We start from the raw sequence: 57,671 nt of genomic DNA, 5'->3' as shown, positions 1-57,671 counted from the left end.
ACGCCCTTTCCCATAACGTCATCATGGCAAACCGGAAAAAGCTCAAAAACCCCAACGGCCTGTTCCTCGGCGTGCCGGGCTCCGGCAAATCCTTTGCCGCAAAGCGGGAGCTTGTGAACGTGTTCCTTGCCACAAAAGACCGCATTATCGTGGTGGACCCGATGGGCGAATACTCGCCCCTTATCAGGCGGCTGGGCGGACAGGTCATCGAGATCGCTCCGGACAGCCCCCACCACATCAATCCGATGGACATTGATTTGAGCTTCGACGAGGAAAACCCGATGGCGCTGAAAGCCGACTTTATCCTGTCGCTGATGGAGCTGATCGTCGGCGGCAAGGACGGCTTGCAGCCGGTGGAGCGTACCGTCATTGACCGCTGTGTGCGCCAGATGTACCGGGAACACTTGCAGGACCCGGAAACAAGCAAAATGCCGACCCTCCAAACCCTGTATGACCTGCTCTGTTCCCAGCCGGAGGGCGAGGCGGTGCGGCTGGCGACGGCTCTTGAAATCTATGTGTCGGGTTCCCTTAACGTGTTCAACCATGAAACCAACGTGGACTTAAACCGCCGTCTGGTATGCCTTGACTTAAAAAAGCTGGGGGCCGGGCTTCGGACGATTGCCATGCTCATTATGCAGGACTTGGTAAACTCGCAGGTGTCCATGAATTTCCTCCGCGGTATCGCTACATGGTGCTACTTCGACGAATTTCATGTGCTGCTCCGTGACCGTCTGACGGCAAGCTATTGTGTGGCGATCTGGAAAATGCTGCGAAAAAAAGGGTGCGTTCCGAGTGCTTTAACGCAGAACGTAAAGGATTTTCTGGCAAGCCCGGAGATCGAGAACATCTTTGAAAACTCGGACTTCCTTGTGCTGCTCTCGCAGGCACAGGGGGACCGGCAGATTTTAGCCAAACAGCTTGGGATCATCCCCCACCAGCTTTCCTATGTGACCCATACCAATTCCGGCGAAGGGCTGCTGTTCTTCGGGAATACCACCATCCCGTTTGTTGACCACTTCCCGCAGAATACCGAGCTGTACGCCATTATGACCACCCGCCCGGAGGACAAAAAACAGGAAATGAACCGGGCATAACGCACTTCGGGCCATGTTGGCCCGAGGTTTGGAAAGGAGGGATACATCATCGGAAAGAAACCGGACAAACGGAATTTTCAGAGGCCGGGGCCGACGGAGGATACCGGGGGCAATCGCCCCGGACCGGCGGAACGGGAAGGGCCTTCCCCCGCACCATCCCGACGCCTGCGGTTTGAGGACGAGGATACCGGGCAGGACAGCCCTTCGGGCCACGATGGCCCGAAGTCCAAAAGCGGCAAGTTTCAAGAGGACAGCCGGAAAAGCCGTCCCTCTGACCGCATGAGGCAGGAGGATGAAGCGGGCGGGCCGCAGGATACCGGCAAGGCACAGGAGCCGGAGGGCTCCGCCGAGAAGGCCGGGAGTAAAAAGGACAAGTACCAGAAGGCGCAGGCCAAAGCGGAGCGCGCCGGGGAAAAGTTGGGAAAGGCTCGGGAGAAGCTGGATAAGGTCGAGGCGAAACGGGCGGCGCAGAAGCCGCCGGGGCTTGCGAAGAAAGCTGTCCGGGGAGCCCGTACAGAAGCATGGTTCTATGTCCACAACAAAATCCACGAAGTTGAGCATGAAAATGTGGGTGTGGAAGGAGCCCATAAGTCGGAACTTATGGCCGAGGCCGGAGCCCGGAAACTGAACCGGTATGCCAAACGCCGCTGGCGGGAACATCCGGCCCGGAAGGTGGCAAAGTGGGAACGGAAGGACATAAAAGCCCGGGCCAATATGGATTTTCAGAAGATGGCCTCCGAGCACCCGGAGCTTGCCAGCAATCCGCTTTCCCGTGTGCAGCAGAAATGGAAACTGAAACGCCGGTATTCCAAAGAGGCAAAGGCGGCGGCAAAACAGGGCGCAAAGGCCGCAAAGAAAACCGCTGCCGCTTCGGGAACTGCGACCCGTCGGGCGGCGCAGTTTGTGACCCGTCATCCTGTGGCGGTGCTGGTCCTGCTCCTGCTGTTGCTGCTCTGTTTTCTTGTGTCGGCGGTAAGCTCCATCTTTCCCACGCTTGGCAGCGGCCTTGCCAATGCGTTATCCGGCACCTCCTACGCCTCGGAGGATACGGACCTGCTGGGGGTGGACGAGGACTACACGGCGCTGGAAAACGAGCTGGCGCAGACGGTAGCGAACATTGAAAGCACCCATCCCGGCTATGACGAGTACCGCTATTCCGTGGACGAGATCGGCCATAACCCCTATGAGCTGGCGTCCTATCTCTCTGCAAAGTACCATGTGTATTTCCGGGAACAGGTGCAGGACGAGCTGCGAGAAATCTTCGAGGCACAGTATGAGCTGACCTTGACGGAGGAAGTCGAGATACGCTACCGCACCGAAACCAGCACCGACCCGGAGACAGGGGAAACCACCACCGAGGAAGTCCCCTATGAGTATTACATCTTAAATGTGACCCTCACAAACAAGACACTGCCTGCCGTGATCCTGCCGAGGCTTAACGAACAGCAGCGGGAAATCTACACCGTTATGCAGCAGCTCAAAGGCAACAAGCCCTATCTGTGGGAAGGGATTTACAACGGCAGCGAAGATACCGGCCCCAGCTACGAGATACCCGGCGAGGCGCTGGATGACCCGGCTTTTGCGGCGCTCATGGAAGAAGCCACAAAGTACATTGGCTGGCCCTATGTGTGGGGCGGCTCCAGCCCGTCCACCTCCTTTGACTGTTCGGGTTTTGTCTGTTGGGTGTACACGGCCAGCGGCGTCCACAACCTGCCCCGTACCACGGCGCAGGGCATTTACAACCAGTGTGCTATCATTTCTCCATCCGAGGCAAAGCCCGGCGACATTATCTTTTTCACGGGAACCTATGACAGCCCCGGCCCTGTGTCCCATGTGGGGATTTATGTGGGCGACGGGATGATGCTTCATTGTGGTTCGCCCATCCAATACGCAAACATCAATTCAAGCTACTGGCAGACACATTTCTATGCCTTCGGGCGTTTGTGAGCCAGAGGAAAGGAGTCCTTGCATGAACAAGATCGACAAGCTCGATAAGGAGCTGGAAAAAGCCCGGGAGAAGGCTGCCGAGTGGCAGGCCAAAATCCGGGAGCTGGAAAAGCAGAAACAGGAGGAAGAAAACAGCCAGATCGTGCAGGCGGTGCGCTCTCTCAAACTGACACCCGCACAGCTTATGGCTTTTCTGAATGACCCCAAAAACAGCCTTACCGCTTCGGGCCATACTGACCCGAAGCCGGAGGCACCCGAAAAGGAGGACACAGCTTATGAAGAAAACTAAATTTCGCAGGCTGGCGGCGATGGCTGCCAGCCTTTTGTGTTGCCTGATCTTTACGGTCCCGGCCTACGCCCAGAGCAGCGAGCCGCAGCCGGAGACAACGCCCGCCCCGGCGGAAACCGAAGCGGAGCCGGAAACCCAGAACCCCTTTACCCCGGACGGGACGGGAACCGTGGTGGACAACGCCACCGACGAGGACGGCAAAGAGTTCTACACCATTACCACCGCAGACGAGAGTATTTTCTATCTGGTGATCGACAAGCAGAAAACCAGCGAAAATGTCTATTTCCTCAACGCTGTAACCGTGGATGACCTTCTGCCTCTTGCCGAACAGGGCGAAGAACCAGCCGAGGAAGTGACCCCCGAACCGGAGCCGGAGCCCACCGAACCCGTGGAGGAAGTGACCGAGCCGGAACCCGAGGCAGAAAAAACAGACAGCCCGCTTCTTTCGCTGCTCCTGATCGGGGCGGTGGTGCTGATTGGCGGCGGTGCCGGTTATTACTTCAAGATTTACAAGCCGAAGCACGAAGCGCCGGACCTGGAGGACGACTACTGCGAATATGAGGACGAAGGGCCGGAGGAAATCGCAGAGGAACCCGAGGACGAGGATACCCCTCCGTGGGACGAGGACACGGAAGAACAGGAGGTCCGCCAGTGAATTTTACCAACAGCCCCTTTGAGCGAATGATGAAGGAAGTGCCGTGGCCGGGCCGGGGCAGCGATGACCCTTGTACCGGATGCCGCTACTACAAGGAGTGCAAAGGCAGGAAAAAACAGTGTCGGAAGAAATTCCGGGCGCTGATCGTGGAGCCCCGCCCTTCGGGCCATCGTGGCCCGAAGTCCTGAATGGACGCCCGGGAGCTGACCCGTGACGAGAAGAAAAAAATCCGTTCCCTTGTCACGGGGATGTGCGCCAACTATGACCGGGAAACGGGCCTGTGCCTGCCGCTGGACTGCGCCTGCTATATGCTGCACAAATGCTGGACGGGCGCTTACTGCCGGTATTTCCGGGAGGCCGTCTTGCCCCTTGACCCAGAGCTTCTTGCGGTGCTGACCGTGGAAGGCAGTTCCCCGGAACTTCGGGCCTGTGCGGTCTGCGGGCGGGCATTTTTACCCGAAGGCCGTCAAGCCTACTGTTCCGACGCCTGCAAGGCCGAAGGAAACCGCCGGAAAAGCCGGGAACGCATGAGGAAAATGCGGGAGAAAAGGCCGGGCGGCGGTTACGATTTGCCGCCCCGAAAGGCTTGATATTCCGGGCTTTTTTGAGGGCGTTTCCGGGGCGGGAATACTGCAACCCATCCCGCCCCGGTTTACTCCCTTATTTCGTAACATACCACACTTCGGGCCATGTTGGCCCGAGGTACAGAAAGGAGGTATCTCTTGGAGATCGTACAAGGCTATGCCATTTTGAAAACAACCACTTTTGACAGCGGACACGGCTTTGCGCTGGGGCATAATCCGGGAGCGCCGGACCCATTTGTGACCTGGCAGTTTACCGAAGGCGAAAAGGGCCAGCGGGATTACTACTGGGGCCGCTATGGAAACAGTCCGGAATGGGCGCAGCGGGACTTCGACCGCCGGGTGGACGATTATCAGCACCTTTACCATGCAGCAGTCAAAAATACAGAGCTGGGCCCGGATGGCGTTTACCGCTACTATTCCACCCAGCGCCCTGTGGACATAGGCACCTACCCGAAGCCCCCGGATAACCTTCCGCTTTCCATCGTCAACTACGATGACGACAGGCGGCGTCCTGTGGCAAATGGCAGGCTGATGGCATGGGGAGAACTGACCTATGCGAAGCCGCTGACCGAAAAACAGATGGAGGACTACGAGCTGAAACCCGCACCGGCCAATCCTGACCGGGTGCGCCCCTCCATCACCGCCCGGCTCAAGGATGGAGCCAGAGGGCAGGAACCCCCGAAGGAACCCAGCCAGAAGCGGAACCATAAAAACCATGAGGAACGATAAAGGAGGATTGCCATGCACGAAAAAGACAACTATTTGAAAACCGCCGAGCTCTCCACGGAGCAGAACTGCAACATGATCGACGGCGTACCCAATAACACGCCCATCCAGCCTGCGCCCCCGGAGCTGGACGCAAAACCGCTGGATAAAGTGAAGGAGCCCAAAGAGCGCAGAAAGGGCCGGGAGCTGGAACGCTGATGGAGAACCGCAAGCGGAATGTCCATCTGCACGTCATGGTAACGCCGGACGAGCTGGCGGCCATCCATGAGCGGATGGCCGAAGCGGGCATTTCCAATGCCGGGGCTTATGTGCGGAAGATGGCTCTGAACGGGTATATCCTGCACGTTGACCTTGCGCCCATAAAAGAATTGATCTCTCTGCAAAGGCGCTGTTCCAACAATCTCAATCAGGTCGCCGTACACGCGCATACCTACGGCGTGTACCCGGAGGAAATCGACGGATTGAAGCGGGACTATGAAAAACTGTGGGGCGAGGTGTCAAAGGTGCTGCGGGAGCTCTCCGAGCTGGTGGCAAAGTAAGACGAGGGCGGCAGGCTTCCGTTGTGTGGGGCTTGCCGCCCTGTTCTTTTTTTACCACTTCGGGCCATGTTGACCCGAAGCTCCGGGACAGGATTCACTAATCTTTCGCAACATTTATGTCCCCGGGCAGGCATGATAAAATAGAGATAGAAAGAATAAAGGAGGTTTTGATGATGAAGATACTGCTGAAAATATTAGTCGCGCCCTTCGCTCTGGCGCTATCCCTTCTGGCGGCTCTACTGGTGTTTCTATTTGATATTTGCGCCTTCCTGCTGACGATTGCCTCCGTGATCCTGGCGGTGCTGGGTATCGCCCTCTTTTTCACGCCGACCCCCATCGGCGGGATTGTATTTCTGTTCCTCGCCTTCCTCCTTTCGCCGTATGGGCTGCAAGCGGCGGCTGGTTCTCTGCTTTGGGCGCTGGACGGAGGCAAATCCGCTCTGTATCGGTTTCTGGCAAGTTAAACAGCCTCGGGCCATGTTGGCCCGAAGTCGGGGCGGTCTGGACGGGCTGCCCTTTTTTCATAGAAGGGAGGGATGATTTCTGGCTACCACAACTTTGTTGCAGCGCCATGCGGGCGAAGGCGAAACGATTGCCGAGGCCATCCGGGATTGTCTGGACTATGGTAAAAACCCGGAAAAAACAGAAAGCGGAAAGTATATCTCCGCTTATGAGTGCGACCCTGCCACCGTGGCGGACGAGTTTCTTTTGGCGAAAGCCAGCTATGCCGCCATGACAGGCCGGGAACAGAAAAAGGCCAATGATGTGCTGTGCTATCAAATACGACAGTCCTTTTATCCGGGAGAGATCACCCCGAAGGAGGCGAACCGTATCGGCTATGAGCTGGCTATGCGCTGGACGAAGGGGCGGCACGCTTTTATCGTTACCACGCACACAGACCGCCAGCACATCCATTGTCACATCTATTACAACTCCACCACCCTTGACTGCACCCGGAAATTCCGAAACTTCTGGGGCTCCAGCTTCGCCCTCCGGCGGCTCTCCGACAGGCTGTGCCTTGAAAACGGGCTGTCCATCGTGGAGAACCCGAAGCCCCGGAGCAAGGGCAAGTATCGGAACTATGGGGAGTGGCAGAAAGAACGGAAAGGCCCGCTTTCGTATCAGGACCGGCTGCGCCTTGCCATTGATACCGCACTGGCGGAGCGCCCCGCCGATCTGGACGAATTTCTCGGTCTGATGAAGCGAGCTGGATATGAAGTCAAGAAGGTTCGGGGCGGTGGTATCAGCTTCCGGCTGACCGGACAGGGACAGGAACGCTTTACCCGTCTGCGGGCCTCTACGCTGGGGGACGGCTACGATCTGAAAGATGTTCTTGCTGCCATTGAGGGCAAAGAAAAACGCCCCGGACGCCCGGAGCGAAAAATCAGTCTGGCGGTGGATATTCAAGCAAAGCTGGCTGCCGGTAAGGGGCCGGGCTACGAGCGGTGGGCGAAGGTGTTCAACATCAAGCAGATGGCCGCCGCCCTTGCCTATATACAGGACAACGGCCTGACTGATTATGAGCAGTTGGCGCAGAAAGCCACCGAGGCAACCGACCATTTTCATGCGCTTTCCGAGCAGATCAAGCAGACGGAGCAGGCCATGAAAACTAATGCCGGGCTAAAGGCCGCAACGGTCCAGTATGCCAAAACACGCCCAGTCTTTGAGCAGTACAAAGCGGCAAAGTACAGCCGGAAATTCCTTGCGGAGCATGAGGCGGATATTGAACTGTACCGGGCGGCACAGGCGGAAATGCGCCGTCTGCTGGGTGGGGCGAAGCTCCCGAAAATGGATGTGCTGAAGGAGGAAGGCCGCAAGCTGACGGCAAAGAAAAAACGCCTCTATGGTGAGTACCAAAAGGCGCGCCGGGATATGCAGGAGATCGTCACCATCAAGGCAAATATTGATACTCTGCTGGGCTACACCGAGCCGGGCAGAAAGCAGGAAAAGGAGCGTTGAGGTTATGAAAACAAGAAGCAAAGCGACGCAAATACTTCGGGCCATGTTGGCCCGAAGATACGGGTTTGGGGCGAGCCCCAACAAGCAGCGTCCGGGCCTTTGTGGCCACGGAGGCATTGCTTGCCACTTAGCGGCACCCCTCAAAATAGCATGAAAAAACGGAGGCTCTTACTCCTGAACCTCCGTTTCTCTGGCTTTCTTGAGCCCTTCGGCTGTGGCCTCCATAACAACAAGCTCTTTCTCATTCATCGAGCTTAAAAGCACATCAATGTGCTTTCTGCAACTGTTCTCTCCACGCTGACCTTCTGTATAGAAAAACTGATCTACGGAAATGTCGAACAGAGTGACGAGTTTGAAAAACAGATTGAAACTGGGGTACTGGCCTTTGTTCTCAATGTTCATAATGGTGCGGTCAGTCTTGCCGACCAGCTCCGCCACATAGGCTTGCGTCCAGCCCTTTTCCTCTCTGGCCTGTTTCAGCGCCAGTCCGAGCCCATGAAAGTCAAACCTTCTTTCGTCTTGGTTCATTCTCATATCACCCTATATCATTGTACATTTCGGGTTAGATTATGAGAATGTAGTACAATTTGATGTATAGTAATATTCTATTTCAGTTGCTTGTAAGTTGATTTTTTATCGTTATAATTAAACAAGGGCTCAATTGTGTGGTATATGGAACTTATGATAATCTTAATATAGGTGGAGGATGACATGAAAATTAACCATATTATTAGAGAAAAACGGAAACAAATAGGTTTGACGCAAGAAAATATTGCAGAGTATTTAGGTGTTTCTATTCCTGCGGTCAGTAAGTGGGAGAATGGGACGACTTATCCTGACATTACGCTGCTTCCTGGATTGGCCAGATTATTGAAAATAGATGTGAATGAACTTCTCTCTTTTCACGAAGAACTGTCCGATATTGAGATTGAGAGATTATCCAAACAAATCATTCATGAAATAGTACACTCGGGCTATGTTTCAGCGTATCGAAAAGCCGAAATGATTATGAGGGAATATCCAAATTGTAATAAGCTAATATATTCTTTAACGCAAATTCTACAACTGCATCTTTCCATGCAAACGGACGAGATTCAGGAAAAATATACAAAACAAATTTATTCTCGTTTTACAGTGCTAGCCGGTTGTGCTGATTCAGAGATAGCAGAGCTATCTTTAATAATGTTATGTCAGAAAGCTATTGAGGACAAAGACTATGAGGAAGCTGAACAATTGATTGAAAACTATCCGCACACGAGTATTGACATACGCTACATACAGGCAAATCTATACCTATCACAGAATGATTATGACAGAACATATGAAATATATCAGACTTTATTATTTGAAAATGCCAACAACCTTGTAAATGCCTTGACGCAACTTTGCCAAATGAAACTTACTGAACAAAATTATAGCGATGCTCATGTTTTGGCTAACTTAGCGTGTCTTACTGCAAAATCATTTGAACTTAATGACTATATTGCAAATACAAGTAAGTTGTTGGTTGCTATTGAGATGCAAGATAAAAAGAAAACCTTAGAAATTTTGGCTCAAATGTGCAGCGGACTGAAGCATACCCCATCGCATCAATCCATGCTGTATTCCCATTTGAAATTTGCACAATATGACCAATATAAAGAATATACACAGATAACCAAGGCGGTCTTGCAGCAGGATAAAATGCTTGACTTTGTCCGTAATAATCCTGAATTTCAGAAAATATTATGTGAATTTGAGTTTGAGGAAAAAATAGAATGAAAAAAACAGAATTTTATAAAGTAAAAGCAGCAGATAAATATTTACTTGAGGTAAAGTTGGATTACCCAGAAAATCCCAAAAGTGTTGTTATCCTGTGTCCGGGAAGCGGTCCAAATACTTATGATAACCATAGAAAAGCTGGTGACATTGAGTTTAATTACTTTGATCTGTTTTCAGACGAATTGTACAAAAGAAATATAGCTTTTTGTCGTTGGAATACTCGGGGATGTATCTTGTCTGATAATCCTCCAGATTATGTTTCTATTGACCCGGAAGGATATGCTACATATTATCCTTCAAACTCCATTGAGGATATTTTGACTATAAAATCTTGGGTGCAAGGCTTATCACAATTTAGAAAATCTCAAATAATATTGATGGGTATTAGTGAAGGCGCAACACTTGTTCCATTTGCCGCTGCAAAGTGTGCAGATTTAGCCGCAATTCTGCTTGTAGGTTTTTCTTATGAAAATATGAAGGATACACTGGAATGGCAGTTGACTGGCGGAAGTTCTATGGTAAATATATGCAAGTTTTTTGGGTGTACAGAAAAAGGATATGTTGACAAGGCTGATTTTGTTCGGGATAAGTATAACATTCGACCATATCTATTTGAAGGCGTAACTTTTGAAGAATTAGATCTGGATAAAGATGATAAACTCACGAGAAACGATTTTGCCTTGCAAATGGCTGAATATAGGCACAACGTATATCAAGCAATTGAAAAAGAGGATGACGAGTGGTTAATAAAAAACTATGTTGTTCCAATAACTGCAAAATGGTGTAAAGAACATTTTGCGCTGCCACCCGTGTCAAATGTCCTATGTTCACTAACAATTCCAATATGGATATTTCAAGGATGTGATGATGCTAATATTCCCGCATCTGATATAATCAAAATCCAGAGTGATTATTGCAGAACAGGTCAAGATAAATTACATATTCTTACTTTTCCAAGACATGACCACGATCTAAATTATATGGAATATCCACTTTACGGGAAAATATCAAAAGGACTCCGTGCTCTATTTAACACAGCACAAAACATTTAAGTGACATGCCGCCCAACGGGATAATAAAAAAACCGTTGTTTCGGCGGCTGGATATTCATGCGCCAAAACAAAATACAGTAGCCTTACGGCGGTTTTGAAATAACAATTTCAAGCCGTCGTTTTCTTTTTGAAAATGAGAATACGGAGGGTGTATTAAAGTCGCCCTTTTTTAAGAATACGGCGGTGTCTGGGAGGTATCGCTGTGTCCTTTTTCATTTTCCACCCACCTAACCTGTCAAAAAAAGTTTGCCAACGCAACAGGATCAGTTCGACGGTAGACATGAATTTTGGCAGCACATAAATGAATATATTATTTCATGCGTCCGAGCGGCCTTGTGCCGCCCGGGCGTTTTTGCGTTCTTATGGGACTGCCTCGGGTCATGTTGGCCCGAAGTCATTCCCCGGTGCCGCTCCCCGCCGCCTCTGTTTCGGTCACTTGTCAACCACCAACCGAAACGGAGGTCAATATGGCTATTATCAATCTGCGGGACTACTACCCGTTTTATACATCGGATTGCTTCATGGAAGTATCGGACGAAGTTGCTGAAATGTTCAAAGAATTTGACCGCAAGGAGGCTGCCTACCGGCTGCGTACATACCGCCATAAAGCCTACTATTCCCTTGATCGGGATGATGGGCTGGAGCATGAGGCTATCTTTGTCGCACTTTCGCCCCATGAGCTGTACGAGCGGAAAGTTACCATGCAGGAGCTTCACGCTGCTATTGCCAGCTTGCCGGACAAACAGGCAAAACGGATTTACGCTCACTTCATTCTTGGCATGACGAAGCAGGATATTGCCCGGGCAGAGGGTGTCAATGAGAAAGTAGTCCGTGTGGCAATCGAGCGCGGTCTGCGGCACTTGGAAAAAATTTTGAAAAAATCTTTGTGAGGTGTACCGATTTAGGCCCAAAAATGAAATGGCTTATGAGAGGCAAAACACTTCGGGTCAAGGTGGCCCGAGGTTCGGACAAGCCCTCATGCAAATCGAAAACTGAATAAAAAGGCACCCGGATACGAAGGGAAATGCGCTGTGTGACAGGCCCGCCACGACCTCTGCTTTTAGAGAATACAGTCTCTATAAAACAGGGCGAGCGATCAGGCTCATGCCATAGGTGGGGCAAGGCTGGCTCCACCGGAACAGGCACATAACCCGGATACTTGCGTTTAGTCACAGTCCGAGCGTTGAAGCGGCCTTGCAAGCCGTGAGCCGTCGCAGGCAATGAGAACGCCTTGCCATCAGAATGGGGAGAGTTGAAATACTATGGGGCAGAAAGCCTATGTCCGTCCGGTGTGTCTGTAATGTAGTAAAAACCTGTGGGGAGCCCTCTGGCAATGCTGTCTGATGATAGGCCAACCAATCCGGCGGGGCTCCCCATCTTTTTTCTCAAAGGAGTTTCTTATGGAAAATGCGTTTGGGATGTTTCCCGGTTTTGAGCCGGATGAATGGAGCAACGACGCCTGCCGCGGCTATGTCATCATGGCAATGGAGGACTGCGGCTTTTCAAAGAAGGATATTCGTCGTGTTGTGGGACAGCTTTATGAAGTCTTTGATCTCAACAGTGTGGAGGACGCCAAACAGAAGTTCCACTCCAGTCCGTACTGACCTCGGGCCACATCGGCCCGAAGTGGAGAAAGCTCAAAGGGCGGCACCTGCGGGTGCCGTCTTTTGACATTTCCCCACAGGACAAGAGGGAAACGCTGGCAAGTACACCCATTCTGAAAAGGAGGTTTTCAATGACACAGGCCGTCACATATCAACGAGAAACAAAGTCTGTACCCTTTCAAGGGAAAACCATTGTGCTGGAAAGCCTCACGCCGGTACTTTCCCCGAAGGAGAAGGAGCAGCGCAAAAAAGAAATTGAACGCCGTCTTTACGAGGTGTTCAGTAAGTACGGGGACAGGTTTCACTAACCATTCGCAACATTGTTGTCCGGGGCTACTGATAGTATAATATAGTTGTAAGGTTGGTAGCTCCATTCCAACAAGGAAAGGAGCCCAATATGGAATTTATCAGAGAAGATTGCATTTATGCGAGACAGTCAGTAGACCGTAAGGACAGTATCAGCATTGAAAGTCAGATTGACTTCTGCAAGTACGAATTGAAAGGTGGGAGCTGCCGGGTATTTAAGGACAAAGGCTATTCCGGCAAGAATACTGACAGACCGGAGTTTCAAAAGTTGCTGGGCGAGATCCGCAAGGGAAAGGTTCGGCGGGTCATCGTGTACAAGCTGGACCGGATAAGCCGCTCTATTCTGGACTTTGCAAATATGATGGAGCTGTTTCAAGAGTACGATGTAGAGTTTGTATCATCCACGGAAAAGTTTGATACCTCGACCCCGATGGGACGGGCCATGCTGAACATCTGCATTGTATTCGCCCAGCTTGAACGTGAGACAATCCAGAAGCGCGTCACGGACGCCTACTATTCCCGGTGCCTGAAAGGCTTCCACATGAGCGGGCAGGCTCCATACGGCTATCAGTTGGAGCCCACCGTGGTAGAGGGTATCCGTACAAAAAAGATGGTTGCCGACCCCGTAGCCGCCGACCATGTACGGCTGATGTTTGAGATGTACGCCGAGCCGGAAACCTCTTTCGGAGACATTACCCGCTACTTTGAGGAACAGGGTATCAAGATTTACGAAAAGTCAATGGTTCGGAGTTTCCTTTCCCAGCTTTTACGGAATCCTGTTTACGCGCAGGCCGACTTGGAACTGTATGAGTTTTTCAAAAGCCAGGGCGCGGCGATTGTCAATGACGCTTCCGATTTTGCCGGAACAAACGGCTGCTATCTCTATCAAGGGCGGGATGTGAAGGAGGACAAGGACAGGTGCCTAAAAGACCAGATACTTGTTATCGCTCCCCATGAAGCATTGATCCCCTCTGACACATGGCTGAAATGCCGGAAAAAGCTCATGGCTAACACCACCTTCCAACAGGGGCGGAAACCGAAAAACACTTGGCTGGCCGGAAAAATCAAATGCGGGCATTGTGGGTATGCGCTGAAAGCTACCCATGTACCAAACAGCACAGGCTATTTCCGCTGCACCAAACGGACGGAAAACAAAGGCTGTCCGGGCTGCGGGAAAATCCGCAAAGAAGAATTTGAGCAATTTATTTTCTCGGCCATGCAAGAGAAATTCAAAGATTTTCAGATACTTCACGGCAAAGAGGAAAAGGTCAATCCGAAGCTGACAGCCTATCAAGTAGAGTTGGCACAGGTGGAGGCAGAAATTGAAAAGCTGCTGGACACGCTGACCGGAGCCAATGCGACCTTGCTTGCCTACGCCAACAAGAAAATCGAAGAACTGGACACCCGCCGTCAGACTATTTCAAAAGCAATAGCCGATTTGAGCGTCGAAACCATATCACCCCAGCAGATAAAGAAGCTGTCCTATTATCTCGACAACTGGGAGAGCATAGATTTTGACGACAAAAGAAAAGCCGCCGATGGCTTGATTTCTACAATCAAGGCCACCAGCGACCGTGTTCAGATAGAGTGGAAAATCTGACATTTCCGCTCTATCGCCCCTCATTTCTATTTTATCTCGTTTGTACCCCTTGTACACCGATGCTTGAGCTTCTTGAGGCAATTCAGACTGCAACGCTGCTTCATTCAATCTTTTCTGAAGTTCCCTTTGAGACTTGTTTAAATCCTTGTCATCTACTGGATTGAAAATAGTTTGATTCTCATTAATACTCTTATAAGTATCAAGCATCAAATGCGTTTCTACCTCTTGCTTTGGAGCCTTAACTGTTACTACCTTAGTTAATGTATTGGCAGTAGCCTTAGTCTGGTCCAAATCATAAGTAACAGTAGATTTCGCACAACAATCATACTCAACAGAATTGTCATACCACAATGGAACAGGTCCAACCATAGCTTGTGATGTAGCAACATCTGTATCATGAGCTTCTGTTTCAGCAACAATCAACTTACCCTTTTTCTCAATCTCAACATTAATAGTATTAACCTCTTCCTTTGGTGGATTCGCAAGTTTATATATTCCAATGCTCAAAAAAGAAATAACCAACACAGCTATCGTAATAAAAACTCCCTTAATCTCTGGATGCTTTTTAATAAAAGAAACATCCTCATAATCTCTGTCATCTAAATAATTCATTTTGTTTTCCTCCTATTTAATATGAAACATGCTGTGTAGTAGGCATGTTGAATAAGCTGTGAATTGCTGTTCTAAAACGAGTAAATAAACCATCTTCAACTGGTTGATCATAACCTTTGATTTTCAGGTATGCATCCACAAAAGCTTCTTTAAACTCTTGTACATCCATTTCAAAAGGATAGTACTCATTCAAATCTTTGCCTTGGATATAATCAGCCATCTGCTGTAAATGCTTAGTGAATTGAATCACTCCAGTACCATAAAAATCATCAATCAAATGAGGTAATCTAGATAAGAAACAAACTCTAAATCCACGATAATCCTTCTTGATTTGAATTCGATTGTTTGTGAATACAACAACCTTTTCAATTCTCATATTCTCATATCCAGCATCCTTAAGAAATTGTTTAATGATTTTAGCTCTAAAATCCATCTTAGCACCTAAGTGACTATCAAAATTTTCATATCTACCAACCTTGTACATGTCACCAGCCTCATCAATATAAACATCTCTCTTGGAATTCTTAACCTCAACAATCGTTGCCACACCCTGTTTCAATACAAGAAAATCAATCTCTGTCTTGTGAACACCATCTGACAACTGAAGATTTCTTAGAACAACATGATTGGATTTCATATAACCCAAATATTGTTCAACCCTATCTTCACCAGTAATCCCAGACTGTTGAGCACGAACATGATTTGAAAATATAGAAGCCAATCTAGACAACTTTTTCAATTCTTGATTCGCTACATTTCCAGCCCTATTATTCATGATGTGCAAACGCTTCATAATATATGACATATGAACATATTCAGCCGGAATATCCAAACCATCTTCAAACACAATCTGAGCCATCTCTTCTCCTAAAAGATCCATCTCTGGAAGAAGTTCTTCTCTAGAATAAACATTCTTACTTAAACCTTTCAAACTACTTAATAAACCTTCTCTATTCATCATTTTCTTTTCCTCCTACTTATTAGCATTACTCTCCTTTTTAAACTCCGACACATCCTTTACATGCATCTCATTCGCCAACTTTCGATTCCTTTCAATCTTCTCTATTAAACGAATCATGCGTAAACGATTATCAACAGTTTTCATAACTAACACCAATCTTTCTTCTTAATATCTTCAAGCATCTATATCATAGTTTCATTGGAGCATTTTCTACAGACAAAAGAATGCGTAAAAAAACACACTTTTTCGCACTTTTTGCGAAATACGAAATGAAGGCATAATAATGAGTGAACAAAACAAAAAGGAGTTTCAAACTCCCTACGAAGAATATCGAGTTAAAGCTGGATATACCAGAGAAAGTGCTAGTGAAGAACTAAATGGCATTTCACCAGACAAAATCTACCGAATTGAAAAAGGTAAACAAACGGCTGCACCAGATATTGTTCTACAACTAGCAGATTTGTATCACGCACCTGAACTATGTAACTATCACTGCACACACAAATGTGAAATTGGACAAAAATACATTCCACAAGTAGACGTACAAGATTTACCAAGCATTATATTAAGTACAGTCGCAACACTAAATGATATCCAACCATTAGTAAATCGATTGATTCAAATCACAATGGACGGAAAAATATCGGATGATGAAATCCCAGATTTTGCTCTAATCAGCACAAAACTAGACGATATCTCAACCGCATCTGACGTATTAAGACTATGGATAGAAAAAACAATCCAAGTAAACAAACTCAATGGAACATTATTCTATGAAGAAGTAGATAAACTAAAAAAATAAGCAAATTCGATTTTGAATTTGCTTTTTAATATACTATTTAAAATATGAAATTTTAAAACCTTCTTCCAAATACTCAACATTAAGATCAGGAAGTTTATCATTAAAATAATTCACCATGTTTTTTAAACCACCAATCTCACAACCCGCATGATTCACTACAATCATTGGTAAATCATTATCTATCGCAAATTGAGCATCCTTATAATTTGTAATTCCATCATCCGCCACAATAACTACATCAGGATTGAATTCTAACATTTCAAAAATATTCGTTGCTGCACCAGTCCCCATAGCCAAATGTGATACTTCTTTATTTACATCTCCAAATACATAAACTCCCTCTTCACCATCTTCTTTTAATACATTAGCCACATGCGTTGCTAATTCTGAAACAGTTTGTTTAGGAATATTTGCAGATTGATAATATGAGTTAATCACTCTATCCCTAAAATCAAAGCCAAGCTTTTTAGCCCATACATCACTCACACCATATTCAGGAATAGAATCCCAAACATCATGACAACGATATACACAAATATTTCCTTTTTTCAGCAATTCTTTTTTATGATCAACAGACTCAAGTGATTTTGTTTCTAGATAAGTTCCAGTCGTATAGAATAAATTCTCATGAGAAATAATAAAATTAATTCCCTTTTCCAATGCCTGTTCAATCACCTTATTTGTTGCCACCCAACAAACACCAATCTTCTTTACTTCCTGATCCTCATTTCCAAACAAAACACGATCACGAGTACAACGATTCCAACGTACCCAAGTACCTTCTTGTTTTAAAATTTCAATTACATCTCTAATCTTCATCATTTTACCTACTTCCAAATCAAATATACTCATCAATAGGACTAACGCATCTCATTGATTTTTTTATGAATACAGCTAATCATATACTCACTCTGCCCTTTCTTAAAAGGACTGCTCAATGCTTCATACACATTATTATCATATCCATTTTCATCACTAAAATACCCAAAATAACCATTTGAATATGACGCAAAGTATATATTCTCCTGGTTTTTAATCGTATTTGATAGTTCCGAAAATAATTCTCCTGGCACACAAACAATAAACATATCAAAAATTTTCCATATTTGTATATTTACAGATATTGCACAAATTTCTTCAGGAAAATACTTAGAAAAATAATAACTTGCCGTTGCACCTTCATACCTTGACTCATATAAACGTAAATATTCTAGATTCGAATTGTTTTGTTTATATTGCTCTAATTCTCTCAACGCCATTATCAATTCTTTTTCTGCAACTTTAGGATTTTTCTTCACCTTTGTGCTTAAATCAACAGTAAAATTATTGACTTGAACATCAAACACATTTACCGCATATAACGAACAAGATTCAATCTGTGTAAAAATCAAATCTCCAATACGATTTAATTCTTCAGTGCCATTCTTTTTACGGGTGAAACGCGTAGAAATATCTCCTGCACTTCCATTGATAAACATTGCAAAATAATAACCTTTTGAACTAAATTTTTGATTAACTACTCCAGGAAAATCAGCACTAATCTCAACATTTATTTGATTTAAAATAGTCGGATGACACGCAAAATTATAAATCAATATTTTCTTTCCTTGTTTCTGTTTAACTTCTAAAACAAATAAACTCGGATCTCCTTTAAATGAAGGATTATTTCTATTTGAACAAACCTCTGTAATTGTTCCAAAAGCTCTCTTAACTTCCACATCTTTTATATCATCAAACGCCTCTTCTACAGCCAATACAGTATCATTTAGTATGGATTTCATTATTTGAATATTTGTTCTACAAAACAAATATTCATATCCATTAAAGATACCTTCATTGGTTTTTAGACAACCACCAACGCTAGAATGCGTATGAGTTGCTGAAACAAAAATTCTTTCCTTGGGAATATTAATTTTCTTATACAATTCATTTAATAAAAGATCATCCACCGCAATTAAATCATAATTGATCCATAAATACTGTTCTTGATTAATGTCCCAAACAATAACACGAATTTCAATCGGATCTTTAATTCTTGATGCAACGCGATTTCCTGCAAATCCCGAAAGATTTACAGGAAAATCAATAGTTATATGACTTTTACTAAATCCAGCTTTACATAAGGTCATCCATATCCTCTTCTTCAGATTCATCTAATAACGGAGCAATGACAGAATCCTTACCTACATTCACTATATAATCTACGCAGTCTGAAAGACTTAGATTTTCTCTTTGCATCAAAAGTTCTAAAATCATACCTAGATTCATTCCTGCAACCACTCGAACATTTGAATATTTTTCAGACAATAACATACCTTGATTAAAAGGCGTTCCACCTAGAATATCAGTAATTATAATATTGTCTAGATTTGAATCTAATAACGATTCAATTCTTTCACCGAAGACTTCCGCAATATCTTCTGCTCTTAAACAAACGCTATGAAAACATTCTGGCTTTCCATATAGCATAGACACGGAATCAGCCATACCCTCAGCTAAAGAACCATGACTTGCCAAGATAATATTAATCATTTTATAAAACCCCAATTACTGATCCTAAAATAGCAATTCCAATAACAGCGAATAATACAACAGTTGAAGACATACCCTTTTTAATTGCCTTATAAACACCTAAAGTCAATAATAGTGGTACTAATCCAGGCATAATTCCATCGAAAATCTGTTGCAAAGACATAGCTTGCTCACCTGTTCCGACTACAAATCCTAAAGGAACAGAAACCATTGTTGCTGTCATAACACCTAAAACCATAAGTCCAACTAGTGTAGTACCTTCAGTAATTCTTTGCATGATGTTTCCACCTTCTAATTTACTAATGAAATCACCACCAAATTTATATCCATATTGCAAACCAAAATAACGTGTACCAATGTTAAAAATATTAAATAACAACAAGAACACTAATGGTCCTAAAATGTTTCCACCTGTCGACAAAGAAACACCAATACCTGCACAAATTGGGAACAATGTAAACCAGAAGAAACTATCTCCAATACCTGCTAAAGGTCCCATCAGCGCTACTTTTACAGAACTGATTGCATTTCCATCTACTTCTTCACCATCAGAAGCAGCTTCTTCCATGGCCAAAGAAATACCCATAATCGGCATTGCCATATAAGGATGAGTATTGAAGAATTCCAAATTTCTTGTTACAGCTGATTTTAATCCCTGCGAATCATCTTTATAAATTTTTTTCAACACTGGTAAAATTGTCCAGCAATATCCCAAAGCCTGCATACGTTCATAATTCCATGAGAACTGCATGAAAATTCCACGCCAGAAAACTTTATTTAAATCCTGTTTTGTAATTACTTTACTCATAATATTATCTCCTAATCTTCCATTAAGCTATCTAATGCATCCATATTTGTACTTGCCGTTTCCACTGTTGTTTGATTCTTTTTATAGTAATCAATGATCAATGCAACACAAACTGCAACCATTGTTACACCAACTGTAGAGAAGCCACCAAAAATAGCTAATGCAAAACCAATAAAGAAGAATGGGAATAAATGAGGAATATTTAACATTGTCAATAACATTCCAAATCCGACTGCTGGTAGCATTCCACCTGATACTTCTAATCCATGTAATACAGATTGAGGAATAACACTAATAAACGCTTGAACAGCATCTACACCAAAATAAATAGCTGGGAAAACAATAACAGATACTCGAACAAAATGAACTAATAGACCTAAATAGTGCGCTATTGACAGTTTTCCATACTGCTCTTTTTCAGCATAACCATCTGCCACGTGAATAAAAATTGTACAGAAAGTTCTACCTAAAATATCCAATGACTGAGCTGCAACAGCTACTGGAATAGCTAATGTAAGAGCAATCTCAGCTCCTTGTCCACTTAAAATTGCTAATGCTGTCGCAATTAATGAACCAATTGTTTGATCAGGAGGTACAGCGGCACCAACACTACCAATGCCCATAAAAATCAACTGTAAACTAGCTCCAACAATAATACCTTGTTGAATATCACCTAAAATCAATCCAGTTAACATACCTGTTACTAATGGTCTACTCAAGCCAAAGTGACCATTCATATATTCTATTGATAATAAACTCGCTAAAATACTTAGCGAAATTGCTTGTACTAACATTTTATTTCTCTCCTATTTTTACAATAATGTTAAAACATCTACTTTTTGATCCGATACCAATTGTCTGTGTTCTACTTCAACACCTAAATCATTTAATTCTCTTATATCTCTTTCTTCATCTTCAGACACAGATAAAGCCTTAGAAATTTGACGTCTACCTTCTTTAAAACGCACTCCTCCAAGATTTAATGACTTTAAATCGATTCCTTTTTTCACCAATTCCAAAGGCGTATGTACATTTTCAAAAACCAACATTACACGATAAGAATCTAAAATCCCTTGATTATATTTTTCAACAAACTTATCTACACTCTGAACATATAGTTTTACTCCAGCAGGTGCTGAAACCTTTAAAATCGAAATTTGCGTTTTGTTTGCTGCAATCTTATCGTCAACCAACACAACGACTTGAATATTTTGTCCACGAATCCAACTTGTAGCAACTTGACCATGAATCAACCGATCATCTACTCGACCTACTATTATTGACATATTCTTTCTCCTCTTTAAATTAATCCTTATTTTAATTACTGACAAACTTTATATTTTAACATTTTGGCATTAGTGTAATCTTTATTGTTATTTCAAAAATAATGTACATATATTCCAATTTTATTCCATATAGCAGCAAGAATTTTCAAATTTATTATTATGCAATTATTAGAATGTCTTTTAAGATTATTTGATTAAATCTGCAGTATAAAATCTATATTCTTAAACAAAATAATGAAACATTTTATTGAAATAACCAATTATCCAACTCCCTTCATCCTTGTAATTTAACTATATCACATGTATATACATGTTGTCTATATGTATTAAAAAATTGTAAAGATAACTTGTATATATATGTAAAAATCATTTATAATACTATAGAAAATAATACAAAGGAGAATCCAATGAAAAGTAAAAACGAACTTGTTAAGCAATACATAATGGATCAACTTCATAAACGTATTTATTTACCAGGACAACTAATTGAATCTGAAGGACAACTATGCGAAAAGTTAAATACATCAAGAATGACTGTGCGAGGCGCACTAGCTGATCTTGAAGCTGAAGGTATTGTCTATAAAGAAAAAGGCCGAGGAACATTTATTGCTCCAAGACCTAAATACTCTGAATTTAAATGTGGAATAAGTTTTTCTAAAGAAGTATCAAAAAGAGGAATGGTACCATCTACTAAAGATGCCACATTAGAATGTATATTTGCCACAGAAGAAATCGCAAAATCACTTCATATAGAAACAGGAGAAAAAGTTTGGAAAGTTACACGTGTACGTTGTGCTGATGGAATTCCAGTAATTTTTGCAGAAGAATATTATATTTACAGCCTATGTCCAAATTTAACACCTGATATTGTTAATCAATCAACATATGGATATTTGGACTCTTTAGGAGTGAGTTTTGCTTTTGCGGATCAAAAAATGGAAGCTATACTTTGTCCTAAAAGCATTGCAGAAAAATTAAATATTCGTGAAGGCCACCCATTAATTATGATGACATTAACTGTTTATATGAAAAATGGAGTCATCTTTAATTGTGGTATCGAATACTATAGAACTGATAAATTCACATTAATTCAATCTGTATATCAATAAGAAGTTTAAAAACTTCTTTTTTATTATCTATAAACATAAAATATGCTTATGCCATCCATATCATATTTACTTTATGCCCGCTTCTTTTTCAAACCCCTCAATGATTTTGCAATCTCAGCCAACCCATGATTTACATCATCAAAATCATCCACTAACACTCTTACTTCTTCACAATCCAGTACTACATCACTACTATTTTAGCTTATTCAATACACATTCCTACAATTCATAATCCTCATCTGTCATCTACCTTAAGCATCATAAAAGCCGTCACATTATGCAACGGCAAGTCTTCTATGAAACTTATATATATGAATAGCTAATAAGATTATTAATACAATCGACACTGTTCTATGAAGAATTAATATCATTGGATATTCAACCATAATCAATCATAGTATCCCTAAAACAAAGGATACTATGGTTAATACAATACTTCAAATCCAATCTCTTTCTATATAGAAAAACATGAATCAAAGCCAATACTAAGAATAATGTAGAAGCCAATTTATGAACTATGACTCCAGTATTTGGAACCATAATAGTCAAAACAAAGCTAATTGCGAGTAAATAATTCAAAACCCTTCTCATATAGTCTTTACTCCAAATGTAAAATAAACCATATGAAAAATCCAAACAATCAATAAAACAATATTGCCAACCACAATACCCTTCAATCCCATCATGATAAATCCAATGCTCATTAATAAAGTTACTGAACACATAATACGAAGCTTTGCTCGTTTCGTCATACCACTCTTAATATTATTCTCTTCATACAACTTCGTATTCTTAAACCAACCATCCAATCTTTTACTTGATTTTGCAAAACAAAAAGCTGCAAGCAACACAAAAGGAACCATTGGAAGAATCGGTAATATGACACCAATAATTCCTAACCCTAATGATATGCATCCAATCATGATATATAGAATCTTTTTCATTATGTCTACAAGTTAGAAAATACTAACTCTTATTCCATAAAAGAAGCCATCTCTTTGTTAGAGGTGACTAACCGATGATTATACTACTGAATTTAAGCCTTGTTGTCAACACAATCAGTTTACACATGCGCTCCTTTATCTGGTTTAATACGCTGCGAGTTGGATGAACGAATGTCTTTTATTTTTTCTATAATAGTGTATAGCATCACACTATCAACCAACAGATTTGCATAAACATTCCTTTATCGGTATAATACAGATGCAGAAAGACTACTGGATACAGTGGTTGCTCTGAAATCATTCTAATGCTAAGGCACTAGTCAATTCCTTTGCGATTGGGCGGACTAGTGTCTTTTGCATTTTTCTATAATCATTAACGTAAGTCGTAGTATTTCTACTAGTGCCATTAAACACATGGCAACGTCAATATAAAGATAAATATACATATGACAACCTCCTACAATAAACGGAATCGAGCCGAGAACGCAAGCTAAATTACTTTTAATTTCAGAGGTACCACCCTACTGTACACAGTAGCCAATTCCAATTATAAAACTTCAATGTGAAAACATTATTAAATCGCATGAATTTCTAAAAAATTTTTATAAACATTAAACAAGTCACCCGGTTATCAGGTGACTTGTTATATTAAATATTACTTTTCTGCAATTTTCTTTATTTTATCTGCGATATGCTTAGCGTCCAACTCATAGTATCCAATAAATCCTTAGGATTACCACTTCTGCCAAACACATTTTGCATACCTAACATATATTGTCTGCATACGACTCCTTCAGGTGCAAGTACTTCACTCACTGCACTTCCAACCCCTCCACCTCTTGTCAGAGATGTCTAACTGATGATAGTTTTCCGAATTTAAGACTTGTTGTCAATCTTGAACAACCCTCTTTTTAAATCACAACACCATATCAAAAGATACTAATTTACATGAAATAATGTCTTTTAAAATTCACATTTCAAAAAATTCATGACAAGTTTGACCATCGTTTCCTTTTCTTCTGGTCTAGACTCGCAATCATTAATGTAATTGCGACTAAAGCACTGTCTGAAATAATCTGTTTTCCATCGATAATCAGATGTTTATTCTTATTTAGAAATTCCAAGAATATGGATGCACCAATACGTTTGCAACCATCCACAAAAGGATGATCTTTGATTAAAAAGTAAAGTAGGTTTGCAGCTTTTTCTCCAATACTTGGATACAATTCAGTTCCAAAAACATATTGATAGATAGCCGCTAAGATTCCATTAAGCTTTCCATACTCTTTTTCAACACCAAACACATTTGAATAGTTTCCATATTTCATAGAATCAATCTATTCACGACTTCTTCGTAGGTTAACTGATAAACAGAAGCAATGTCATCCGGTTTAGGAATCGTTCCATGATCATAATCATCTAGAAGAGTTAATGCATTCGAATAGGCATCAACAACATTCAACACTTCTTTTTCTTCAATGTTTAAAGCAGAAGCAAGCAATCTAGACTGTATTTGGATAGTTTTATCTAAAGCCTCAAGTCTCTTTTCATTAACTGTAAATCCCTTTATCATATAGTCCTTCAATATAGATGTTGCCCATTTACGAAAGATAATTCTGTTTTGTGATTTTACTCTATACCCAACGGAAATAATTACATCTAAAGAATAAAATGGAACAGATTGCTTAACTCCAACAACACGCATTTTTTGCGTGTTGTTCTCTTTTTCAACTTCTCGATCTTTAAATATGTTATTAATATGCTTACGAATTGTTTTTTCATCACGATCAAACAACAATGCCATTTGATTCGCAGATAACCACACAGTATCTTTATCTGGAGTTACCGTAACGTCTAATTCTTAATTTCCATTATTAAACTTAATTATTTCATTGTTCATGTCTACCCCTTCTCCTTATATTTATATGACCTTTATAATAATTAACAAACTCTAATCAAAAGAACTACCTCATTTGCATAATCCTCTATTTATAGCTATAATACAAATACAGAAAGACTACTGGATGCAGTGGTCCATCTGAATTATTTTATGTCAAAAGACACTAGTAATTCGTGGCTCAATACGTGAACTAGTGTCTTTTACATTTTTCTATAATTAATAATGCAATTCTTAGTATTTCTACTATGACCATTAAACACATGGCTACATCAATGTATAGATAAATATACATACAACACGTCCTCCTGCAAAATCGGAATCATCGAGAACTCAAGATATCATCCTTTTCATTCAGAGGGTTCACCGTTACTACATCCAGTAGCACTTTTAATTATAAAGAGTTCATGTGAAAACAACATTAAATCCAGTAAATTTATTGTTTTTTTTCTCGATTTAAGAAAGATAAAAGAAAAGGTAGAACTAAATTGCTTAATTCTACCCTTTCATAATACGTGCTATATGAACAACTAAGAATGTTACTTCTTCATTCGTTAATGGAGTACCATACTTTTGTTCTAAGAAAGCTTTAATTTTTAATGCGACGGCCATCTCTTTTTGATACGCACTCTTCATTTGGTTATACAACAAATCATTTTGATTATTCAACATACTATTTGTGAAATATCTTTCGACAAAGAACTTAATGTGTGTGACAAAACGCATATAGTGAGCGCTCTGCCGATCCACATTTCGATTCAGCGAAAAAATCACAATATTGATAATTTCACCAATGACTTTGGCATATTTCATCGTATCATGACTCTCTTGTTTACCCATTGTCGCATTCGCAAAATGGAAGGCAATATTGGCCGCCTCTTCTTCAGGAAGTGTAATGCCAAGCTTTTCCTCAAACATATAGATAGCCATTAAACCAGCCTTGAATTCTTTTGGATAATAATTTTTAATTTCCCAAAACACGCGATTGGTAATGACAATCCCATCGCGAACTCTTTGCACCGCAAAATTCAAGTGATCTGCCAAAATCAAGTATAGACTTTTATTGAACTCACACTCCAAAAGCTTTTGTGCCTCCACAATGATTTCTTGTGTAATCGTCAAAATATCGATTGGAATATCATCCATCAATTCTTCAAACTGTTTAGACTTTGTGTTTTCCACAGGAACAAATATCTGATTTGAAGCACTTTGATCTATGCTTTCACCAACCTTTTTGCCATAACCAATTCCTTTACCAAGCAGGATGAACTCATTGTTCTCATGATCACTCACAAGAACGACGCTTGAATTTAAAACTTTCTTAATTACGTAATTCATTTCCCTGCTCCATTCTACTATTATTCAAAATCTACACTATTATTTTCGATAACCTTCTTATACCAATAGAAACTATCTTTTCTATATCTATTATAAGTTCCATTTCCATAATCATCAATATCCACATAGATATATCCATAGCGTTTTGAAATTTGTTTTGTTGATTCACTAATCAAATCAATACATGCCCATGAAGTATAGCCCATAAGTTCAACACCATCTTCTACAATCGCATCTAACATACATTCAAAATGCTTTTTCAAATATTCAATACGATACTGATCATGCACCTTTTTATCTTCGGTTAATACATCTCTTGCACCCAAACCGTTCTCAACAATAAATAATGGTTTACGATAACGATCATACAATTCAACCAATGAAATTCTCAATCCCAATGGATCAATTTGCCAACCCCATTGGCTTGTTTCCAAATATGGATTCTTAACAGCCAAAATCGTATTTCCAGGAGTTACATCCAAACCCGTCTTATCTGCAGCTTCACAACTAGACATATAATAAGAGAATGAAATGAAATCTACAGGATATTCCTTCATAATACGATCATCATCGGCTTCTTTGACAATATTAATATTGTTGTTTTTAAAATAAGACAATAAATAAGCTGGATATTCACCAAATACTTGCGTATCACTATAGGCATACGTAGAACGCATCTTTTGTTGCGCAGCCAATACATCTTCTGGCTTACAAGTATATGGATAATATGTAAGTTTAGTCAACATACAACCCACCTTTGAATCTGGAACAATTTCATGACAAATCTTTGTTGCCAAAGCACTCGCCACAAATTGATGGTGCATAGCTTGGAAAATCACTTCTTCGAAGTTTTTACCTTCAAAACGATCTTCAACAAGTCCACCCGTCGTATAAGGATGGCGAATCATACTATCCACTTCATTAAAAGTTAGCCAATACTTCACTTTATTTTTATATCGAGTACAAATTGTTTCCACAAAACGAGTAAAGAAACCAATCACTTCTCTAGAATACCAACCATCATAGTTTAATACTAAATTTAATGGTGGTTCATAATGAGACATTGTCACCAATGGCTCAATACCATACTTTAATAATTCATCAAATACATCATCATAGAATTTCAAACCCTCTTCATTCGGCTCCAAATCATCTCCATTTGGAAAAATTCTTGACCACGCAATGCTCATACGATATGTCTTGAACCCCATTTCTGCCATTAAGGCAATATCCTCTTTATAATGATGATAAAAATCACTACCATGACGCTTCGGATAATTCACTTCATCCTCAGGATGAGCTAAGCCCTCCTCAATATCCTTTGTCGTTATTGAAACATGCTTATTATAATCCTTTACGTCCGCATCAAAATGAGCTCTTGCAACATCCGAAACGGACCATCCCTTTCCACCAAGGTTCCAACCACCCTCAAATTGATTGGCAGCCGTAGCACCACCCCATAAAAATCCTTCAGGAAACTTTTTCATATACATTACCCTCTTTTTACATCAAACAATACATCACCAGTCTTAACATCTCCATATGACTGATTTAATACTTTATAACTTGTACTATTACTATTCACAACCATTACAGTAGGATCTAAATTCTTTTCTTTGATTGCATCCAAACCAAATTCAATTAATAAATCCCCCTCTTTTACTTTATCATTCTGCTTTACAAAAGCCGTAAATCCAACACCTTCCATAGAAACAGTATTTACACCAATATGAATCAAGATCTCAGCGCCATTACTTGTTCTTAAACCAATCGCATGCTTAGTCTCAAATAACATAACTACTTCAGCATCACAAGGAGCATATAACTTACCATCTTTAGGAACAATGGCAATTCCATCACCCAAAGTCTTCGATGCGAACATTTCATCACTCACTGTACTTAAATCAACAGCCTCACCATTTAATGGTGATACTAAAATATTCACTTCTTTTTCTTCTTCTGTTAACGATTCAACAACAGTAACATCTTCTTCAACTTCACTATCACTATCTTTCCATAACACAAATGTGATAATGAAAGATCCTAATAACGCAACCGCAAAACCAATACATGCATACATGAAGTTACTTCCATTTGCAGGATCCACAAACATGGACATACTTGCCAAACCAGGCCCTACAACAATAAATGCTTTTACGACAAACAATCCCATCAACATACCAGAAATGGCTCCAGACAATACAACACCAATCATAGCCTTTTTATTTTGTAAAGTAACACCATACAATGCAGGCTCTGTAATACCCATTAAGGCAGAGATTCCAGCCGATAATGCCGTCTGTTTTAAATTTTCATCTTTAGATTTCAATGCCACCGCAAAACAAGCACCACTCTCACTAATATTGTGAGCTAAACTTGCAGGCATATATAAAGCTTCATATCCCAATTGACCATATGTTGTGATGGCATATGGAAGTAAAGCTTTATGCATTCCAGTCGCAATCATAAATGGTAAAATAGCTGCAAGTAATCCTAATGCCACAAATCCAAGTTTTCCATAAAGAGCTAAGATTACAGCCGTAAATAATGTACCAATATTATATCCCAATGGGCCTAAAATCAATAAAGTCACAGGAATTGTGATAGCCAAAGACATCATTGGAACAAAGAAAATACGAATAGCCTTTGGAGAAATTTTATTGAATCCTCTTTCCATCAAGCTTAAGAAAATAACACATAAGATTGCAGGGAATACCTGTGAACTATACGTAACATTCTTTACCGCAAAACCAAACAATGTCATTCCATCTGTAAGAGCTTGTGTAGTTGCAGGCAACAATAAATATCCAACTGCCGCAACCGCAACCAAACGATTTGACTTTAAAGCATTCGCAGTCGTTACCGCAACCATAATAGGTAAGAAATAGAATGTTGCATCTGAAATAGCAGCCAATGCTGTATATACAGATGAATCACTTGCCAACAATCTAAACATCGAAAGCAATAATAAAACGGACTTTAATACACCAGCACCCGCAATAGCAGGAACTAGTGGTTGAAATACACTAATGATAAATTCTAATAATTTCGCACCCCATTTACGATCATCCTTTTTAGCTTCAATACCTTGATTTCCACTTAAAGGACAAATCTTCAATAATGTATCATACACTTCAACAACGTTGTTTCCAATCACAATCTGAAATTGACTTCCATCCACAACGCCCATAACACCCTTGATTTTCTTGATTTTTTCTACATCAACAACACTCTTGTCAACCAAACTAAATCTCAATCTTGTTGAACAATGTTCCAAAGTCGCAACATTCTTCGAACCACCAATTAAATCTAAAATCTCATTTGCAATTTTTTTGTAATCCATAAATTGTTTTCTCCTATCATCTATTTAAGAATGGCCATTCAAAGTGCAAAAAAGGCAGAATCCCATAAACACCTTGAAAAATTCAAAGCAATTTATTAGATCCTGCCTGCATTACCAGTTACATGTCTTTTTATTTGCAGGCATATGTTAACATTCATCTGTAAGCGTTGTCAATACTTTTTGATAAATTATTACCAGCAATCATTTAATACACATACAAGAAAAGCACTAGATACAGTGATCACTCTGAATTATTCTAATGTAAAGACACTAGTAATTCGTTGTGCTTACGTGAACTAGTGTCTTTTACATTTTTCTATAATCAATAATGTGATTCTAAGTATTTCTACTATGGCCATTAAATACATGGCAACATCAATATGTAGATATATATACATAAGCTTTCCTCCTGTAAAAAAATAGAAGGATCTACTTACCTGGAATTCAAGATTCAAGGCTTCAAAACTCCTTAACAAGAGGCAACCATCAACCACACCCAGTAGCCAGTTTCAATTATAAAACTTCAATGTGAAAGCATTATTAATTCCAATAAATTTGTTGCGATTGTTCCTATTTCATCTAAAACGTCTTATTTTCATTGAATTAGATACTCTAAAATTCATATAGAAAGAGAACGTCGAGTAGGCGTTCTCTTGAAGAAATTCTAAAATAATAATTGCAATCCCATCACAATGACCCACATATAAGCACAAGTCTTAGGAATCTTAAATAAAACTACTATTCTAATTTGTTTTAACACAAACACGCTTTCCAGAAAACGCAATCCCAAATCTCAATATCTTTTTGATTCCTTCACTCTTCATCTCAGAATCATATTCCATACTATGAATCTGACAAAGAGCTTCATTTGCCAAAAGCGTTAATTCATGATCATCAAGATTCTTTTTCCACTTGAGTTCCATAATCATTCCAGGATACTTATCATCTCTAGGAATTAAGCCAATATCAAATCTTCCTTTACCAGACTCTCTATTCGACTTTATTTTGTACTGATTATCCATCATCGAAATCAATCCTAAAATCAATCCATGATAGAAAGATTCACTAGCCGTATCATAAAAGCTAACTGCTTTATTCATATATTCAGAAATAGCTTTTTCTAGTTTTACATAATCATTTAAGAACAAACTTTCCGCAATCTTATCTGCAGTCGTTCTTGAAACTGCACCAATCTGCATCAAATGTGCCAAAACCTCACTTTTATAAACGGAAGCTATCTCTTTATTGGGAATCGATACCTGACACAAATAAGATCCATCCGCCTGCAATTCTTTAATCGTTGTTTTCAAATACCCAGCTACCAATAATAAACTATAGATATTAGCTGGATCATCTGTAAGTGAACGATAAACAACATTTTGATCAATTCTTGCCAAAACTTTATCCCCACGAATCAAAGAATAAAGCTTTTCTGTTATATCCTCATCCGCCACTTTTAAAACATCTTCGAGAATCTCATTCTTTCCAGTATTCACCCAATATGCCTGTGGAACACACCCCTTCGAAATATAATTAATAACAGACCACGGATTATAGATTTCTTCATTCCCAAACAAATATCCATCATACCATTCTTGAAGTTCACTCTCTTTTTCAGCAACTCCATAATACTCTAACATTTTACTTACTTCTTCATTTGTAAATCCGAAATAACGATCATATGCTTCATCCATCACTGAGTTCACAGTTAAATTATTTAATCCACTAAAAATACTTTCTTGAGCAATTCTCAAAATTCCGGTTAAAAAGCCGTAAGAAAGATTTTTATTATCCTTAAAAGCACCAGAAAAGAAATTTCTCATAAAGCCAATGATTTCATCATAAAAATCCTTAGAATACCCTTCCTGAATTGGAGTATCATATTCATCAATAATAATAATTGGAGCTTGATCATAATGCGTCGCAAGCATCTTAGATAACTTTTCAAGTGAAAAAGACAATTCCACTTCATTTTCTGTTGCACTTAATATTTTATTAAAATACGCCTTCTCATAATCCGATATTTTTCCACTACTCAACAATTCTTGATGCCTTCCATATTCTTCTTGAAGTAACGATTTAATTTTCTCTACAGTGGCCTGCCAAGAATCAAACTTTACATCTTTAAAAGTAAGAAAAATCACAGGATATTTACCTTGATGCATTCGATAGTTTTCCCCACACTTCCAAATATTCTTATCTTTAAAATATTTAGACGTATCCTCATCCACCTTTTCAAAATACACTCTAAGCATATCCATATTCAATGTTTTTCCAAATCTTCTTGGTCTTGTGAATAATGAAACCAATGGCTTTTGATCTAAAAACTCCTTAATTAACATTGTTTTATCCACATAATAATAATCCGATTGAGCACGCACATAGTCTGAAATACCAATAGGCAATGACTTTCTATCTGTACTCATCCCTTTTTTACAGTATTCACCAGACGAAATTCTTCCATCTACCGGTTTTGTTGCTTCATCTGGAATTTCCCAATTTTTTCCATTCTTAACAGCACCCGGAATTCTTCCCGATTTACACAAATTCGAAACTGCACGAACACTAATATTCCAAATTAAAGCCATTTCTTTACAAGTTTTCATGTGAACACCACCAATCCTACTACCAATAGTATACCCATTATTCGGAAATATGTCGAATTCATTCGGTATTTTATTCGGTAGATTATCAACTTATAGTGGTATTCTTCTTTTTGAAAAAATTAAAAAGGTGCAATGAAGCACCAAGTTTTGTGAATTAGAATAATAATTGTAATCCCATCACAATGACCCACATATAAGCACAAGTCTTAGGAATCATCAATAACCCAATCTTTGGTTTTGTCTTAGACCACAATGTAACTGGGATGTAACACCCAAAAGAAATAAGGATGGCTGCAACCATACGGTTCATATGTAAATCGTACATATTTCCTGAAATGGCATAAAGAATTATCACACCAACTCCAGTTACCGCAAACACGGCATTACGAATCACAGAAAGCTTCCTATTTCCTTCTTCGGAAGTCCAATTGTTTTGTGGTAAGAAACATACAACGATACGAATAATAGCTGAAATCCAAATCATAGCCTCAACCCAAAGTGGAGCTTGTAATGTTGGGAATGTTAATTTCCAGATAAACAATAAAATAATATAGAATACGGTCATTGTGATTGAAGATACTTGCAATCCAATTCCAAGCTGTCTTTTAATTTTATCATTTGTACCATACAAAGCCCTTTTAATACGAGGAACCAAGTGGAATGCGTCTCCACCACACAACGTTAATGTTAATACACCATATAATATGAACAATGGATTTCCTTTCGAATATACAAAGAATAAGATTCCAGCAATTAAGTCAAAAATCAAGTAACAAGCATCAAAAATCACTTCCATTAAATCAGGAATTTTTTTCATTTGAAATCATCCTTTCTGCATTGTCATACACCTTTTGAAATACACTCATAAACACTTTGATTTCTTCTTCACTAAGACCTTCAAACATATCTTGTGCAAACTCCTTTTGCGCCCATATTCCATCTTCAATTACTTCATTGGCCAATTGTAGTAAATGAATAGTTACATGCTTTTTATTGTCTTTGTCGACTCTTCGCTCAATAAAACCACAATCTTCTAATACTTTAAGTGAAATCGAAACATGAGACTTTGTAGACTTACGAATACGAACAATGTCCGCAGCCGTATTGTACGCAGGATTGTTGTAAATAAACATTAATATGTCATACTCCAACTGTCTTAACTGATATTTTTCGCAAACTCCAGAAACCTTCATCTCATAATATCTCGTTATCGTTTTATGTTCATCCCAAAAGTGCATATGCGCTCTCCTCATCGTTCTATTTAGAACATTAATATTCTATAGCTCATGAATAGGTTTGTCAATAAAAATCATTGACACCATTCTTACGTCAACTTCTCGTAATTTTTATACATCTATATAAAAAAAGCCTTCCAAACAAGTCGAAAGGCTAATTACACTAATCTTCATATGTGATTGTTTTTGAATTAACGATCTTTTTAAATTCCTCAAACAACGGATGTTTAGGAATAGATCTTAATTCTTTACTAATTCTATATGCGAATAATTGGAATACTTGAAGATACGTTAAGGATACAGTATCTGCACAAGGATTTAGTAACGTTAATACATGATCATCATCATATGCTTTATTTGTGATGTAATATACACGGTCTGACACAGCACGAGATGCTCTATAGATTTGGTATGAACGATCTGAAGTTTCATCTTGCGCATCAATGATAAATACATTGTGCTTTGGAGAAAGTTGCAAATTCGGTCCATGAATATATTCTTCTAATTCATATGCACAAGAAACAACTAATTCATATGCACAAGAAACAACCTTCACAGTTTCACCAATCTTTAGTGCTGCCTCTTTAGCTACACCTTCACAAGGACCACAACCAGCTGCATACATATTTTCCATAGATAAGAAATTCTTTTTAAACTTTTCTAAGAAAGCTTCTTCATGCACAAAATTTTCCTTTTGCATAGAAGCATAACTTTCACAATATGCATCAAGCCAAGCTGTATCAACCATTTTTCCTTGTTTTTCTAAAATTGCAAACGTAAGTTTTATTAAGAATAAGGCAAGTGTTGTTACACCCTTAGTAACATACCCCTCCTTTTCTTCGTCTACATAATCAATCACAACTTCAGCATAATCTTTAATATCGCTCTTTAAATCCCCTGTTAAAGCGATTGTTTTACGATTTAAATTTTTTAATATATCCAATGCATCTAATGCATTTTTACTATATCCACTCTGTGAAACGACAAACACAAAGTCATCTTCACACAACACTGGATAGTATGCGAATGTATATGGATTTATCACAGTGACATCTACACCTAAATATTTTTCCATAACATATTTAGCACACCAAGACCCATTTCCACTCGAACCAGAAGCTATAATCTTAATATTTCTATAGTTTCCATCCATATAAACCTGAGCCAATTTATTCGTCTGTTCTTTATTTTTATATACTGAATTTAAAATATCTTGCGTCTGCAAAATATAATATTCCATTGTTTCTAATTGTTCCATATTGTTTCTAATTGTTCCATATTGTTTCCTTCGTGAAATTATATTCTAAAACGATACGTGGATTTGTCACTTCGAATATAACTATGTGTATATTCCACGACATTTTTTTCTTTATCAAAGCCAATATATTGAAATCGAAATACAGGTTCTACAAGATTTCCCAAAAGTTTTGAGATTCGATCATCTGGAAATTGTACGATTAATGAACGATGGAAGTCACAAGGATCATGATCTTTCTTTGCCATAAAATCATATAATGACACTTTTGAAAAATCATAGTCTTCAATGCCCTCTACATACTTGTATGGCATATAGGCAATTTCCACAGAAAAAGGTTCATCATTGTAATAACGAACACGCATTAAACAATAAACGTCTTCTCCTTCTTCTAATTTCAAGTGTGCACGAATCGAAGTTGTCGGCTCAATCTTTTCTGCAACAATGACCTTACTGTCAATTGAAAAACCTTGTGCCTTTAAAAAACTACTAAAACCACGATGTTCATTTATCGCATCATAGTTTCCCCATGAAGGTTTTACAATTTGTTTTGCGACAAACGTTCCTTTATAAGGAACCTTGAACAATACACCATCTTCAATCAAGACATTAAGTGCTGATCGCACTGTCTGTCTGTTCACACCACATTTTTCAGCCAAGTCTCTTTCAGACTCCAAACGCTCACCTGGCAACAATTCTCCATTATCAATACGATTTAACAACGTATTTTTTAAACGCAAAAAAAAACACCGATTATAAGAAGTGTTGTTGCACTTTTTTCATCAACAAAAAAAACACCTATCCTAAACAGATGCCTAAATTATCATTTGTTAATAAATTTGTATACTCGTAAGTATACTACTCATGAGTATACAAATATTCAATAATCTTTCACTGTATATTTCTTTATTCTCCCAGTTCATCCAACATATCATCTACACCATCACGATAATTTTCATCGTTATCGTAACGATTCTCATCATAATCACCAAAATATGCATCATCACTTCCTTCATCATAAGATGAGGACGAAGAAGATGATGATGAGTTTGAACGTTGCCCCTCTTTCTTTTTACGTTTCTCTTCCCTTGCCTTAAACTCACTCAATTCCGTACGACGCCTATTCTCAAGACGATACTGTTCCATTTGCGCTTCCCATTCTGCCTCTTCCTTTTTCAAAGAAATATATCCATATCCAAATAATAGTCCAAGAATAATCAAGAAAATAATTCCACCCCTACCCTTAGATTCATTATTTGGTTGAATGACCTTTTTTTCCTGATAATTTTCACTAGGATCAGCTTCAGGCAAAACTCTTTCCTGATTTGAATAATCACTTTGTTTCTTTGTTGTTTGAACTTTTGGTGGGATATTCACCGAAAACCTTAAATGTATATCATATAATCTTCTAAGGATAAAACCGGCTAACCAATCAATAAAAGCATCCTCAAATTCAATACTAAAACAAGTTAATAAGCTAAGAAACTCAAACATCGATTCATCCATTAAGGATGAATCAAAACAAGGATCATTCTTTAACATTGTCTTAATTTCATCCTCTGACTTACCATCATATTTTCGAATCAGTTCATCATCACTCATATCCAAGATTTTCTTAACTCCATCACCAACGATTTTCTTACGTGTTTCTATATCTAACTTCTTAGACATCTTTCTCTCTGCTTTTGTAGGTATATTAGGCAGTTTCGTTTCTTTTTTAGTAACAGGTACATCCACACCATACAGATGCATTACCTGTATTAACTCTTTTGTAAGTAAACCCTTTTTATTAGCATGAATATAAATCTCTTCATAGATTGGACAAAGACTACAAGCTTCACTAAACTTATCTTCTTCAATTAAAGAATCAATAGATCGAACAAACTCATACGAACTATATCCCTTAATACACTCTTCACAAATAGACGCATAAAAATGTCTTAAGTAAACAGGAATAAATACAGAAATGTAGAAATCATTTTCTTTACATTGTTTAGAAACATCCTCCATATGTTTCTTTATTTTACTTGAATCCAAAATCATACGATAAAGCATACTCGCCAACGGATTGCACAATATACCAAAATTTACATTTAAACAAGACTCTAACATCTTCTCCTTTACAAGCTCTATTTCTACATTAATCTGACTTGTACTTCCCTGCATCATTAATATATGAATCTTTTCAAGACTATCTATATCACGATTCAAATTATTCGTATTCATATTTGAAAAAGAAAGTTCAATATCTTTATATTCACCACAAATTAGTTTATTCTCTACATCATTTACTAAACTTGAATACTTATCTTTACAATCATTGTAATAGTCATACCAATCTAGAAACTCTTTTGAAATTATTATATTTTCCATTCCCTATACCTCTGGTCTTATACTGTTATTATAGCCTTTTCGATCTATGATTTCATTTTAATGCTGGTATAATGTTAGGTATGAACTATCAAAATATACAGAGCGGCCTATCTACCGCATTTTTAGACAAAAATATATCTTCCAACGTATTATATCGACCTCAATTTATTTCAAACGACTATAAGAATGGAAGAAAAGTACTAAGCACCATTGAAGATGAATTATTACACTGCGACTCCTTTTTAATCAGTGTAGCCTTCATTACGATGGGAGGAATTACCCCCTTACTTCAAACGCTTCGTACTTTAGAAGATAAAGGCATCAAAGGTAAAATTCTTACAACGGACTATTTGGCATTTAGTGATCCTAAAGCCTTAGATAAACTCGCTACATTTTCGAATATTGAACTTAAAATGTATCTAGTACCCGACTCAAAGAATGGTTTTCATACCAAGGGATATATCTTTCAATCCGATGAAATCTACAAGATCCTTGTGGGTTCTAGTAATATGACAAATACAGCACTTACTACAAATCGAGAATGGAATACAAAAATTGTGTCCACAAAATCCGGTGAGTTTGTATCAGAAATGTTAGATGAATTTGAAGAATTATGGAATCATCCAAATACATATTCCTACAATGCATTTATTGGTGCATATAGAGTGCATTATGAAGAATACAAAAAGGTGAAACAAAAAGAAGACATTAAATTACCCTCTAAACAGTTGATTCCAAATTCTATGCAGCAAGCCTTTATTTCCAATCTTAGAAAGCTTCGCAATGAGAATGAATCAAAGAGTTTGTTGATTTCAGCCACAGGAACAGGAAAGACGTATGCCTCAGCCTTTGCCTTACAAGATCAGAATCCCAAGAAAGCCCTATTTTTAGTGCATAGAGAGCAGATTGCCAAACAAGCTCTTCAAAGCTACAAAAATGTATTTGGAGAATCCAAAACATTTGGTTTATTATCTGGAAAGAGTAAAGATACTGATGTAGACTACTTGTTCGCAACCATGCAAACGATGTCTAAAAAAGAAGTGTATTCAAGTTTTGCCCCTGATACATTCGATACCATCATCATTGATGAGGCACATCGCATTGGAGCTAAAAGCTATCAAGAAATCATGGACTACTTTAAACCAAAGTTTTGGCTAGGAATGAGCGCAAGCCCAGAAAGAACCGATGACTTTGATGTATATGCAGCCTTCGACCATAATATTGCCTATGAAATTCGTCTTCAACAAGCTCTAGAAGAAAACTTATTATGTCCATTCCACTATTTTGGCATTACTGACTTTTTAACCAACGGAAACGAAACAGATTTTACCGATTTCAACTATTTAACATCCAACCAAAGAGTGGACTACATTATCGAACAAACCAATTACTATGGATATAGTGGAGAAAGAGTCAAAGGACTCATGTTTTGCAGTTCCAAGAAAGAAGCGGCTGCCCTTAGTGAAAGATTAAATCTACGAGGATATCGAACTATAGCTTTAAGTGGAGAGGATTCTCAAGAAAAAAGAGAAGATGCGATCGATCGCTTAGTATCCGATACAAGAAGTGACTATCTACAATACATTTTAACTGTAGATATTTTTAATGAAGGTGTCGACATACCTGAAATCAATCAAGTTGTCCTATTAAGACCTACACAATCGCCCATTGTCTTTGTCCAACAACTAGGTCGAGGCCTAAGAAAATCAAAAGACAAAGAATATGTTGTCATTCTAGACTTCATTGGAAACTACAAAAACAACTTCATGATTCCAATCGCCCTATCTGGAGATCGTTCTTACAACAAAGACAACATAAGACGCTATGTACTTGAAGGTGAAAGAATTATTCCAGGATCGAGTACGATTCACTTTGATGAAATCAGTAAGAAACAAATTTTTGCGTCGATTGACACCGCCAATTTTGCGGATATCAAGCTCATTAAGGATAGCTATAAAAATCTAAAGAATAAACTTGGAAGAATCCCTACTCTTATGGATTTTGAAACCTATGGAGAAATTGACGTACAAAGAATTTTCGACAACAAATCACTAGGATCTTATTATGCCTTTTTAAAGAAATATGAAAAGGATTATAAAGTAAGATTAAATGAACTTGAAGAAAACTTTATTAAGTTTATTTGTACAAAACTTGCCAATGGAAAAAGAAAGATAGAGCTTGAAACACTAAAAGATTTAATCAACGATCAAGAATATACAAATGATCTATCCCAAACAAATGTATTAAACATCTTCACCAATGAATTTCCAACTGGATCTGGAAAGAATACTTTTAAAGATTGTATTTTTATTGAAGATACGAAAACTTCAAAACCATTTAAGACATGTTTAGAAAACAACGAATTTAAATCCATGGTAAAAGAAATCATTGAATATGCATTGGATCAATATAATAAACATTATAAGAATACATATAAAGATACAAACTTTGTTCTTTATCAAAAATATACATACGAAGATGCCTGTCGCTTATTAAATTGGCAACACAATGAAGTTCCATTAAATATTGGCGGATACAAATATGATCAAACAACCAAAACATTCCCTGTCTTTATCAATTATGACAAGGCAAACGACATTCAAGATACCATCAAATATGAAGATCATTTTATCAATGAAAGTCAATTGATTGCGATATCCAAATCCGGAAGAACCACAAGCAGTGATGACGTACAAAACTTCTTGTACGCCAAAGAAAGAGGGATTGAAGTTCATTTGTTTGTGCGAAAGAACAAAGATGATAAAACAAGCAAAGAATTCTATTATCTAGGCCATATGCAAGCAGAGACAGATAAGACCAAACAGTTTGTGATGCCAAACACACAAAAAACAGCCGTCGAAATCTTATGGCAATTGGATACACCCGTAAGAGAAGACATTTATCGATACATTGTAGAGGAGTGATTTTTTGAAAACAATACACGTAGTAGCCGCCATTATTAAAGATGGAAATAAAATATTCGCCACCCAAAGAGGCTATGGCGAATTCAAAGACGGATGGGAATTTCCTGGAGGAAAAGTTGAACCGGATGAAACAAGTAGACAAGCCATTGTTCGTGAAATCAAAGAAGAATTAGATACAACCATTCAAGTCGAAGAATACTTTGATACAGTCGAATATGACTATCCAGACTTCCACCTATCCATGGAATGTTTCATTTGTACGATCCTTGAAGGAAATTTAACTCTATTAGAACACGAATCCGCAAAATGGCTTACTAAAGACACATTATACTTAGTAGATTGGCTACCTGCAGATTTAGGACTAATTGCTAAATTAAAAGAAATATTATAATCCCATGCAACATTTTAAAACACCTAAAAACGAGCATTTCACCTTTATATAAAGAACAAATACTCGTTTTTTCTTTTGCCAAACTGTCAAATAATCAACAAATTTTCAGGAATTAATAATGTTTTCACATTGGATCTTTATAATAAAAATTGGCTACTGGATGTGGTTGGTGGTTGCCTCTTGTTAAGGAGTTTTGAAGCCTTGAATCTTGAATTCCAGGTAAGTAGATCCTTCTATTTTTTTGCAGGAGGAAAGCTTATGTATATATATCTACATATTGATGTTGCTATGTGCTTATTTGCCGTAGTAGAAATACTAAAAGTAACATTGATGATTATAGAAAAATGCAAAAAGCACTAATCACCACTCGCAATGGAAAAAGATTAGTGCTTCAGCATTAACTTTATTTCAGAGTAACCACTACTTTTCCAGTAATCGTTCTCTATATGTATTATACAAAGAAACCGAATGTATTTCCACAAGAAAAATTCTAAATCTAAAACAATGATTTATATAATTTTCTCCTGATTTTCTAATGAATGACGTATCGACAGAACATTTATGGTTTTATTATTTTCATCTACATAATAATATAGTAAATAATTTTTGATTACCATCTTTCGGACCTCATGGAATCCTAAAAATCTATTTTTAATCATTGGATTTGATTCAGGAAAATCACACACCAAAGCAAGCCTCTCAATCAATAAAATATAGAAGCTTTTTGCAGCGTGTAAATTGCATAAATGATTAGTCAAATAATCTAATATATTATCTAAATCTATTTGCGCTTCATCCGTAAAGAAATACTTATAAGCCATACTTATCTTTCATTTCTTCCATTACTTTTATACCATCTTTTAATTTACCAGAATACATCTGTTGCAATCCTTCATACACAGCTTTTGCTTCCTCTAATTCCTCAAAAATACTTCTATAATAGTCAATATCCATTACCACAAGACGTCCATATCCATTTTTTGTAACAAACACCTTTCCACTATCTTTACACAATTCCTCAATACGTACTGTATTTTTTAAATCTCTCATTGGTACGATTTCCATAAAAGTTCCTCCTTGTGGCTATATTATATACCTTTTATGGTCACGCATCAATAATTTGAAACTTTTTCAACAATATTACGACTCTGAAATGCAAAAAGCACTAATCACCAGTGACAATGGAAAAAGATTAGTGCTTCAGCATTAACTTTATTTCAGAGTAACCACTACTTTTCCAGTAGTCGTTCTCTATATGTATTATACAAAGAAACCGAATGTATTTCCACAAGAAAAGCTAAAAATCCCATACAACATTTTATTTATGTTAAAAGCATCTATTTACACTTTACTTAAAGTAAATATTGAGCTTTTCATATCATTCAACTGTCGAAAAAAAAGAATAATTCAAACGAACTATCCTTTCTTTTGTTGAATCCAATATACACTTTCTGCAACACGAACTTTCAAACCATCCATTATCATTTCTTTTTGTTGAAAGTTTGCCAAAACATTCAAGCGATTCCAGAAAGTTCTTTCGCAAGTGGATTTCCCATCAATAAAACATTCCATTTTGCGTCTCCCTCGACGTTTATCATAGAATATTCTGAATACGCTTACAAGTCTTGACTTTTTTTATTTTTATGATTCTTTATTTTACAGAAATGACTGTATATCCTGCATTTGTCACGGCATCACTCAACATCTGATCTGTGATATTCTCTGTGCAATTTAATGTAGCTGTTTTTTCATCTAAACTAACCACTACATCACTTACACCTTCCACTTTACTTAATGCATCCTTTACGTGTGCCACACAATGCATGCACATCATACCATCTACTGTTACTACTTTTTTCATTTTCTTTTCCTCCTTATATTCAACGGGAATATAACCCGCATCTTCAACCGCTTGTTTTAAAGCCACCTTATTTACTTGTTGCACATAGTCAATATCGGCCTTACCTAAATTATAATCCACACGAACTTCTTTTACATTTGGAACCTTCTTTAAAGCATCCTCTACTAACCATGCACAATGTCCACAGGACATACCATCAATATGCATTGTGTATGTTTTGACTTCTTCCATTTCAACTCTAGGTTTAAAATAACGAAGTCGTAAAGCGTTTGTGACAACACAAACACTACTCAAAGACATACATGCCGAACCAATCATTGGTGATAATCGAAGTCCAAATGCTGGATACAATAAACCTGTCGCAACTGGGATTCCTAAAATGTTATAGAAGAAAGCCCAAAATAGATTCATCTTAATATTTTTAATAACGTCACTTGATAAATCAATTGCCGTCACTACATCCAATAAAGAGCTTTTCATCAAAATCACATCCGCACTATCTAAGGCAATATCGGTTCCAGCACCAATCGCAACCCCAATATCTGCACGCATTAATGCAGGCGCATCATTGATACCATCACCCACCATCATAACCTTCTTACCTTGTTCTTGAAGCTTACGAATTACACTCTCCTTATCTTGTGGCAACACATCACTAATCACTTCATCCACACTTAAAGATTTACCAATCGCATTCGCTGTTTTTTGATTGTCTCCAGTCAACATAACCACACGCATATTCTTCTTTTTAAATTGTTCTAATGCAACCTGACTCGTACTACGAATGGTATCCGCCACACTAATTAAACCGATCACATTTTGATCTTCCAAAAAAATCAATGGAGTTTGACCTAAACTTGCATAAGCATCTAAGTCTGATAAAACATTTTGATTTATTTGAATATTTTTCTCTTCTAATAACCTTTTATTTCCTGCCAAATACACATGTCCATTTAGCTTAGCCTGAATACCACGACCCGAAATGTTTGTGAATTGTTCAGGTTGTTGAAGCTTTATATTTTTATCTTCCGCATACTCCACAATAGCCTGTCCCAAAGGATGCAAAGAACCACTCTCTAAGCTTGCCGCCATTGAAATAAAGTCATTCATACTAATATTTGTATATACCTTAACACCTTGAACACTTGGCTTTCCTGAAGTAATCGTACCCGTCTTATCCAATACAATCGTATCAATCGAATGTAGCTGTTCTAATATGGCAGCCGATTTAATTAAAATCCCATTTTCCGCTGCCTTACCCGTACCTACCATAATCGCAACTGGCGTAGCTAAACCTAAGGCACAAGGACAAGAAATCACGAGTACACTAATCGCATTGGATAACGCAAATTGAATCGTTTGACCACTGATCAACCATGCGACAAATGTAATCAATGCGATTAAAATCACAACAGGAACAAATACACCACTAACTTTATCTGCCAAACGAGCAATAGGGGCCTTTGAGTTACCAGCATCATCGACTAGCTGAATGATCTTAGCCAAAGTTGTATCTTCACCTACTTTTTCAGCCTCAAACTGAAAAGTACCATTCTCATTCATAGTAGCTGAAATGACTGAATCCCCTACATTCTTTTCTACCGGAAGACTCTCACCCGTAATCGCCGACTGATCCACATAACCTGCACCCGAAATAACTTTACCATCTACTGGAATTCTTTGTCCTGGACGAATCACAACTATATCATGAATTCGAATGCTTTCACTCGACACAACAATTTCTTTACCATCCCTTAAGATCGTCGCATTTTTTGGTGCTAAGTCTACCAACTTATCTAAGGCATCACTCGTTTTTGCCTTGGATCTAGACTCCAAATACTTTCCAACACTAACCAAAGTCACAATGGTTGCGGCCGACTCAAAGTATAAAGAGTGCATTGCCATATGGGCCATTTCCATATTCTGCACACCAAAATAATAGGCCATCTGATAAACACCGATCAAGCCATACACAAAGCTTGCACCTGAACCCATCGCAACTAAAGAATCCATATTGGCCGACTTTTTCATTAAAGCTTTAAATCCCGTAATAAAGAAATGTCTTTGAATAAACAATATAAATAGACATAAAATCAGCTGTGTTAAGGCTGAAACCATCATCCATTCCATACCCTCTAAAATAGGAAGGCCTACCATAGGACCCATCGCAATTAGAAGTAAAGGAACCAATAAAACTAAACTTAAAATCAATCTTTGTTTAGCACTTCTTTGATCCGATTCCACTCGATTCTGACGATTCTGCCATACTTTACGAACCTCTGTCTTTTGACCATACACACTAGCTCCATAGCCAATCTGTTTTACAGCTTCACAAATCGTTTGTTCATTCACCTTATCTTGATCAAATTCAACCTTCATTGAATTCGATAATAAAGAGACATCACAATGACTCACACCATCTAACTTACTCACAACACGAGTTACATTAGCCTGACAAGCCGCACATGTCATGCCTGTCACATCAAACTTTTCTTCCATTAAAACCACCTACTTTAACTTCTTTACTAAATCCATAACCTCACTCATGATTTCTGTATTTCCATTTTGCACATCCTCAACAACACACGTATTTAAGTGTTCCTGCAAAACAATGTATCCAAACGCCTGTAAAGCACTCTCTACTGCCGCTACCTGCACTAAGATGTCGCCACAATACCGATTCTCCTTCAACATATTCTCAATTCCATTCAATTGTCCTACCATACGATGAAGACGATTCGTCAATTGTTTGATTTCTTTCTCATCTCTAGGCTTATGCTTTTTATGACAACACTCACTCATTGATCTCACCTCGATATAATGATATACCCCCTATAGGTATATTTCAAGTGATATGATTTGTGGCATAATAAAAGAAAGGAAAAACTCTATGAAATATAATTATTACGTGTACCTGCCAAGAATTGGAACCATTCTTGTCATGTTTTTAACGTGCAGTGCACTCTTCTCAAAAGAAATCTTTTTTAATATCATATACCTTGTTTTTGTCGTGCTCTTTAGCCAAATTCTATTTATATATGAAAAAAGACTATTAAAAAACAATGAACCACAATACGAAAAAATCAGTTTTCGCGATTCATTGTTGATGTATCCCATTCTATTAAATATTGAACTATTCCTATTTGCGATTGTCAGCCTATTTAGTATATTGATCCTTCTATGCATCAATAAAACCATTATGGCACTCATCACAATTGGAGTTATCACAATTATTATTTCACTCTATTTCAATATGCGAAGACACTAGTCTTCCTTTTTTTCTGTCTGATTCAACATACGATATCCAACACCCACATGCGTCTGAATATACTTCGGATTTGAAGTATCCGGCTCAATCTTTTTACGCAAAGTAGCCATAAACACTCTTAGACTTGGCGTTTCTGTACCTTGAACACTTCCCCATACTTCTTGCATGATATAATTATGTGTTAAAACCTTATCGGTATTTTTAGCTAAAACACACAATAATTTATATTCAATCGGAGTTAAATGGATTTCATGCCCATTCTCATATACACAACCCTGCGCATAATTGATTGTCAAATCTCCATTTTCATATACACTCTCATTTACACTTATGGTCTGACTATTATTTAATCTTCGAATCGTTACACGAAGTCTAGCCAACAATTCATCCACTGAAAATGGTTTTGTCAAATAGTCATCGGCCCCTAAATCTAAAGCTTTTACCTTATCTTGATCTTCACTTCTTGATGAAACCACAATAATTGGAATATTTGACCAAGAACGAACCTTCTTTATAACATCCAAACCATCCATATCTGGCAATCCTAAATCTAGAAGCATAATGTCCGGATTATAAGAAAGCACATTCATGATTCCTTGCTTCGCTGTTTTTGCCAGACGAAACTGATAATTTTCCATCTCTAGAGTTGTCGTAATCAAATTCCCAACCGCAATATCATCTTCAATTACTAAGATTTGAACTTTATTCATACAACTTTACCTCCACTGCATCCAATACAAACTTAAAACAAGCTCCATGAGGCGTTACATTCTCAACCCAAATCGTACCACCATGCGATTGAATAATAGATTTACACAAAGATAGACCTAGACCCATGCCACGTCTTGTATCTCCACCTCGGTTATTTTCCGTATAGAACATCTCAAACAATTGTTCAGGATGTAATACACCATTTCCATCATCTTGAACTTCTATTAAAATTTTATCCTCAACCCGCCTAGCATTCAAAGAAATATTTGAATTTTCAGGCGTATATTTGATCGCATTATTTATTAAATTCACTAAAACCTGAATAATCAAGCGTGCATCCATATTAGCCATCAATAAATCATCCTCTAAATGCATAGAAATATTATGTTTGCGTTTATTACGACCCAAATGATGAATAGCCTCTCTAAAAATATCCTCAATCATTTCTGGTTGTAAATTCAACTGCATCGTACCATTTTCAATTCTCGTTATAAACAATAAGTTTTCCACCAAATCATACAACCACATCGCATCATTATAAATATCTTGATACAATTCCTTCTTCTTTTCTTGTGAAAACGCATTCTCGTTTTCCAATAATAAGCCGGCATTGCCTGAAATACTAGTCAGTGGCGTTCTTAAATCATGCGAAATCATACGTAATAAATCGGCTCGCAACGCCTCTTGTTTGGCTTGTTGCTCAATCTTTAGATTTTTTAAACGAATCATTTCCTTCTCTAAAGCCATACCACACTCGTCCAATATCGCAAGCCACAAATTTTTTTCAAAAGAATCTATCTTATCTTTTAATACAATTCCAACCACACCTAATACTTCGTGCGTTCCATTAATAGGCAAATATAAACACATCGAATCCGAATGATAACTCGTTGTCTTTCCAGCCTCATGCCTATTTTTATAAACCCAAGCCACAATATCCGTTTCTACAGGACACTGTCCTAATAGAATAGGCTCATCATTATGTGGATACAACACTAAATCCGTATCCAATAATTTATGCAGCTGTTTTAACATCGAAGCATAGATCGCATTCATATCATTCGCCTTTTGAAGCATCTGGCTCATCTCCAATAAGACTTGCGTACGATACACTTGTTTGGCATTTTCGAAAGATTGTTTCTTTAATCTTGTCATTAACGAACTAGATGACATGGCCACCACAAACATAACAATATATGTCGTAATATAGCTTGGATCACTCAACAAAGAAAAGTAGGGGTATGTAAAGAAAAAGTTAAAGCATAACACTGAAAATAAAGACGCCAATAAACTATAGATATATCCACTTGTCCAAATGGATACAAATACAATGCCCAAGATATAGATCATAATAGGCGTTGTAATCAAGAATTGAAAATGCATAAATCCCTTTCCAATAAGCGTACAAAGAAGAAGAATCCCCATCATTTTTAATGTATCTTTCAATGAAAAGCTCAAAAGATTAAAACTAAAATGAAACATGCGACGATAATCCTGCGGATAATTCACAGAATATACATCAATATTTTTTAACTTAAACAATGCTTGTTTCGCCAAATTTTTTTCTAAAACAACACAATCTACCTGAGAAACACCCACATATTCCACAAGCTGAGGCAATACATCCTGTCCATAAAGAATCGTTACTTTTGCCCCTTTACTCTCCGCATACTTAATATTTTCACGTAAACAACTCTTTGATGCCGCACTTATCCCCTCATATTTTGGAGTTTGCACAAAAATAGCACTCAATACTGCATGATTGCTTTTCGCAATTTGAGCTCCCTTATCAATAACTCTAGAATTATATTTAGAAGCCGATAAACATATTAATACATTCGCCATAAAGCTAGTATAACACAAGCCCACAAAGAATCATTCATCTTAACATTGTCTTAACATAATGTTAGAATACTTTATAGAATCTTAATACAGACTAGTGTAGAATGTTTTAAGATATTAGGATAGGTGGTTTTATGTTTAAAAAACGTATGAAACGCATTACCCCAGGACAAATGATTATCCTCAGTTTTGCGACTATGATATTTATCGGTGCCTGCCTGCTTATGCTTCCATTTTCCACAAACGATGGTAAGGGCGCACCCTTTTTAGATGCATTATTCACTTCAACCAGTGCCTCCTGCGTAACCGGACTGATTATGCATGACACAGCACAATATTGGTCCCCCTTTGGACAACTCATTATCTTGATTCTGATTCAAATTGGAGGTATGGGCGTCATTACGATGGCCATTCTACTCTTTGTTCTTGGAGGCAAGAAAATTGGTTTTAAACAAAGATATTTTATGCAACAATCTATTTCTGCCCCAAAACTAGGAGGTATTATCCGAAACACAAAATGGATTATAAAAGCTACAATATGTGTCGAAGCACTAGGTGCCATCTTATTAGGCATACGCTTCTTACCGCGTTTTGGACTTGTCAAAGGCCTATGGTATTCCATATTCCATTCCATCTCAGCCTTTTGTAACGCAGGTTTTGATCTAATGGGCACAAACCAAGCTTACTCATCTTTAACAGGATATGCCGGCGATATTTTAGTATCCAACGTCATTGCAGCACTAATCGTACTTGGTGGTTTAGGCTTCTTTGTCTGGAAAGATGTTGTTGAATACAAACATCATTTACATAAATATTCACTACAATCCAAAGTTGTATTATTTACTACTGCAACATTGTTGATCATCAGTACACTCTATTTCTTTATCAATGACTTTAGCCATTGGAATATGCGTCTAGCCGATCAAATCAACGTTTCCATTTTCCAAGCCGTATCCCCAAGAACAGCCGGATTTAATACGATTGATTTAAACAAAATGAATCAAAGCAGCATTTTCTTTATGACACTATTAATGTTGATAGGAGGAAGTCCACAAGGTACGGCCGGAGGATTTAAAACAACAACACTAGCCGTATTAATTCTAAGTATTCGTGCTGTATTCAATCATAAACAAAACCCACAATGTTTTGGAAGACGCATTTCCATGGACACATTAAACAATGCGACCGCCCTATTTATGTTGTTTATGGTATTATTCTTTACAGGAACATTCCTTATTTCAGCCTTCGATCAATTACCCATTCTTGACGCCCTATTTGAAGCGGCCTCTGCCATTGGTACCGTCGGATTGACATTAGGAATCACACCTACATTATCAAGTGCATCACATTGTATTTTAATTTTCTTGATGTTCTTTGGAAGAATTGGAGGCTTAACTTTACTTTTAGCCATTTCGAAACATCAAGTTGTCGCAAACACAAATTTACCACAAGAAAATATCACAATTGGATAACAGGAGGAACATATGAAATCAGCATTAATTATTGGTATGGGACGTTTTGGTCGTCACATGGCACAAAAACTATATGATTTAGGACATGACGTTTTGGCCATTGATAAAAATGAAGAAAAAATCAACAAAGTCCTTTCTTATGTCACAAACGCTCAAATCGGAGATTCTACCGACGAAAGCTTTATTGACTCACTAGGCGTATCGAACTTTGATCTTTGCGTTGTAGCCATTGGAGATGACTTTCAAAGCTCACTCGAGACAACAGCCCTATTAAAAGATTATGGATCAAAACTTGTTGTCGCAAGAGCCGTGCGCGATGTACACGCTAAATTCTTATTGCGCAATGGAGCCGATGAAGTTGTATATCCTGAAAAACAAATTGGTAACTGGGCCGCCGTACGTTTTTCAAGCGAAAACATCTTTGACTACGTACAACTTACTCCAGAATATTCCATTTATGAAATTGCCGTACCAACCGCTTGGATTGGAAAAACCATGTTAGAACTCGATATTCGTAGAAAATACCATATCAACATTCTAGCTACAAAATTCAATGGAATTCTAGACCCACTTCCTAGTGCTGAACATACTTTCCAAGAATCCGAAAACATTCTTATTCTTGCGCAAAATTCGGACGTACAAAAATTCCTTCGTTTTTAATGAAATCTTAACATGATTCCTCATTCTTTTACACCATTTAAACATTTAAAATTCTACAATAAAGGTGTAAGAAAGAGGCGATTATTTATGTTAGGAATTTTATCAATAGGATCCGTAATCTACATTTCTTTCTTAGTCCCACGACTTTTAAATCACATCTTAAATATCACTCACCATTAATGTATACCGCGAGCATATCAATTATCCCCATTTTTAAGTTATAAATATACTTAAGAAAGGGGATTTTATTATTATGAAAACATGGAAACTAGTCAGTGGAATCATTTCCATTGTATTAAGTGTATTTGGCGTATTCCAAAGTATGATGGCAGGTTATCATTTGGATCACAATCGGATGATCAGTTTCACGTCTTTCTTTAGTTTTTATTAAGCATTCTAACACCTTGTCCGCATCCATTGTTCGCGTTAATACCCATGCTATAATTTTTCTTGAAAATAAATTCATTACACTTGTTAAATATACAAATCCATCTTCTTTAGTCCATATATAAGTTATATCTGTACACCATACAGTATTTGGTTTTGTTGGATTAAAATGTCTATTTAATAGATTTTGCATCTTAGACGAATAATCTTCACTTACAGTTGTTTTTGTGTAATGTCGTACATAACGGGCTTTTATTCCCATAACATGCATTAAATTATATACATGTTTCTGACTGACGTTTTCGCCATTTTTATTTAGTAATACTGTTATTTTTGGTGATCCATATATACCATAAGATTCTTTATGTATATTCTTGATTTCTTTTTGAAGATGCTCATTTCTTATTTGTGTCTGAGCAGGTAGATTTTTATTCTTTTTATAGCTATATTGTTGATCAACCGCTTTGTAGATTTCACGCGCTTTACTTGCTCAGTATGCCAATAGCTTTTTTTATTACTTCTAACGTGTCCTTTGTGTCTTTTAGTTCCTTTTTCAATTTGGCGATTTCTTTAGCTTCATCACTTGCATAATTACCACTGCCTCTAACGATGACTTGATTATCATTGCTGCGATATTGTTTCATCCAACCACCAATTGTTGTAGGATGAACACCGAATTTATTTCCAAGCGCAGTGTATTTTTCTTCTGGATGTTCTAAAACATAATTAATAACATTTTCTTTAAATTCTTGGTCATAGGCTTTATTGTTTTTTGACATTTTTTTATACTCCTTTTTTATTATCTTGACATTGTAACATATGCACAAGAATCTACAATATCTAGGACAGTCATGTTCAATATCTCATTCTATTTTTAATGTGATTGGTTCCTTATCAAATCAAATTCGAGATGTTTTACCTGTCCTATAAATATACTAGCATCACATAATGTATGTACTCGCCCCAAGCGCCACATTCAGCCTGGAACCAAGGAAGAAATGATCATGGATTCACAAGACATTATCGAACTGATTGAATACTTCAGAAATTTTCAAAACAATGAAATGAAATTTGAAATTGAAGAGCTACGAGGATACACTGACATAAGATTCGAAGAATTATATGTCAAGTTAACTGAATACATTGATTCAAATCACACATTATAAAAGGAGCAGAGATTCAAACATCTCTGCTCCCTAGTTAATCCTTTAAACACTCATAGGTTTTTCAATCCTACAATTCTTGAAGCCAACTTTTAGTCGACCCTATCTAATTGCGGACTACCAATTAAAACTGATACCTTAATTCTTAATTGTTATTCTTCAAACAAACAAGCTCCCCTGGTTTTAATTACATTTTGATACCAATAAAAACTATCTTTTTTTATGCGTTTTAAGTCTAACAATTCTTTATCTTCTCGATTTACATAAACCATACCATAGCGCTTATTATAGCCATTACTTGTACTTAACACATCTACAAACGACCATGGCAAAAAGCCAAACACCTCTACACCTAACTCCATGGCACGATAAACTGATTTTAAGTGCGTTTTCCAATAATCAATACGATAATCATCATGAACTCGTTCATCTTCTGTAAGAACATCATGTGCTCCATAACCATTTTCAGTAATAATCATGGGAATCTCATAACGTTGATAAATGTCTCTCAATAAATATTCCATTCCAGTAGGATCGACCGTCCAATCCCAATCATTTGTTTCTGCTCTTGGATTTTTTAAATATTGATAGAAATCTGGCATTAATTCATAAGCTCCCATATCACCTTTTTTACCAGATAAGTTACTCTTTGCGTCTATGATTTCTGTAAGTGATTCATCTGGATATTTAACGCACTTACTAGCATAATAGTTAACACCTAAAAAATCTGAATAACCTTCTTTAATTACATCCATATCTCCTTCTAAAATGGTTGGAGCTATATTTTTTTCCTTCAAATATGACATGGCCCCCTTAGGATATTGACCTTTAAAATAAATATCCAAGAAAAAATGATTTTTCAAATCTTCAGCATTTAGCATCGCCAACATATTTTTAGGTGACGAATCCAGACCATAAATTGGTGAATATCCAATTGCGGCTCCTGCTTTCCCATCCTTAACTAACTCATGAACCAATTTACAAGCTTTAGCCTGTGCTAAATTCATGTGATGATTGATTTGATATTTAATTTGCGGATTTTGTAAATACTCTTCAGGAATATAATTCTTTTTTGTCCAAAACTCTACAATTATACTCTGTTCATTCACTGTAATCCAATGTTTAATTTTATCCTTGTAGCGATTAATCATAAATTTTGCATACGCTGTGAAATCATCCACACTTTGCCTATCAATCCAACCACCATATTTATCAACTAATGCCATTGGCATATCATAATGATATAAAGTAGGTAATGGCTCAATACCATTTTTTAATAATTCATCTATAAATTCATCATAAAATTGAATACCTTCTGGATTGACATTCCCGACACCATCCGGAAAAACACGAGACCACGAAAAGGAGAAGCGATGTGCAGTAAATCCACATTCCTTCATCAAAGCTATATCTTCTCTGAAACGATGATATCCATCACTTGCAACACTAGCATCACTAAAACCTGTATTATAATTATTCACATCCATCTGTGATAATTTTTTTCCATCTTCTTGTGCTGCGCCTTCATATTGATATGCGCTATGACTAGCTCCCCATAAAAAGTTATCTGGCATCACCTTCATTTTACTTTCCCTCATTATCTTTAATTTTTTGTCCAAACTCCAAAAGTACACTACCTAAAGTTTCTAACATATTTAATTCTGACATGATTGTCATTAAAGTATCTTGTGCGTGAATGAATAAAATATTAATTTCGTGATGAATACCTTTTGCTTCATCTTGAATAATTTGAGTTTGCTGTACATGAGCTTTTCTCAATAATTCTTTAGCATTTACAATTCTTTTTTTATAAGAATCTTCATCTAAATTTTTTATGTCCTCTACTGCTTTTCTAATTTCTTCGCGTGCATTTCCAGCATGCAAAATAATTTGCATAGCAGCCTGAATAATTTCATCTTCCATTGTTACTCCTCCTATTTCTCTTTTTCTACTAAGTCCTTATCATAAGATTTAAAGAATGGATACCAAACTAACGTATATACTGCCAACAATACAGCCCAAAGAACAACAGCTCGCATATCGTCTGTAGCAATTACTGAACTGATAGGCATTGGCACTTTTAGACCAGTTAATAATTTTGCCGGAACATTCACTAGACCCGCTTTCATTGTAAACCATACAATTAATGGTCCAACAATTGCATTGATCCACATAGGAACCATTAAAAATGGGTTAAATGCTACTGGCGTACCAAAAATAACCGGTTCATTTATGTTAAATAAAGATGGTACTAAACATACCTTTCCCATTGTTCTTAACTTCTTAGATTTTGCTTTTAACATTAATAAAACAAGCGGAAGTGTAGCTCCCATGCCACCTATCCATACAAATCCAATAAATATTGTTTCTTGAGTGACGATATTTGTTGGTGGTAAACCAGCGGCTACTGCTTCAATATTAGCTGTAATACCAGCAAGCATGATTGGTGTATACACTGGAGATAGTAACCAACTGCTAATTCCTAATGAATATAAAATAGCTGGTGTTAAACAAATCAATAAGAATCCTGGTAATGTCTGTCCAAATACTGTTATTGGTTCAAAAATCTTTTGTACGATTACAAAAATATCAAGATTTAGATACGTTGTACAAATCATTGTTAAAGTTAACATTGCCATTGTAGGAAAAATCTGATTTAACCAATTCACAATAAATTCAGGTAAAGATGTATTATTTTTAAATGGATCCCAGTTTGCATATAAATGCATAATAACAGTTGAAATTAATCCTGCAACAAAGGAAACTAAAATCCCTTTAGGGCCTAAACGACTAAATTCGAAAGAAATTGTTCCATCTGCGATTGTAGGTGATAACATCATCATGAAACTAGTCAATGACATAATACCACAACATAATTGATATTTCTTATGATGTAATTTATCCATTCCTTGATACCCAATCAAAAAACTTAAAATTAAAGAATACAATCCAAAACTAAAACTATAAACCGGTTGCACATCAGGTAAAACTGGTACATAAATTTTAACGATATTATATAACGAAATAACCGATCCTAATAAGATGATTGGTAGCACAAGCATGATTCCACTAGAAACCACTTGAATCCAAGCATTTTCTGCTAATTTATTCATCTTAGGAGCAAATTTTTCTTCTAAAAATTTAATTAATTTGTTCATTTTTTTCTCCTATACACTTATTATTTATTTTCTAAAATATCTATTGCAAAGTCTAATAATGCTTCTCCATCAATATTGCCATAGATTTCTTCAGGAATAACCGCCATTTTTTTTCCACAAGATTCTGCCTTATTTCTCAACTCATCAAACACATAAGACATATGCGGACCAACTAACAACAGATCCATATCATCGATATAAGAATCGACATCACTTTGACTTGCAGCTTCAATAGTGGCCATAACCTTTCTTTTCTTTGCGCTTTTACGCATTGATTGTGCTAAGAAGCCACTTGACATTCCGGCTCCACAACATAAAAAAATTTTGTAATTCATTTTTTGTCCTCCTTTTTGCAAGTTCATTATATTTACCAAATTTAATTAAATCATTTAATATCATTCACCTCAGGGTGAACTTTTTTATTTTCCTTTTTTTTTGTACATTCCAACTTACATACTATAATTAAACCATGATAATAAGAAATGCAATTCTATAATTATTTTATCATTCAATAAAAAAAGCAGAACATGGAGGACCCAGATATGACGAAGAATCAAAATAGAATTATTAAGTATTTATTAAATGTAAACTATCCCATTACCAGTTCCGAACTAGCAAATGCACTAAATATATCTACTAGATCCATTAAAAAATATATTCAAGAGATTAATTTCTTTTACCATCAAACAGTGATTTCATCATCTAATACTGGATATTCAATTCGTTCAGAATTTAAGTCTACCTTATTTATCTCTTTAAATGACGAGCAGTTTCCTCAAACTTTCGAAGAAAGATCTTTTTATATTATCAAGCAACTTGTCCTTAATAATTCTCAATTAGACTTATTTGATCTCTGTGATGTTCTTTGTATAGGTTATTCCTCAATTAAATCTATCATTTCAAAAATGAACAAAAACTTTTCTTCCTATCATGTTCAATTTATATGCAAAAACGACTACATATATATTAAAGGGAATGAATATGACATAAGAAAACTAATTAGTTACGTAATAAATGAGGAATCTAAAAATAGCTATTTAAGTTTAAATCTATTACAAAACAACTTTGAAAATATAAATCTTCCAAAATTAAAAGACACTGTTCTCAACCTATTAAGTAAATACAATTTTTATTTAAATGATTTTTCTTTAGCAAATTTATTGCTACATCTCTTGATTATTATAAATCGAGGAACACACGGACAAATTTTAATTACAGACAACCATCAAGTAAACGATTCTATTAAATCTACAAACGAGAGTGATTTTATATTTGAATTAAAGAATAAAATAGAAAAAGATTTTGACATCAAATTTAATGATTTAGAATTATACGAAATATACATGTTATTTAAATCAAACGCCAATTTATCTTTAAACAATATGAATGAAGATTTAAAAAATATTGTGAGTACCGAAATAATTTCTTTGGTGAATGAATATGTAAAAAATATTAATGAATTTTATATGATTGATCTTTCAAGCAAAGCATTCACTACACCGTTTACTCTACATTTAAAAAATCTGATTTTTCGTGTAAAATCAGGGCAAAATACAAATAATCCAATGGTGGAAACCATAAAATATAATTGTCCTATGGTATTCGATATTGCAATATACGTCACATTAGATTTAATGAATCGATTCAACATTGAAATAAGTGAGGAAGAAACAGCATTCTTAGCTTTACATATAGGAGCTGAAATTGAGCGTCAGAATATAAACAAAAACAAAATACCAGCCATTATATTTTGCCCAAATTACCACGAATTAGCCACATCTTTATTTAACACAATAGCGATGAATTTTGGCCATCAAATAAACATTTTAGGAACTTATTCAGATGAATTTGAATTTTCCCAAATTAATTCACATCCAGAGATATCTATAATTTTTACAACTATACCTATTCACATATCATTGCCAAACACTGAAATCATCATGGTATCCCCATTAAATGTAACATCGCAATTTGAAGTTATTCAAAACACAATATTAAGACAAAAAGAACAATACAAAAATATTAAATTAAAACTAAATTTCCATAATTTTTTTGAAAAAGACTTATTTGTAATCAACCCCAACCTAAAAACAAAAAAAGAACTATTATCTTATTTATGCAATACTTTAAAAAATAAAAATTATGTGGAACTAGATTTTGAAGAAAAAGTATATCAGCGAGAAAATGCCGCTACGACTGCATTCGGAAAAATCGCTATACCACACTCTTTTCAAATGAATGCAATAAAAACATGTATATCTGTTGCCATTTCGAAAAAAGGAATTCAATGGGATACACATACTGTTCACATTGTATTATTGTTGGCAATCAATAAAGCGGATAAACAAACTTTTCACGCCCTATACGAAGCGTTAATTTCCTTATTCTGCGATAATGATATGATTCAAGATATTAAAAATTGTACAGATTTTGACAGTTTTAAAAACTTAATCTATTCAAAAATTGAAGCTAAGTATTAAAAAGAAGTCATACTACGACTTCTTTTTTTATTCATATACAATTTTAAATTATTATGTGAGTACCCATCTGACAACCCCAGGCATTTTCCAAGCCTCTAGCCGTGGCATATTGGTCCATTGAATCACGAATCATCTTT

General features: G+C 37.7%; 58 protein-coding genes and 1 pseudogene (1 of these 59 running past the window's edge). 23 read left to right on the top strand and 36 right to left on the bottom strand.

Annotated features, from left to right (window positions below):
* The 10 genes from LJE08_RS02100 to LJE08_RS02055 form a co-directional block, all read left to right on the top strand.
* On the top strand, window positions 1-1,094 hold the 3' portion of the coding sequence (locus LJE08_RS02100; protein WP_368735800.1) for a VirB4-like conjugal transfer ATPase, CD1110 family. Its footprint begins 1,336 nt before the window's first position; the window shows 1,094 of its 2,430 coding nt (coding positions 1,337-2,430); its start codon lies off the left edge, out of view; the stop codon is at window positions 1,092-1,094.
* Between the two features lie 279 nt (window positions 1,095-1,373).
* A complete protein-coding gene (locus LJE08_RS02095; RefSeq protein ID WP_227402299.1) occupies window positions 1,374-3,041 on the top strand; it encodes a CD1108 family mobile element protein in 1,668 nt (555 codons plus the stop codon).
* Window positions 3,042-3,063: 22 nt separating this feature from the next.
* Window positions 3,064-3,330: a DUF4315 family protein gene (locus LJE08_RS02090; RefSeq protein ID WP_118440683.1), complete on the top strand. Its 267-nt coding sequence runs from the start codon at window positions 3,064-3,066 to the stop codon at window positions 3,328-3,330.
* The gene (locus tag LJE08_RS02085; protein ID WP_227402298.1) at window positions 3,317-3,985 is read left to right on the top strand and encodes a DUF4366 domain-containing protein; all 669 of its coding nucleotides are present in this window, start codon (window positions 3,317-3,319) and stop codon (window positions 3,983-3,985) included. The genes LJE08_RS02090 and LJE08_RS02085 overlap by 14 nt, the downstream gene beginning before the upstream one ends.
* 188 nt (window positions 3,986-4,173) lie before the next feature.
* Window positions 4,174-4,575 (top strand): cysteine-rich VLP domain-containing protein, encoded by a 402-nt coding sequence (locus tag LJE08_RS02080; RefSeq protein ID WP_227402297.1) that lies wholly within the window; start codon window positions 4,174-4,176, stop codon window positions 4,573-4,575.
* A gap of 99 nt (window positions 4,576-4,674) precedes the next feature.
* A complete protein-coding gene (locus LJE08_RS02075) occupies window positions 4,675-5,298 on the top strand; it encodes a hypothetical protein (protein WP_036744829.1) in 624 nt (207 codons plus the stop codon).
* Window positions 5,299-5,310: 12 nt separating this feature from the next.
* Window positions 5,311-5,493: a DUF4316 domain-containing protein gene (locus tag LJE08_RS02070; protein ID WP_021419846.1), complete on the top strand. Its 183-nt coding sequence runs from the start codon at window positions 5,311-5,313 to the stop codon at window positions 5,491-5,493.
* Window positions 5,493-5,834 (top strand): plasmid mobilization relaxosome protein MobC, encoded by a 342-nt coding sequence (gene mobC / locus LJE08_RS02065; RefSeq protein WP_021419845.1) that lies wholly within the window; start codon window positions 5,493-5,495, stop codon window positions 5,832-5,834. The genes LJE08_RS02070 and mobC overlap by 1 nt, the downstream gene beginning before the upstream one ends.
* Before the next feature lie 170 nt (window positions 5,835-6,004).
* On the top strand, window positions 6,005-6,298 hold the full coding sequence (locus tag LJE08_RS02060) for a CD1845 family protein (RefSeq protein WP_021419844.1): 294 nt from the start codon (window positions 6,005-6,007) through the stop codon (window positions 6,296-6,298).
* Between the two features lie 79 nt (window positions 6,299-6,377).
* A complete protein-coding gene (locus tag LJE08_RS02055) occupies window positions 6,378-7,793 on the top strand; it encodes a relaxase/mobilization nuclease domain-containing protein (protein WP_306666103.1) in 1,416 nt (471 codons plus the stop codon).
* Between the two features lie 168 nt (window positions 7,794-7,961).
* Here LJE08_RS02055 and LJE08_RS02050 read toward each other — a convergent pair whose 3' ends face one another.
* A complete protein-coding gene (locus LJE08_RS02050) occupies window positions 7,962-8,327 on the bottom strand; it encodes a helix-turn-helix transcriptional regulator (protein ID WP_306666100.1) in 366 nt (121 codons plus the stop codon).
* Window positions 8,328-8,504: 177 nt separating this feature from the next.
* On the opposite strand from LJE08_RS02050, the gene LJE08_RS02045 reads away from it, so the two are divergent.
* The 6 genes from LJE08_RS02045 (at window position 8,505) to LJE08_RS02020 (ending at window position 14,116) form a co-directional block, all read left to right on the top strand.
* Window positions 8,505-9,554 carry a helix-turn-helix domain-containing protein gene (locus LJE08_RS02045; protein WP_227402294.1) on the top strand — a complete coding sequence of 350 codons (1,050 nt, stop codon included), beginning with the start codon at window positions 8,505-8,507 and terminating at the stop codon, window positions 9,552-9,554.
* Entirely contained in the window at window positions 9,551-10,606 is a 1,056-nt protein-coding gene (locus tag LJE08_RS02040; RefSeq protein WP_227402293.1) for a hypothetical protein, read from the top strand. The genes LJE08_RS02045 and LJE08_RS02040 overlap by 4 nt, the downstream gene beginning before the upstream one ends.
* A gap of 467 nt (window positions 10,607-11,073) precedes the next feature.
* Complete coding sequence (locus LJE08_RS02035) at window positions 11,074-11,496, top strand: RNA polymerase sigma factor (protein WP_227402292.1); 423 nt, start codon at window positions 11,074-11,076, stop codon at window positions 11,494-11,496.
* 510 nt (window positions 11,497-12,006) lie between these two features.
* Entirely contained in the window at window positions 12,007-12,210 is a 204-nt protein-coding gene (locus tag LJE08_RS02030) for a hypothetical protein (protein WP_021419835.1), read from the top strand.
* A 131-nt stretch (window positions 12,211-12,341) separates the two neighbouring features.
* Window positions 12,342-12,518 (top strand): hypothetical protein, encoded by a 177-nt coding sequence (locus tag LJE08_RS02025; protein ID WP_021419834.1) that lies wholly within the window; start codon window positions 12,342-12,344, stop codon window positions 12,516-12,518.
* An 89-nt stretch (window positions 12,519-12,607) separates the two neighbouring features.
* Entirely contained in the window at window positions 12,608-14,116 is a 1,509-nt protein-coding gene (locus LJE08_RS02020; protein WP_116705534.1) for a recombinase family protein, read from the top strand.
* Between the two features lie 69 nt (window positions 14,117-14,185).
* Here the strand turns inward: LJE08_RS02020 and LJE08_RS02015 are convergent.
* From LJE08_RS02015 to LJE08_RS14970, 3 genes and pseudogenes are all read right to left on the bottom strand, one after another.
* Window positions 14,186-14,728 (bottom strand): annotated as a pseudogene (locus LJE08_RS02015) (DUF4230 domain-containing protein); the annotation flags it as partial.
* A gap of 16 nt (window positions 14,729-14,744) precedes the next feature.
* The gene (locus LJE08_RS02010) at window positions 14,745-15,689 is read right to left on the bottom strand and encodes a nuclease-related domain-containing protein (RefSeq protein WP_227402291.1); all 945 of its coding nucleotides are present in this window, start codon (window positions 15,687-15,689) and stop codon (window positions 14,745-14,747) included.
* A gap of 12 nt (window positions 15,690-15,701) precedes the next feature.
* The gene (locus LJE08_RS14970; RefSeq protein ID WP_255650290.1) at window positions 15,702-15,833 is read right to left on the bottom strand and encodes a hypothetical protein; all 132 of its coding nucleotides are present in this window, start codon (window positions 15,831-15,833) and stop codon (window positions 15,702-15,704) included.
* A gap of 139 nt (window positions 15,834-15,972) precedes the next feature.
* Here LJE08_RS14970 and LJE08_RS02005 point away from each other — a divergent pair, with 139 nt between their 5' ends.
* On the top strand, window positions 15,973-16,491 hold the full coding sequence (locus LJE08_RS02005; RefSeq protein WP_227402290.1) for a helix-turn-helix transcriptional regulator: 519 nt from the start codon (window positions 15,973-15,975) through the stop codon (window positions 16,489-16,491).
* A gap of 33 nt (window positions 16,492-16,524) precedes the next feature.
* Here LJE08_RS02005 and LJE08_RS02000 read toward each other — a convergent pair whose 3' ends face one another.
* The 6 genes from LJE08_RS02000 to LJE08_RS01975 are packed head-to-tail and all read right to left on the bottom strand — an operon-like array spanning window position 16,525 to window position 21,117.
* The gene (locus LJE08_RS02000; protein WP_227402289.1) at window positions 16,525-17,313 is read right to left on the bottom strand and encodes a Nif3-like dinuclear metal center hexameric protein; all 789 of its coding nucleotides are present in this window, start codon (window positions 17,311-17,313) and stop codon (window positions 16,525-16,527) included.
* A 38-nt stretch (window positions 17,314-17,351) separates the two neighbouring features.
* Window positions 17,352-18,620 (bottom strand): neutral/alkaline non-lysosomal ceramidase N-terminal domain-containing protein, encoded by a 1,269-nt coding sequence (locus tag LJE08_RS01995; RefSeq protein ID WP_227402288.1) that lies wholly within the window; start codon window positions 18,618-18,620, stop codon window positions 17,352-17,354.
* Window positions 18,607-19,023: a PTS sugar transporter subunit IIA gene (locus tag LJE08_RS01990; protein ID WP_227402287.1), complete on the bottom strand. Its 417-nt coding sequence runs from the start codon at window positions 19,021-19,023 to the stop codon at window positions 18,607-18,609. Before LJE08_RS01990 ends, LJE08_RS01995 begins: the two co-directional genes overlap by 14 nt.
* Before the next feature lies 1 nt (window position 19,024).
* The gene (locus LJE08_RS01985; RefSeq protein ID WP_227402286.1) at window positions 19,025-19,831 is read right to left on the bottom strand and encodes a PTS system mannose/fructose/sorbose family transporter subunit IID; all 807 of its coding nucleotides are present in this window, start codon (window positions 19,829-19,831) and stop codon (window positions 19,025-19,027) included.
* Window positions 19,832-19,842: 11 nt separating this feature from the next.
* The gene (locus LJE08_RS01980) at window positions 19,843-20,625 is read right to left on the bottom strand and encodes a PTS sugar transporter subunit IIC (protein ID WP_227402285.1); all 783 of its coding nucleotides are present in this window, start codon (window positions 20,623-20,625) and stop codon (window positions 19,843-19,845) included.
* Window positions 20,626-20,643: 18 nt separating this feature from the next.
* Window positions 20,644-21,117 carry a PTS sugar transporter subunit IIB gene (locus LJE08_RS01975; protein ID WP_227402284.1) on the bottom strand — a complete coding sequence of 158 codons (474 nt, stop codon included), beginning with the start codon at window positions 21,115-21,117 and terminating at the stop codon, window positions 20,644-20,646.
* A 407-nt stretch (window positions 21,118-21,524) separates the two neighbouring features.
* Between LJE08_RS01975 and LJE08_RS01970 the strand changes: the two genes are divergently transcribed.
* Window positions 21,525-22,226, top strand: coding sequence for a GntR family transcriptional regulator (locus LJE08_RS01970; protein WP_227402283.1), 702 nt, complete (start codon window positions 21,525-21,527; stop codon window positions 22,224-22,226).
* Window positions 22,227-22,813: 587 nt separating this feature from the next.
* On the opposite strand, the gene LJE08_RS01965 is transcribed toward LJE08_RS01970, so the two are convergent.
* The 13 genes from LJE08_RS01965 to LJE08_RS01905 form a co-directional block, all read right to left on the bottom strand.
* Window positions 22,814-23,170 carry a YbaN family protein gene (locus tag LJE08_RS01965; protein ID WP_227402282.1) on the bottom strand — a complete coding sequence of 119 codons (357 nt, stop codon included), beginning with the start codon at window positions 23,168-23,170 and terminating at the stop codon, window positions 22,814-22,816.
* A gap of 675 nt (window positions 23,171-23,845) precedes the next feature.
* Window positions 23,846-23,986, bottom strand: a complete 141-nt coding sequence (locus tag LJE08_RS01960; protein ID WP_186998504.1) for a hypothetical protein — start codon at window positions 23,984-23,986, stop codon at window positions 23,846-23,848.
* A gap of 170 nt (window positions 23,987-24,156) precedes the next feature.
* On the bottom strand, window positions 24,157-24,498 hold the full coding sequence (locus tag LJE08_RS01955; RefSeq protein WP_227402281.1) for a type II toxin-antitoxin system death-on-curing family toxin: 342 nt from the start codon (window positions 24,496-24,498) through the stop codon (window positions 24,157-24,159).
* A complete protein-coding gene (rhuM, locus tag LJE08_RS01950; RefSeq protein WP_227402280.1) occupies window positions 24,495-24,995 on the bottom strand; it encodes a RhuM family protein in 501 nt (166 codons plus the stop codon). The genes LJE08_RS01955 and rhuM overlap by 4 nt, the downstream gene beginning before the upstream one ends.
* A gap of 570 nt (window positions 24,996-25,565) precedes the next feature.
* Window positions 25,566-26,405 carry a PRD domain-containing protein gene (locus LJE08_RS01945; RefSeq protein ID WP_227402279.1) on the bottom strand — a complete coding sequence of 280 codons (840 nt, stop codon included), beginning with the start codon at window positions 26,403-26,405 and terminating at the stop codon, window positions 25,566-25,568.
* A 20-nt stretch (window positions 26,406-26,425) separates the two neighbouring features.
* On the bottom strand, window positions 26,426-27,892 hold the full coding sequence (locus LJE08_RS01940; RefSeq protein ID WP_186998506.1) for a glycoside hydrolase family 1 protein: 1,467 nt from the start codon (window positions 27,890-27,892) through the stop codon (window positions 26,426-26,428).
* 5 nt (window positions 27,893-27,897) lie between these two features.
* A complete protein-coding gene (locus LJE08_RS01935; protein WP_227402278.1) occupies window positions 27,898-29,748 on the bottom strand; it encodes a beta-glucoside-specific PTS transporter subunit IIABC in 1,851 nt (616 codons plus the stop codon).
* A 743-nt stretch (window positions 29,749-30,491) separates the two neighbouring features.
* A complete protein-coding gene (locus tag LJE08_RS01930) occupies window positions 30,492-32,354 on the bottom strand; it encodes an AAA family ATPase (RefSeq protein ID WP_227402277.1) in 1,863 nt (620 codons plus the stop codon).
* A 154-nt stretch (window positions 32,355-32,508) separates the two neighbouring features.
* Window positions 32,509-33,171 (bottom strand): hypothetical protein, encoded by a 663-nt coding sequence (locus tag LJE08_RS01925; RefSeq protein ID WP_227402276.1) that lies wholly within the window; start codon window positions 33,169-33,171, stop codon window positions 32,509-32,511.
* A complete protein-coding gene (locus LJE08_RS01920) occupies window positions 33,155-33,592 on the bottom strand; it encodes a MarR family winged helix-turn-helix transcriptional regulator (protein ID WP_227402275.1) in 438 nt (145 codons plus the stop codon). The genes LJE08_RS01925 and LJE08_RS01920 overlap by 17 nt, the downstream gene beginning before the upstream one ends.
* A gap of 160 nt (window positions 33,593-33,752) precedes the next feature.
* Window positions 33,753-34,847, bottom strand: coding sequence for an SIS domain-containing protein (locus LJE08_RS01915; protein WP_227402274.1), 1,095 nt, complete (start codon window positions 34,845-34,847; stop codon window positions 33,753-33,755).
* A gap of 38 nt (window positions 34,848-34,885) precedes the next feature.
* Window positions 34,886-35,584 (bottom strand): GntR family transcriptional regulator, encoded by a 699-nt coding sequence (locus LJE08_RS01910; protein ID WP_227402273.1) that lies wholly within the window; start codon window positions 35,582-35,584, stop codon window positions 34,886-34,888.
* Window positions 35,585-35,750: 166 nt separating this feature from the next.
* Window positions 35,751-37,217, bottom strand: coding sequence for a hypothetical protein (locus tag LJE08_RS01905; RefSeq protein ID WP_227402272.1), 1,467 nt, complete (start codon window positions 37,215-37,217; stop codon window positions 35,751-35,753).
* 71 nt (window positions 37,218-37,288) lie between these two features.
* Between LJE08_RS01905 and LJE08_RS01900 the strand changes: the two genes are divergently transcribed.
* Both LJE08_RS01900 and LJE08_RS01895 read left to right on the top strand, forming a co-directional pair.
* Complete coding sequence (locus LJE08_RS01900) at window positions 37,289-40,141, top strand: DUF3427 domain-containing protein (protein ID WP_227402271.1); 2,853 nt, start codon at window positions 37,289-37,291, stop codon at window positions 40,139-40,141.
* A 4-nt stretch (window positions 40,142-40,145) separates the two neighbouring features.
* Entirely contained in the window at window positions 40,146-40,532 is a 387-nt protein-coding gene (locus LJE08_RS01895; RefSeq protein ID WP_227402270.1) for a (deoxy)nucleoside triphosphate pyrophosphohydrolase, read from the top strand.
* Between the two features lie 509 nt (window positions 40,533-41,041).
* Here the strand turns inward: LJE08_RS01895 and LJE08_RS01890 are convergent.
* From LJE08_RS01890 to LJE08_RS01860, 7 genes are all read right to left on the bottom strand, one after another.
* Entirely contained in the window at window positions 41,042-41,353 is a 312-nt protein-coding gene (locus LJE08_RS01890) for a type II toxin-antitoxin system RelE/ParE family toxin (RefSeq protein ID WP_117924699.1), read from the bottom strand.
* Entirely contained in the window at window positions 41,343-41,597 is a 255-nt protein-coding gene (locus LJE08_RS01885) for a type II toxin-antitoxin system Phd/YefM family antitoxin (protein WP_117924702.1), read from the bottom strand. The genes LJE08_RS01890 and LJE08_RS01885 overlap by 11 nt, the downstream gene beginning before the upstream one ends.
* A gap of 351 nt (window positions 41,598-41,948) precedes the next feature.
* Entirely contained in the window at window positions 41,949-42,104 is a 156-nt protein-coding gene (locus LJE08_RS01880) for a hypothetical protein (protein WP_181979323.1), read from the bottom strand.
* A 79-nt stretch (window positions 42,105-42,183) separates the two neighbouring features.
* A complete protein-coding gene (locus LJE08_RS01875) occupies window positions 42,184-44,892 on the bottom strand; it encodes a heavy metal translocating P-type ATPase (RefSeq protein WP_227402269.1) in 2,709 nt (902 codons plus the stop codon).
* A gap of 9 nt (window positions 44,893-44,901) precedes the next feature.
* On the bottom strand, window positions 44,902-45,195 hold the full coding sequence (locus LJE08_RS01870) for a metal-sensing transcriptional repressor (protein WP_118114599.1): 294 nt from the start codon (window positions 45,193-45,195) through the stop codon (window positions 44,902-44,904).
* A gap of 462 nt (window positions 45,196-45,657) precedes the next feature.
* Window positions 45,658-46,371, bottom strand: coding sequence for a response regulator (locus tag LJE08_RS01865; RefSeq protein WP_117924710.1), 714 nt, complete (start codon window positions 46,369-46,371; stop codon window positions 45,658-45,660).
* Window positions 46,364-48,217 carry a DUF4118 domain-containing protein gene (locus LJE08_RS01860; RefSeq protein ID WP_227402268.1) on the bottom strand — a complete coding sequence of 618 codons (1,854 nt, stop codon included), beginning with the start codon at window positions 48,215-48,217 and terminating at the stop codon, window positions 46,364-46,366. Before LJE08_RS01860 ends, LJE08_RS01865 begins: the two co-directional genes overlap by 8 nt.
* A gap of 131 nt (window positions 48,218-48,348) precedes the next feature.
* Here LJE08_RS01860 and LJE08_RS01855 point away from each other — a divergent pair, with 131 nt between their 5' ends.
* Together LJE08_RS01855 and LJE08_RS01850 are read left to right on the top strand one after the other, a co-directional pair.
* On the top strand, window positions 48,349-49,686 hold the full coding sequence (locus tag LJE08_RS01855; RefSeq protein ID WP_117924714.1) for a TrkH family potassium uptake protein: 1,338 nt from the start codon (window positions 48,349-48,351) through the stop codon (window positions 49,684-49,686).
* A 12-nt stretch (window positions 49,687-49,698) separates the two neighbouring features.
* A complete protein-coding gene (locus LJE08_RS01850; RefSeq protein WP_227402267.1) occupies window positions 49,699-50,346 on the top strand; it encodes a TrkA family potassium uptake protein in 648 nt (215 codons plus the stop codon).
* A 295-nt stretch (window positions 50,347-50,641) separates the two neighbouring features.
* Here LJE08_RS01850 and LJE08_RS15230 read toward each other — a convergent pair whose 3' ends face one another.
* The 6 genes from LJE08_RS15230 to LJE08_RS01820 all read right to left on the bottom strand — a co-directional run bounded on the left by LJE08_RS15230 (window position 50,642) and on the right by LJE08_RS01820 (window position 55,389).
* Window positions 50,642-51,139, bottom strand: a complete 498-nt coding sequence (locus tag LJE08_RS15230; RefSeq protein ID WP_227402315.1) for an IS3 family transposase — start codon at window positions 51,137-51,139, stop codon at window positions 50,642-50,644.
* A gap of 76 nt (window positions 51,140-51,215) precedes the next feature.
* A complete protein-coding gene (locus LJE08_RS01840; RefSeq protein ID WP_227402266.1) occupies window positions 51,216-51,512 on the bottom strand; it encodes a transposase in 297 nt (98 codons plus the stop codon).
* 536 nt (window positions 51,513-52,048) lie between these two features.
* On the bottom strand, window positions 52,049-53,479 hold the full coding sequence (locus tag LJE08_RS01835; protein ID WP_227402265.1) for a glycoside hydrolase family 1 protein: 1,431 nt from the start codon (window positions 53,477-53,479) through the stop codon (window positions 52,049-52,051).
* 1 nt (window position 53,480) lies between these two features.
* Window positions 53,481-53,819: a PTS lactose/cellobiose transporter subunit IIA gene (locus LJE08_RS01830; protein WP_227402264.1), complete on the bottom strand. Its 339-nt coding sequence runs from the start codon at window positions 53,817-53,819 to the stop codon at window positions 53,481-53,483.
* Between the two features lie 11 nt (window positions 53,820-53,830).
* Window positions 53,831-55,054: a PTS sugar transporter subunit IIC gene (locus LJE08_RS01825; RefSeq protein ID WP_227402263.1), complete on the bottom strand. Its 1,224-nt coding sequence runs from the start codon at window positions 55,052-55,054 to the stop codon at window positions 53,831-53,833.
* Window positions 55,055-55,074: 20 nt separating this feature from the next.
* Window positions 55,075-55,389 carry a PTS sugar transporter subunit IIB gene (locus tag LJE08_RS01820; protein ID WP_227402262.1) on the bottom strand — a complete coding sequence of 105 codons (315 nt, stop codon included), beginning with the start codon at window positions 55,387-55,389 and terminating at the stop codon, window positions 55,075-55,077.
* Window positions 55,390-55,596: 207 nt separating this feature from the next.
* On the opposite strand from LJE08_RS01820, the gene LJE08_RS01815 reads away from it, so the two are divergent.
* Window positions 55,597-57,534, top strand: coding sequence for a transcription antiterminator (locus tag LJE08_RS01815; RefSeq protein ID WP_227402261.1), 1,938 nt, complete (start codon window positions 55,597-55,599; stop codon window positions 57,532-57,534).
* Window positions 57,535-57,671: the final 137 nt, after the last annotated feature.

The organism is Holdemanella sp. DFI.5.55, assembly GCF_020593575.1.
Lineage (GTDB): Bacteria > Bacillota_I > Bacilli_A > Erysipelotrichales > Erysipelotrichaceae > Holdemanella > Holdemanella hominis.
This window is presented reverse-complemented; position numbering and strand designations above follow the sequence as displayed.

Excerpts from the sequence above, each read along its gene's own strand:
- LJE08_RS01965 (WP_227402282.1), bottom strand. The coding sequence starts at position 23,170 with ATGAAAAAGATTCTATATATCATGATTGGATGCATATCATTAGGGTTA.
- LJE08_RS01905 (WP_227402272.1), bottom strand. The coding sequence starts at position 37,217 with ATGGAAAATATAATAATTTCAAAAGAGTTTCTAGATTGGTATGACTAT.
- LJE08_RS02085 (WP_227402298.1), top strand. The coding sequence starts at position 3,317 with ATGAAGAAAACTAAATTTCGCAGGCTGGCGGCGATGGCTGCCAGCCTT.
- LJE08_RS02075 (WP_036744829.1), top strand. The coding sequence starts at position 4,675 with ATGTTGGCCCGAGGTACAGAAAGGAGGTATCTCTTGGAGATCGTACAA.
- LJE08_RS01885 (WP_117924702.1), bottom strand. The coding sequence starts at position 41,597 with ATGGAAATCGTACCAATGAGAGATTTAAAAAATACAGTACGTATTGAG.
- LJE08_RS01955 (WP_227402281.1), bottom strand. The coding sequence starts at position 24,498 with ATGAAATATGGAAACTATTCAAATGTGTTTGGTGTTGAAAAAGAGTAT.
- LJE08_RS01925 (WP_227402276.1), bottom strand. The coding sequence starts at position 33,171 with ATGAAAAAAATTCCTGATTTAATGGAAGTGATTTTTGATGCTTGTTAC.
- LJE08_RS01835 (WP_227402265.1), bottom strand. The coding sequence starts at position 53,479 with ATGAAGGTGATGCCAGATAACTTTTTATGGGGAGCTAGTCATAGCGCA.
- LJE08_RS01865 (WP_117924710.1), bottom strand. The coding sequence starts at position 46,371 with ATGAATAAAGTTCAAATCTTAGTAATTGAAGATGATATTGCGGTTGGG.
- LJE08_RS01920 (WP_227402275.1), bottom strand. The coding sequence starts at position 33,592 with ATGCACTTTTGGGATGAACATAAAACGATAACGAGATATTATGAGATG.
- LJE08_RS02080 (WP_227402297.1), top strand. The coding sequence starts at position 4,174 with ATGGACGCCCGGGAGCTGACCCGTGACGAGAAGAAAAAAATCCGTTCC.
- LJE08_RS01930 (WP_227402277.1), bottom strand. The coding sequence starts at position 32,354 with ATGAAAACTTGTAAAGAAATGGCTTTAATTTGGAATATTAGTGTTCGT.
- LJE08_RS02030 (WP_021419835.1), top strand. The coding sequence starts at position 12,007 with ATGGAAAATGCGTTTGGGATGTTTCCCGGTTTTGAGCCGGATGAATGG.
- LJE08_RS01840 (WP_227402266.1), bottom strand. The coding sequence starts at position 51,512 with ATGTCAAAAAACAATAAAGCCTATGACCAAGAATTTAAAGAAAATGTT.
- LJE08_RS01830 (WP_227402264.1), bottom strand. The coding sequence starts at position 53,819 with ATGGAAGATGAAATTATTCAGGCTGCTATGCAAATTATTTTGCATGCT.
- LJE08_RS02000 (WP_227402289.1), bottom strand. The coding sequence starts at position 17,313 with ATGATGAAGATTAGAGATGTAATTGAAATTTTAAAACAAGAAGGTACT.
- LJE08_RS01935 (WP_227402278.1), bottom strand. The coding sequence starts at position 29,748 with ATGGATTACAAAAAAATTGCAAATGAGATTTTAGATTTAATTGGTGGT.
- LJE08_RS01880 (WP_181979323.1), bottom strand. The coding sequence starts at position 42,104 with ATGGAATGTTTTATTGATGGGAAATCCACTTGCGAAAGAACTTTCTGG.
- LJE08_RS01825 (WP_227402263.1), bottom strand. The coding sequence starts at position 55,054 with ATGAACAAATTAATTAAATTTTTAGAAGAAAAATTTGCTCCTAAGATG.
- LJE08_RS01855 (WP_117924714.1), top strand. The coding sequence starts at position 48,349 with ATGTTTAAAAAACGTATGAAACGCATTACCCCAGGACAAATGATTATC.
- LJE08_RS01970 (WP_227402283.1), top strand. The coding sequence starts at position 21,525 with ATGAAAAGTAAAAACGAACTTGTTAAGCAATACATAATGGATCAACTT.
- LJE08_RS01890 (WP_117924699.1), bottom strand. The coding sequence starts at position 41,353 with ATGGCTTATAAGTATTTCTTTACGGATGAAGCGCAAATAGATTTAGAT.
- LJE08_RS02035 (WP_227402292.1), top strand. The coding sequence starts at position 11,074 with ATGGCTATTATCAATCTGCGGGACTACTACCCGTTTTATACATCGGAT.
- LJE08_RS01815 (WP_227402261.1), top strand. The coding sequence starts at position 55,597 with ATGACGAAGAATCAAAATAGAATTATTAAGTATTTATTAAATGTAAAC.
- LJE08_RS01975 (WP_227402284.1), bottom strand. The coding sequence starts at position 21,117 with ATGTCAATAATAGTAGGTCGAGTAGATGATCGGTTGATTCATGGTCAA.
- LJE08_RS01985 (WP_227402286.1), bottom strand. The coding sequence starts at position 19,831 with ATGAGTAAAGTAATTACAAAACAGGATTTAAATAAAGTTTTCTGGCGT.
- LJE08_RS01980 (WP_227402285.1), bottom strand. The coding sequence starts at position 20,625 with ATGTTAGTACAAGCAATTTCGCTAAGTATTTTAGCGAGTTTATTATCA.
- mobC (WP_021419845.1), top strand. The coding sequence starts at position 5,493 with ATGGAGAACCGCAAGCGGAATGTCCATCTGCACGTCATGGTAACGCCG.
- LJE08_RS01875 (WP_227402269.1), bottom strand. The coding sequence starts at position 44,892 with ATGGAAGAAAAGTTTGATGTGACAGGCATGACATGTGCGGCTTGTCAG.
- LJE08_RS01860 (WP_227402268.1), bottom strand. The coding sequence starts at position 48,217 with ATGGCGAATGTATTAATATGTTTATCGGCTTCTAAATATAATTCTAGA.
- LJE08_RS14970 (WP_255650290.1), bottom strand. The coding sequence starts at position 15,833 with ATGAAAACTGTTGATAATCGTTTACGCATGATTCGTTTAATAGAGAAG.
- LJE08_RS02005 (WP_227402290.1), top strand. The coding sequence starts at position 15,973 with ATGAGTGAACAAAACAAAAAGGAGTTTCAAACTCCCTACGAAGAATAT.
- LJE08_RS01900 (WP_227402271.1), top strand. The coding sequence starts at position 37,289 with ATGTTAGGTATGAACTATCAAAATATACAGAGCGGCCTATCTACCGCA.
- LJE08_RS01995 (WP_227402288.1), bottom strand. The coding sequence starts at position 18,620 with ATGACCTTATGTAAAGCTGGATTTAGTAAAAGTCATATAACTATTGAT.
- LJE08_RS02050 (WP_306666100.1), bottom strand. The coding sequence starts at position 8,327 with ATGAGAATGAACCAAGACGAAAGAAGGTTTGACTTTCATGGGCTCGGA.
- LJE08_RS01915 (WP_227402274.1), bottom strand. The coding sequence starts at position 34,847 with ATGGAACAATTAGAAACAATGGAATATTATATTTTGCAGACGCAAGAT.
- LJE08_RS02045 (WP_227402294.1), top strand. The coding sequence starts at position 8,505 with ATGAAAATTAACCATATTATTAGAGAAAAACGGAAACAAATAGGTTTG.
- LJE08_RS02040 (WP_227402293.1), top strand. The coding sequence starts at position 9,551 with ATGAAAAAAACAGAATTTTATAAAGTAAAAGCAGCAGATAAATATTTA.
- LJE08_RS02025 (WP_021419834.1), top strand. The coding sequence starts at position 12,342 with ATGACACAGGCCGTCACATATCAACGAGAAACAAAGTCTGTACCCTTT.
- LJE08_RS01820 (WP_227402262.1), bottom strand. The coding sequence starts at position 55,389 with ATGAATTACAAAATTTTTTTATGTTGTGGAGCCGGAATGTCAAGTGGC.
- LJE08_RS02010 (WP_227402291.1), bottom strand. The coding sequence starts at position 15,689 with ATGATGAATAGAGAAGGTTTATTAAGTAGTTTGAAAGGTTTAAGTAAG.
- LJE08_RS01945 (WP_227402279.1), bottom strand. The coding sequence starts at position 26,405 with ATGAATTACGTAATTAAGAAAGTTTTAAATTCAAGCGTCGTTCTTGTG.
- LJE08_RS02070 (WP_021419846.1), top strand. The coding sequence starts at position 5,311 with ATGCACGAAAAAGACAACTATTTGAAAACCGCCGAGCTCTCCACGGAG.
- LJE08_RS01940 (WP_186998506.1), bottom strand. The coding sequence starts at position 27,892 with ATGAAAAAGTTTCCTGAAGGATTTTTATGGGGTGGTGCTACGGCTGCC.
- LJE08_RS02020 (WP_116705534.1), top strand. The coding sequence starts at position 12,608 with ATGGAATTTATCAGAGAAGATTGCATTTATGCGAGACAGTCAGTAGAC.
- LJE08_RS02090 (WP_118440683.1), top strand. The coding sequence starts at position 3,064 with ATGAACAAGATCGACAAGCTCGATAAGGAGCTGGAAAAAGCCCGGGAG.
- LJE08_RS02095 (WP_227402299.1), top strand. The coding sequence starts at position 1,374 with ATGAGGCAGGAGGATGAAGCGGGCGGGCCGCAGGATACCGGCAAGGCA.
- LJE08_RS02060 (WP_021419844.1), top strand. The coding sequence starts at position 6,005 with ATGATGAAGATACTGCTGAAAATATTAGTCGCGCCCTTCGCTCTGGCG.
- LJE08_RS01870 (WP_118114599.1), bottom strand. The coding sequence starts at position 45,195 with ATGAGTGAGTGTTGTCATAAAAAGCATAAGCCTAGAGATGAGAAAGAA.
- LJE08_RS01990 (WP_227402287.1), bottom strand. The coding sequence starts at position 19,023 with ATGATTAATATTATCTTGGCAAGTCATGGTTCTTTAGCTGAGGGTATG.
- LJE08_RS01850 (WP_227402267.1), top strand. The coding sequence starts at position 49,699 with ATGAAATCAGCATTAATTATTGGTATGGGACGTTTTGGTCGTCACATG.